This is a genomic window from Pseudomonas sp. LM13, from assembly GCF_041381355.1.
Classification (GTDB): Bacteria; Pseudomonadota; Gammaproteobacteria; order Pseudomonadales; family Pseudomonadaceae; genus Stutzerimonas; species Stutzerimonas frequens.
On record NZ_JACBXH010000026.1, the window covers coordinates 1 to 56,402 of the forward strand.

Annotated in this window: 53 protein-coding genes, 2 tRNA genes and 3 pseudogenes (1 of these 58 running past the window's edge); 27 read left to right on the top strand and 31 right to left on the bottom strand. The window is 62.0% G+C overall.

Features of this window, described 5'->3' with window-relative positions:
- Together HZR81_RS15780 and HZR81_RS15785 are read right to left on the bottom strand one after the other, a co-directional pair.
- Window positions 1-368, bottom strand: a 368-nt coding sequence (locus tag HZR81_RS15780; protein WP_500128668.1) for a carboxyl transferase domain-containing protein, incomplete at its 3' end; no start/stop codon positions are given.
- Window positions 369-479: 111 nt separating this feature from the next.
- The gene (locus HZR81_RS15785) at window positions 480-1,643 is read right to left on the bottom strand and encodes an isovaleryl-CoA dehydrogenase (protein WP_500128669.1); all 1,164 of its coding nucleotides are present in this window, start codon (window positions 1,641-1,643) and stop codon (window positions 480-482) included.
- Window positions 1,644-1,963: 320 nt separating this feature from the next.
- Here HZR81_RS15785 and HZR81_RS15790 point away from each other — a divergent pair, with 320 nt between their 5' ends.
- The 10 genes and pseudogenes from HZR81_RS15790 (at window position 1,964) to HZR81_RS15835 (ending at window position 12,459) form a co-directional block, all read left to right on the top strand.
- Window positions 1,964-2,986, top strand: coding sequence for an apurinic/apyrimidinic endonuclease family protein (locus HZR81_RS15790; RefSeq protein ID WP_500128670.1), 1,023 nt, complete (start codon window positions 1,964-1,966; stop codon window positions 2,984-2,986).
- Between the two features lie 393 nt (window positions 2,987-3,379).
- The gene (locus HZR81_RS15795) at window positions 3,380-5,062 is read left to right on the top strand and encodes an AMP-binding protein (protein ID WP_110776101.1); all 1,683 of its coding nucleotides are present in this window, start codon (window positions 3,380-3,382) and stop codon (window positions 5,060-5,062) included.
- Window positions 5,063-5,119: 57 nt separating this feature from the next.
- Window positions 5,120-5,725, top strand: coding sequence for a peroxidase-related enzyme (locus HZR81_RS15800; RefSeq protein WP_253752138.1), 606 nt, complete (start codon window positions 5,120-5,122; stop codon window positions 5,723-5,725).
- A gap of 103 nt (window positions 5,726-5,828) precedes the next feature.
- Window positions 5,829-7,091, top strand: a pseudogene (locus tag HZR81_RS15805) (OprD family porin).
- 310 nt (window positions 7,092-7,401) lie between these two features.
- Window positions 7,402-8,178, top strand: a complete 777-nt coding sequence (locus HZR81_RS15810; protein WP_500128671.1) for an ABC transporter ATP-binding protein — start codon at window positions 7,402-7,404, stop codon at window positions 8,176-8,178.
- On the top strand, window positions 8,175-8,891 hold the full coding sequence (locus tag HZR81_RS15815; RefSeq protein ID WP_013983780.1) for an ABC transporter ATP-binding protein: 717 nt from the start codon (window positions 8,175-8,177) through the stop codon (window positions 8,889-8,891). The genes HZR81_RS15810 and HZR81_RS15815 overlap by 4 nt, the downstream gene beginning before the upstream one ends.
- 77 nt (window positions 8,892-8,968) lie before the next feature.
- The gene (locus tag HZR81_RS15820; protein ID WP_500128672.1) at window positions 8,969-10,186 is read left to right on the top strand and encodes an ABC transporter substrate-binding protein; all 1,218 of its coding nucleotides are present in this window, start codon (window positions 8,969-8,971) and stop codon (window positions 10,184-10,186) included.
- Window positions 10,187-10,255: 69 nt separating this feature from the next.
- On the top strand, window positions 10,256-11,143 hold the full coding sequence (locus HZR81_RS15825) for a branched-chain amino acid ABC transporter permease (protein ID WP_063540105.1): 888 nt from the start codon (window positions 10,256-10,258) through the stop codon (window positions 11,141-11,143).
- Between the two features lie 2 nt (window positions 11,144-11,145).
- The gene (locus tag HZR81_RS15830) at window positions 11,146-12,153 is read left to right on the top strand and encodes a branched-chain amino acid ABC transporter permease (RefSeq protein ID WP_063540104.1); all 1,008 of its coding nucleotides are present in this window, start codon (window positions 11,146-11,148) and stop codon (window positions 12,151-12,153) included.
- A 108-nt stretch (window positions 12,154-12,261) separates the two neighbouring features.
- Complete coding sequence (locus HZR81_RS15835) at window positions 12,262-12,459, top strand: hypothetical protein (RefSeq protein WP_063540103.1); 198 nt, start codon at window positions 12,262-12,264, stop codon at window positions 12,457-12,459.
- Window positions 12,460-12,672: 213 nt separating this feature from the next.
- Here the strand turns inward: HZR81_RS15835 and HZR81_RS15840 are convergent, their stop codons facing one another.
- From HZR81_RS15840 to HZR81_RS15850, 3 genes are all read right to left on the bottom strand, one after another.
- Complete coding sequence (locus HZR81_RS15840; protein WP_313305843.1) at window positions 12,673-13,896, bottom strand: type II toxin-antitoxin system HipA family toxin; 1,224 nt, start codon at window positions 13,894-13,896, stop codon at window positions 12,673-12,675.
- Window positions 13,893-14,204: a helix-turn-helix domain-containing protein gene (locus HZR81_RS15845; RefSeq protein WP_017936956.1), complete on the bottom strand. Its 312-nt coding sequence runs from the start codon at window positions 14,202-14,204 to the stop codon at window positions 13,893-13,895. The genes HZR81_RS15840 and HZR81_RS15845 overlap by 4 nt, the downstream gene beginning before the upstream one ends.
- 144 nt (window positions 14,205-14,348) lie before the next feature.
- Window positions 14,349-14,588 (bottom strand): helix-turn-helix domain-containing protein, encoded by a 240-nt coding sequence (locus HZR81_RS15850; protein WP_011806687.1) that lies wholly within the window; start codon window positions 14,586-14,588, stop codon window positions 14,349-14,351.
- A gap of 145 nt (window positions 14,589-14,733) precedes the next feature.
- On the opposite strand from HZR81_RS15850, the gene HZR81_RS15855 reads away from it, so the two are divergent.
- The 6 genes from HZR81_RS15855 to HZR81_RS15880 are packed head-to-tail and all read left to right on the top strand — an operon-like array spanning window position 14,734 to window position 17,204.
- Window positions 14,734-15,123 (top strand): hypothetical protein, encoded by a 390-nt coding sequence (locus HZR81_RS15855; RefSeq protein ID WP_245218681.1) that lies wholly within the window; start codon window positions 14,734-14,736, stop codon window positions 15,121-15,123.
- Window positions 15,113-15,388 (top strand): hypothetical protein, encoded by a 276-nt coding sequence (locus HZR81_RS15860; protein WP_500128673.1) that lies wholly within the window; start codon window positions 15,113-15,115, stop codon window positions 15,386-15,388. Before HZR81_RS15855 ends, HZR81_RS15860 begins: the two co-directional genes overlap by 11 nt.
- Window positions 15,389-15,405: 17 nt before the next feature.
- Entirely contained in the window at window positions 15,406-16,050 is a 645-nt protein-coding gene (locus HZR81_RS15865) for a hypothetical protein (protein WP_500128674.1), read from the top strand.
- Window positions 16,047-16,463, top strand: a complete 417-nt coding sequence (locus HZR81_RS15870; RefSeq protein ID WP_124126660.1) for a hypothetical protein — start codon at window positions 16,047-16,049, stop codon at window positions 16,461-16,463. The genes HZR81_RS15865 and HZR81_RS15870 overlap by 4 nt, the downstream gene beginning before the upstream one ends.
- Window positions 16,460-16,936: a putative molybdenum carrier protein gene (locus HZR81_RS15875; protein ID WP_500128675.1), complete on the top strand. Its 477-nt coding sequence runs from the start codon at window positions 16,460-16,462 to the stop codon at window positions 16,934-16,936. Before HZR81_RS15870 ends, HZR81_RS15875 begins: the two co-directional genes overlap by 4 nt.
- Window positions 16,923-17,204 carry a hypothetical protein gene (locus HZR81_RS15880; protein WP_500128676.1) on the top strand — a complete coding sequence of 94 codons (282 nt, stop codon included), beginning with the start codon at window positions 16,923-16,925 and terminating at the stop codon, window positions 17,202-17,204. The genes HZR81_RS15875 and HZR81_RS15880 overlap by 14 nt, the downstream gene beginning before the upstream one ends.
- On the opposite strand, the gene HZR81_RS15885 is transcribed toward HZR81_RS15880, so the two are convergent.
- The gene (locus tag HZR81_RS15885; RefSeq protein WP_500128677.1) at window positions 17,185-18,759 is read right to left on the bottom strand and encodes an AAA family ATPase; all 1,575 of its coding nucleotides are present in this window, start codon (window positions 18,757-18,759) and stop codon (window positions 17,185-17,187) included. The two genes, HZR81_RS15880 and HZR81_RS15885, sit on opposite strands and share 20 nt — an antisense overlap.
- 129 nt (window positions 18,760-18,888) lie before the next feature.
- On the opposite strand from HZR81_RS15885, the gene HZR81_RS15890 reads away from it, so the two are divergent.
- Window positions 18,889-19,599 carry a hypothetical protein gene (locus HZR81_RS15890; protein ID WP_500128678.1) on the top strand — a complete coding sequence of 237 codons (711 nt, stop codon included), beginning with the start codon at window positions 18,889-18,891 and terminating at the stop codon, window positions 19,597-19,599.
- Here the strand turns inward: HZR81_RS15890 and HZR81_RS15895 are convergent.
- The 18 genes and pseudogenes from HZR81_RS15895 to HZR81_RS15980 form a co-directional block, all read right to left on the bottom strand.
- Window positions 19,585-20,448, bottom strand: coding sequence for a DUF7281 domain-containing protein (locus HZR81_RS15895; RefSeq protein ID WP_500128679.1), 864 nt, complete (start codon window positions 20,446-20,448; stop codon window positions 19,585-19,587). The genes HZR81_RS15890 and HZR81_RS15895 overlap by 15 nt on opposite strands.
- Window positions 20,449-20,450: 2 nt before the next feature.
- Window positions 20,451-23,204: an Mks condensin complex protein MksF gene (locus tag HZR81_RS15900; RefSeq protein ID WP_500128680.1), complete on the bottom strand. Its 2,754-nt coding sequence runs from the start codon at window positions 23,202-23,204 to the stop codon at window positions 20,451-20,453.
- A complete protein-coding gene (locus HZR81_RS15905; RefSeq protein WP_023446980.1) occupies window positions 23,204-23,818 on the bottom strand; it encodes a condensin complex protein MksE in 615 nt (204 codons plus the stop codon). The genes HZR81_RS15900 and HZR81_RS15905 overlap by 1 nt, the downstream gene beginning before the upstream one ends.
- Complete coding sequence (locus tag HZR81_RS15910; protein ID WP_500128681.1) at window positions 23,815-25,074, bottom strand: MksB family condensin complex protein; 1,260 nt, start codon at window positions 25,072-25,074, stop codon at window positions 23,815-23,817. Before HZR81_RS15910 ends, HZR81_RS15905 begins: the two co-directional genes overlap by 4 nt.
- Before the next feature lie 413 nt (window positions 25,075-25,487).
- Window positions 25,488-27,200: a GmrSD restriction endonuclease domain-containing protein gene (locus tag HZR81_RS15915; protein WP_021250005.1), complete on the bottom strand. Its 1,713-nt coding sequence runs from the start codon at window positions 27,198-27,200 to the stop codon at window positions 25,488-25,490.
- 23 nt (window positions 27,201-27,223) lie between these two features.
- On the bottom strand, window positions 27,224-27,544 hold the full coding sequence (locus HZR81_RS15920) for an AlbA family DNA-binding domain-containing protein (RefSeq protein WP_500128682.1): 321 nt from the start codon (window positions 27,542-27,544) through the stop codon (window positions 27,224-27,226).
- Between the two features lies 1 nt (window position 27,545).
- Window positions 27,546-31,232 (bottom strand): annotated as a pseudogene (locus HZR81_RS15925) (TrlF family AAA-like ATPase); the annotation flags it as partial.
- A complete protein-coding gene (locus HZR81_RS15930) occupies window positions 31,177-31,854 on the bottom strand; it encodes a hypothetical protein (RefSeq protein ID WP_500128683.1) in 678 nt (225 codons plus the stop codon). The gene HZR81_RS15930 and the pseudogene HZR81_RS15925, both read right to left, overlap by 56 nt.
- Window positions 31,851-32,291: pseudogene (locus HZR81_RS15935) on the bottom strand (tyrosine-type recombinase/integrase); the annotation flags it as partial. The pseudogene HZR81_RS15935 and the gene HZR81_RS15930, both read right to left, overlap by 4 nt.
- 236 nt (window positions 32,292-32,527) lie before the next feature.
- Window positions 32,528-33,628, bottom strand: a complete 1,101-nt coding sequence (ychF, locus tag HZR81_RS15940; protein WP_063540102.1) for a redox-regulated ATPase YchF — start codon at window positions 33,626-33,628, stop codon at window positions 32,528-32,530.
- A 24-nt stretch (window positions 33,629-33,652) separates the two neighbouring features.
- A complete protein-coding gene (gene pth, locus HZR81_RS15945) occupies window positions 33,653-34,237 on the bottom strand; it encodes an aminoacyl-tRNA hydrolase (protein ID WP_003299803.1) in 585 nt (194 codons plus the stop codon).
- Window positions 34,238-34,270: 33 nt separating this feature from the next.
- Entirely contained in the window at window positions 34,271-34,888 is a 618-nt protein-coding gene (locus HZR81_RS15950; protein WP_013983773.1) for a 50S ribosomal protein L25/general stress protein Ctc, read from the bottom strand.
- 119 nt (window positions 34,889-35,007) lie between these two features.
- Window positions 35,008-35,949 (bottom strand): ribose-phosphate pyrophosphokinase, encoded by a 942-nt coding sequence (locus tag HZR81_RS15955; protein ID WP_003294564.1) that lies wholly within the window; start codon window positions 35,947-35,949, stop codon window positions 35,008-35,010.
- Between the two features lie 78 nt (window positions 35,950-36,027).
- Window positions 36,028-36,102: transfer RNA gene (locus HZR81_RS15960), tRNA-Gln, on the bottom strand.
- A gap of 47 nt (window positions 36,103-36,149) precedes the next feature.
- A tRNA-Gln gene (locus HZR81_RS15965) sits at window positions 36,150-36,224 on the bottom strand.
- Between the two features lie 19 nt (window positions 36,225-36,243).
- Window positions 36,244-37,104 carry a 4-(cytidine 5'-diphospho)-2-C-methyl-D-erythritol kinase gene (ispE, locus tag HZR81_RS15970; RefSeq protein ID WP_270053094.1) on the bottom strand — a complete coding sequence of 287 codons (861 nt, stop codon included), beginning with the start codon at window positions 37,102-37,104 and terminating at the stop codon, window positions 36,244-36,246.
- A complete protein-coding gene (gene lolB, locus HZR81_RS15975) occupies window positions 37,105-37,725 on the bottom strand; it encodes a lipoprotein insertase outer membrane protein LolB (protein WP_013983771.1) in 621 nt (206 codons plus the stop codon).
- 3 nt (window positions 37,726-37,728) lie between these two features.
- Window positions 37,729-39,456, bottom strand: coding sequence for a tetratricopeptide repeat protein (locus tag HZR81_RS15980; protein ID WP_500128684.1), 1,728 nt, complete (start codon window positions 39,454-39,456; stop codon window positions 37,729-37,731).
- Between the two features lie 186 nt (window positions 39,457-39,642).
- Here HZR81_RS15980 and hemA point away from each other — a divergent pair, with 186 nt between their 5' ends.
- The 6 genes from hemA to HZR81_RS16010 all read left to right on the top strand — a co-directional run bounded on the left by hemA (window position 39,643) and on the right by HZR81_RS16010 (window position 45,024).
- Window positions 39,643-40,911 (top strand): glutamyl-tRNA reductase, encoded by a 1,269-nt coding sequence (gene hemA / locus HZR81_RS15985; RefSeq protein WP_110776109.1) that lies wholly within the window; start codon window positions 39,643-39,645, stop codon window positions 40,909-40,911.
- Window positions 40,908-41,990, top strand: a complete 1,083-nt coding sequence (gene prfA, locus HZR81_RS15990; protein WP_102839744.1) for a peptide chain release factor 1 — start codon at window positions 40,908-40,910, stop codon at window positions 41,988-41,990. The genes hemA and prfA overlap by 4 nt, the downstream gene beginning before the upstream one ends.
- A 34-nt stretch (window positions 41,991-42,024) precedes the next feature.
- A complete protein-coding gene (prmC, locus tag HZR81_RS15995; RefSeq protein ID WP_500128685.1) occupies window positions 42,025-42,852 on the top strand; it encodes a peptide chain release factor N(5)-glutamine methyltransferase in 828 nt (275 codons plus the stop codon).
- A 24-nt stretch (window positions 42,853-42,876) separates the two neighbouring features.
- The gene (locus HZR81_RS16000) at window positions 42,877-43,632 is read left to right on the top strand and encodes a molybdopterin-synthase adenylyltransferase MoeB (protein WP_500128686.1); all 756 of its coding nucleotides are present in this window, start codon (window positions 42,877-42,879) and stop codon (window positions 43,630-43,632) included.
- Window positions 43,625-44,419 carry a glutamate racemase gene (murI, locus tag HZR81_RS16005; RefSeq protein ID WP_500128687.1) on the top strand — a complete coding sequence of 265 codons (795 nt, stop codon included), beginning with the start codon at window positions 43,625-43,627 and terminating at the stop codon, window positions 44,417-44,419. The genes HZR81_RS16000 and murI overlap by 8 nt, the downstream gene beginning before the upstream one ends.
- A gap of 86 nt (window positions 44,420-44,505) precedes the next feature.
- Window positions 44,506-45,024: an acyloxyacyl hydrolase gene (locus HZR81_RS16010; RefSeq protein WP_014597501.1), complete on the top strand. Its 519-nt coding sequence runs from the start codon at window positions 44,506-44,508 to the stop codon at window positions 45,022-45,024.
- 58 nt (window positions 45,025-45,082) lie between these two features.
- On the opposite strand, the gene HZR81_RS16015 is transcribed toward HZR81_RS16010, so the two are convergent.
- The 3 genes from HZR81_RS16015 to upp form a co-directional block, all read right to left on the bottom strand.
- On the bottom strand, window positions 45,083-45,394 hold the full coding sequence (locus tag HZR81_RS16015; RefSeq protein ID WP_063540093.1) for a YkgJ family cysteine cluster protein: 312 nt from the start codon (window positions 45,392-45,394) through the stop codon (window positions 45,083-45,085).
- Between the two features lie 74 nt (window positions 45,395-45,468).
- Window positions 45,469-46,728, bottom strand: a complete 1,260-nt coding sequence (locus HZR81_RS16020) for a uracil-xanthine permease family protein (protein WP_063540092.1) — start codon at window positions 46,726-46,728, stop codon at window positions 45,469-45,471.
- Between the two features lie 2 nt (window positions 46,729-46,730).
- Window positions 46,731-47,369 (bottom strand): uracil phosphoribosyltransferase, encoded by a 639-nt coding sequence (upp, locus tag HZR81_RS16025; RefSeq protein ID WP_125886642.1) that lies wholly within the window; start codon window positions 47,367-47,369, stop codon window positions 46,731-46,733.
- A 259-nt stretch (window positions 47,370-47,628) separates the two neighbouring features.
- Here upp and HZR81_RS16030 point away from each other — a divergent pair, with 259 nt between their 5' ends.
- From HZR81_RS16030 to HZR81_RS16045, 4 genes are all read left to right on the top strand, one after another.
- A complete protein-coding gene (locus HZR81_RS16030; RefSeq protein WP_102839748.1) occupies window positions 47,629-48,186 on the top strand; it encodes a hypoxanthine-guanine phosphoribosyltransferase in 558 nt (185 codons plus the stop codon).
- 530 nt (window positions 48,187-48,716) lie between these two features.
- Window positions 48,717-50,588, top strand: a complete 1,872-nt coding sequence (locus HZR81_RS16035; protein WP_046621097.1) for a DUF1302 domain-containing protein — start codon at window positions 48,717-48,719, stop codon at window positions 50,586-50,588.
- A 97-nt stretch (window positions 50,589-50,685) separates the two neighbouring features.
- Window positions 50,686-52,047 carry a DUF1329 domain-containing protein gene (locus HZR81_RS16040; RefSeq protein ID WP_500128688.1) on the top strand — a complete coding sequence of 454 codons (1,362 nt, stop codon included), beginning with the start codon at window positions 50,686-50,688 and terminating at the stop codon, window positions 52,045-52,047.
- Between the two features lie 250 nt (window positions 52,048-52,297).
- Window positions 52,298-54,922, top strand: a complete 2,625-nt coding sequence (locus HZR81_RS16045) for a LuxR C-terminal-related transcriptional regulator (protein ID WP_500128689.1) — start codon at window positions 52,298-52,300, stop codon at window positions 54,920-54,922.
- 162 nt (window positions 54,923-55,084) lie between these two features.
- Here the strand turns inward: HZR81_RS16045 and HZR81_RS16050 are convergent, their stop codons facing one another.
- From HZR81_RS16050 to HZR81_RS16065, 4 genes are all read right to left on the bottom strand, one after another.
- On the bottom strand, window positions 55,085-55,351 hold the full coding sequence (locus HZR81_RS16050) for a DUF3509 domain-containing protein (RefSeq protein ID WP_102839752.1): 267 nt from the start codon (window positions 55,349-55,351) through the stop codon (window positions 55,085-55,087).
- A gap of 113 nt (window positions 55,352-55,464) precedes the next feature.
- Window positions 55,465-55,719, bottom strand: a complete 255-nt coding sequence (locus HZR81_RS16055; RefSeq protein WP_063540087.1) for a YebG family protein — start codon at window positions 55,717-55,719, stop codon at window positions 55,465-55,467.
- Window positions 55,720-55,804: 85 nt separating this feature from the next.
- Entirely contained in the window at window positions 55,805-56,269 is a 465-nt protein-coding gene (locus HZR81_RS16060; protein WP_156246179.1) for a multidrug transporter, read from the bottom strand.
- A 119-nt stretch (window positions 56,270-56,388) separates the two neighbouring features.
- A protein-coding gene (locus HZR81_RS16065; protein WP_500128691.1) for a DciA family protein crosses the window boundary here: on the bottom strand, window positions 56,389-56,402 show its 3' end. The gene runs 442 nt beyond the window's last position; only the last 14 of its 456 coding nucleotides appear in the window; its start codon lies beyond the right edge, outside the window; the stop codon is at window positions 56,389-56,391.

Here is a 56,402-nt window from a genome sequence, read left to right on the forward strand (position 1 = left end):
TTTACGGTCAGCGGGTAGTAGGTGCCGCCTTTCACGGTGGCGTCGTTGGCGATGATCATGCACTCGACGCCTTCGACGCGGCCGATCCCGGCCACTACGCCGGCAGCAGCGACGTCTTCGCCATAGACCTCATGAGCGGCCAGCGGCGCGAGTTCGAGAAAGGCCGAGCCGGCGTCGAGCAGGGTATCGATGCGCTCGCGCACCAGGAGCTTGCCGCGTGAGACATGGCGCTGCTGGGCGCTGGCGCCGCCGCCTTCGCTGACACGGCCGAGCAGGGCGCGCAGGTTGTTCACCTGTTCGAGCATGGCCGCGCTGTTGGCGGCGAACTCCGGCGAACGGGTATTGATCTGGGTGTGCAGGATGGCCATGGTTGGCTCCGTTCAATTCCATCATGGATGGCTGTGCCATCCACCGACTGCGGTGGAAAACGCTTCGCGGTTTTCCACCCTACGAGGGTTGGGCGTTGTTCCGCCCGCAGCTCACCTGGATTCGTTGAACAGCTCGCGTCCGATCAGCATCCGGCGGATCTCGCTGGTGCCGGCGCCGATCTCATAGAGCTTGGCGTCACGCAGCAGGCGGCCGGTGGGGAATTCGTTGATATAGCCATTGCCACCAAGGATCTGGATCGCCTGCAGGGCCATCTGCGTGGCGTTTTCGGCGGTATAGAGGATCACCCCGGCGGCGTCCTTGCGGGTGGTCTCGCCACGGTCGCAGGCCTGGGCGACGGCGTAGAGATAGGCGCGGCTGGCGTTGAGCTGGGTGTACATGTCCGCCACCTTGCCCTGGATGAACTGGAACTCGCCGATGCTCTGGCCGAACTGCTTGCGGTCGTGGATGTAGGGCACCACCACATCGAGGCAGGCTTGCATGATCCCGGTCGGGCCGCCGGCCAGCACTACGCGTTCGTAGTCCAGGCCGCTCATCAGCACCTTGACGCCGCCGTTCTCGGCGCCCAGCACGTTCTCTTCCGGCACCTCGACGTCATCGAAGAACAGCTCGCAGGTGTTGGAGCCACGCATGCCGAGCTTGTCGAACTTGTTGCCGCGGGAGAAACCTTTCCAGTCGCGCTCGACGATGAACGCGGTGATGCCGTGCGGACCCTTGTCCAGGTCGGTCTTGGCGTAGATCACATAGGTGTTGGCGTCCGGGCCGTTGGTGATCCAGGTCTTGCTGCCGTTGAGCACGTAGCGGTCGCCACGCTTTTCGGCGCGCAGCTTCATGGAGACCACGTCGGAGCCGGCATTCGGCTCGCTCATGGCCAGCGCGCCGACGTGTTCGCCGCTGATCAGCTTGGGCAGGTAGCGGGCCTTCTGCTCGGGGTTGCCGTTGCGGTTGATCTGGTTGACGCACAGGTTGGAGTGGGCGCCGTAGGAGAGGGCGACCGAGGCCGAGCCGCGGCTGATCTCTTCCATCGCCACCACGTGGGCCAGGTAGCCAAGGCCGGCGCCGCCGTATTCCTCGGAGACGGTCACGCCGAGCAGACCCATCTCGCCGAATTTTCTCCACATGTCAGCCGGGAACAGGTTGTCCTGGTCGATGGCCTCGGCGCGCGGCGCCAGCTCGGCGGCGACGAAGGCCTGGACCTGTTCGCGCAGCATGTCGATGGTTTCACCGAGGGCGAAATTGAGGCTGGAGTAGTTCATGGGGCCACCTGCTTGTCTTGTAATTGTTCTGTGTTCAGAGAATTCGTGCATCCGGCGGGTTCCGGCCGGCGCTCCGGTCGCAGCCTGAGCGCCTTCGGGAACTGGCTGCTCGCTGCTTTACGTTAACGTAAAGGTCCGCCAGCGGTCTGTCAACATGCCAGCGGGCGGCATTCTGCAAGCATAGGTGCACGGCAAGGGCGGTGCCGCCGGTCATGGATGCCGCGGGTGGTGTTTCGTCGGCGGTCGGGCACTCGGCTCGACGCGGGCGGGACTAAACAGGCAAGGGTCGGAGCGCCGGCCTGTCATCGACGAGGAACTCCATGCCCCGTATCGGCTTCGCCTGCATGTATCGCCATCCGCAACAGAGCCTCTCGCTGAAGGAACTGGAGCGCATCGAGCGCACCTTCAACCCGCGCAGCACCACGCTGCGCTGGATGGCCTCGGCGGGGTGCGAGGCGGCCGAAGCGAAGCTCGAGGAGATCGTCGAGCACAACCTGAACGCTCAGCGGGTGTTGCTCGAATACGTCGCCACGTTGCCGCCGATGCTGCGCATGTTGCGGCTGTCCAGCGACCTGCTGCCGTTCTACAGCCATGCCGAGATCGCGCCGTTCTACCGCCGCGCCGAAGTGCAGAGCCGCCTCGAGGCGGGTTTCGCCGCAATCGGCGAACTGGCGCGGGCCCACGACATCCGCCTGTCGATGCATCCCGGCCAGTACTGCGTGCTGGGGTCGGACAAGCCGCAGGTGGTGGAGAACAGCCTGGCGGAGTTCGAGTACCACGCCGACATGATCCGCATGATGGGTTATGGCCGGCGCTTCCAGGACTTCAAGTGCAACCTGCATATCGCCGGGCGGCTCGGCGCCGAGGGCGTGCGTGCCGTGTGGCCGCGCCTGTCGGCCGAGGCGCGCCAGTGCATCACCTTCGAGAACGACGAAAAGACCTATGGCCTGGACGATTGCCTGAGCCTCGCGGACCTCGCGCCGGTGGTGCTGGACATCCATCACTGCTGGATTCACGAGGACCGCTACATCGAGCCGGACGACCCGCGCATCGAGCGTATCCTGGAAAGCTGGCGCGGCGTGCGGCCGACCATGCATTACTCGCAGCCGCAAGAGAGCCTGATGGAGCTCGGCTTCGCGCCGGAGCGGAAGCTGGAAATCCCCGAGTTGCTGGAGCAGGTCAGCAAGCGCGACCTCTATGCGCACAGCAAGCGCATGTGGAACCGCTGGACGAATCGCTATGCGTTTCAGTTTCTGGATCGCTTCGACATCATGCTCGAAGCCAAGGACAAGAACCTCGCCGCGCTGGACTTCCATCACGAGTACCAGCACGAAAGTACCTGACGGTGCCGTGGCCGGCCGATGCGGTTATAGCCTCGGCTCGTTCTGGTGGGCTGAAGCCCACCCTACAACGGTGCCGTGATGCCTGCTGCACCGTAGCGGTTCGACTGGCTACGATCTCCCAGTAGGGTGGGCTTTAGCCCACCAAGGCGCACCGCAGTTTCCGTGAGAGGAAAGCACATCAGCGAGGCGCGCCACTAAGGCTGCAGCCAGGTTGCACGTCGGCAATGCTGGCCATTTGGCTATGTGCTGTCCCTCGACTTTCGCCTACCCCGCGACATGTTGTCACTTAGTTACCTTTACGTTAACGTAATCGTGGCCTAGGGTGACTGTCAGCAGCGCCAGCGCCCTTGCGAAGCACGCCTCATAACAAACATAAGACTGAGGAACATCGTCATGAGTCTTCCGAGCTATACCTGCGGTCCGCAGAGCAAACCCCTGCTGCCCATGACCATCGGCGCGGCGTTCGATCGTACCGTGGAGCGCTTCCCCCAGCGCGAGGCCCTGGTGGTGCGCCATCAGCAACTGCGTTACACCTGGACGGAACTGGCAGAGGCGGTGGACCGTTGCGCGCGTGGCCTGCTGGCCCTCGGACTGCAGGCTGGCGAACGAGTGGGCATCTGGTCACCGAACAATGCCCAGTGGTGCATCACCCAGTTCGCTACCGCGAAGATCGGCGTGGTGCTAGTCAACATCAATCCCGCCTACCGCCTCAGCGAACTCGAGTACGCCTTGAAGCAGTCCGGCTGCCGCTGGCTGATCTGCGCCGATGCCTTCAAGACGTCCGATTACCACGCCATGCTCCACGAGCTGCTGCCGGAGCTGGAAAGCGCCGCCGTCGGCGCCCTGCAGAGCCATATGCTGCCGGAGCTGCGCGGGGTGATCAGCCTGTGCGACAAGCCGGTGGACGGCATGCTGCAGTGGCAGGCGCTGATGGAGATGGCTGAGCAGGTCGGCCCCGAGCAGTTGCGCCAGTGCGGCGAGCGCCTGCAGTTCGACGACCCCATCAACATCCAGTACACCTCCGGCACCACGGGCTTTCCCAAGGGCGCCACGCTCAGCCACTACAACATCCTCAACAACGGCTACATGGTCGGCGAGAGCCTCAGGCTGACCGAGCACGACCGCCTGGTGATCCCGGTGCCGCTGTACCACTGCTTTGGCATGGTCATGGGCAACCTCGGCTGCGTCACCCACGGCACCACGATGATCTACCCGAGCGCTGCCTTCGAGCCGCTGGCCGCGTTGCAGGCTGCGGCCGAGGAAAAGGCCACCGGCATGTACGGTGTGCCGACCATGTTCATCGCCATGCTCGACCATCCGGAGCGCCAGTCGCTGGACCTGAGCAGCCTGCGCACCGGCATCATGGCCGGTTCCACATGCCCGATCGAGGTGATGAAGCGCGTCATCGACGACATGCACCTGGCCGAAATGCAGATCGCCTACGGCATGACCGAAACCAGCCCGGTCTCCACCCAGACCAGTGCCGATGACGACCTGGAGCGCCGCGTGACCAGCGTCGGCCGCACCCAGCCGCACCTGGAAAGCAAGATCGTCGACGAGCACGGCGCGGTGGTACCGCGCGGGCAGATCGGCGAACTCTGCACCCGCGGCTACAGCGTGATGCTCGGCTACTGGAACAACCCGGACGCCACCCGCGAGGCCATCGACGGCGCGCGCTGGATGCACACCGGTGACCTCGCGGTGATGGACGACGAGGGCTACATCAAGATCGTCGGCCGCAACAAGGACATGATCATCCGCGGCGGCGAGAACGTGTACCCGCGCGAGATCGAGGAATTCCTCTTCACCCATCCGGCGGTGGCAGACGTGCAGGTGATCGGCGTGCCGGACAGCAAGTTCGGCGAGGAGATCGTCGCCTGGGTCAAGCTGCACCCGGGCCATCAGGTCGAGGCCGAGGTGCTGCGCGAGTTCTGCAAGGGCCGCATTGCCCACTTCAAGACGCCGCGGCACATCAAGTTCGTCGACGACTTCCCGATGACCATCAGCGGCAAGGTCCAGAAGTTCCGCATGCGCGAGATCAGCGTAGTCGAGCTGGGCATCAGCGAGCAGCACTGACCGGCACCGGCCGGGTTCGCTCGGCCGGCCATTCGCTCATCCGAAAAGGAGCTTTCCATGGCGCTGCCTATTGCTCGGTCGATCAGCCGTTTTCCGCTGCCCGACAGCCTCGACACACTGCCCTCCGACGTGCGCGAGCGGATTCTTGCCGTGCAGGAAAAGGCCGGTTTCATTCCCAACGTATTTCTCATGCTGGCCCATCGGCCGGCAGAGTTCCGCGCCTTCTTCGCCTATCACGATGCGCTGATGGAGCGCGAAGCCGACAGCCTGACCCAGGCCGAGAAGGAAATGATCGTGGTCGCGGTCAGCGCCGACCACGGCTGCCTGTATTGCGTGGTCGCCCATGGCGCGATCCTGCGCATCCTCGCCAAGGACGCGCAGCTGGCGGACCAGATCGCCGTCAATTACCGCACCGCGCCGATCTCCGAGCGGCAGCGCACCATGCTCGACTTCGCCCTGCACCTGGCCGCCGGCCGTGGCGTGCTGGACGACGCCTGGCAGGCACGCCTGGAGGCCCAGGGTTTCAGCCTCGATGACATCTGGGACATCGGCGCCATCGCCGGACTGTTCGGCCTCTCCAACCGCCTGGTGTCCATGGCGCGCACCCCGCCCAACGACGAGTTCTATCTGCTGGGCCGCGTGCCCAGAAGCACCGCGCGCTGAGCGCGAGCACCGCATTACCGCATGACGTGGTAATCCGAGCCCGGGCAGTTCGCAGTCGGGCTCAACAGCTGCATCAACGATCACAACAACAAGAGAGAAAGCTATGCAACTGAAACCAGCAAGCCGAACCGTCCTGTCCGCCAGCATCGCGGCCATCGCCCTCGGTGCATCGAACGTGGCCTCGGCCGCTTTCATCGAAGACAGCAAGGCCGCTGTCGAACTGCGCAACTTCTACATGAACTGTGACTTCCGTTCAGGGGACGGCCAGTCCAAGGCCGAGGAGTGGGCCCAGGGCTTCATGCTGAAAATGGAGTCCGGCTACACCGAAGGCCCGGTCGGCTTCGGTCTGGATGCCATCGGCCTGCTCGGCGTCAAGCTCGACTCCGGCTCCGGTCGCGGCGGCACCGGCCTGCTGCCACGCTCGGCTTCCGGTGAACCGGCGGACGACTACGGCACGGCAGGCCTGACGGTGAAGGCCAAGCTGTCCGCCACCACGCTGCACGTGGGGACCCTGCAACCGGTGATTCCGGTGCTGATGCGCAATGACAGCCGCCTGCTGCCGAACATCTATCGCGGTGCCTGGCTGCAGAGCAAGGAAGTCGCAGGCCTCACGCTGGATCTCGGCATGCTCGATCGCACGAGCTACCGCGACTCTTCCGATTACCAAGAGATGACGGTGTTCAACGGCGGGCTGCGCAACATTACCTTTGGCAGCAATACGACGAGCGACGAGTTCCTCTTCGCCGGCGGGCGCTACGACTGGTCGCCACAATTGGCTACCAGCTACTACTACGGCGGGCTGGACGGCATCTACGACCAGCACAACCTCAGCCTGGTCCATGTGCTGCCGATCGGCGAGTCGCAGAGCTTCAAGACCGACCTGCGCTATGTGCGCTCAACCGACGATGGCGGCAGCAACGTCGACAACGACGCCTTCGGCGCGCTGTTCACCTACAAGCATGGCGGTCACGCTTTCACCGGCGGTTACCAGCACATGAGCGGCGATACCGGTTTCGCCTACGTCGCCGGCGGCGATAACGCGTTGATCAACCTGCTGCAGATCAACGATTTCGGCAACCAGGACGAACGTTCCTAGCAGGTCCGTTATGACTACGACTTCGCCGCCATGGGCATTCCGGGATTGAGCCTGATGACCCGCTACGTCTCCGGCGACAACGTCGACCGCGGCGCCGGCGCCAGCGAAGGCAAGACCTGGGAGCGCAACACCGACATCGCCTACGTCATCCAGAGCGGTCCGCTGAAGAACCTCGGCTTCAAGCTGCGCAACGCCACCACGCGAAGCAACTTCCAGAGCGATCTGGACGAGAACCGCTTCATCGTCAGCTACAGCCTGCCGCTCTGGTAAGCACCAAGTCGCAGCAGCACCTCTCCTCGTTGGAATTTCCGGGCCGCATAGGCCCGGCTTTTTGCCTCGTTCGGAGACTTTCCTTCAGCGGTTCCGCGCCACGGGTGTGCCTGTGCCTGGGCGCAGAACAATCAACCAGATGGCGCCTGGGTAGTGGCGATTTGCCCAGATTTTTCGCGCCTTCCAGATCAATCACCCGTTTGAAAAAGCCACTTGCCGTTTACGGAAATCGGTTGTTATCGTTTACGTAAAGGTCATGCAGTGACCTGCGCCATAACCAACAACAACAATCAAGGTTAGAGGGCACCCCATGGAAGCAGAGTTCGTGCTGGAAACGCGCGGCCTGACCAAGGAATTCCGCGGCTTCACCGCAGTGGATTCCGTCGATCTGAAGGTCCGTCAGGGTCATATCCATGCGCTTATCGGTCCCAACGGGGCCGGCAAGACCACCGTATTCAACCTGCTCACCAAGTTCCTCACGCCTACCCGTGGCGAAATCCTTTATCGTGGCAAGAACATCACCTCGATGAAGGCCAACGAGATCGCCCGGCTCGGCCTGGTGCGCTCGTTCCAGATATCCGCAGTGTTCGGCCACATGAGCGTGCTGGAGAACGTGCGCGTCGCGCTGCAGCAGAAGATGGGCACCTCCTTCCACTTCTGGAAGTCCGAACGCAGCCTGCGCGAACTGGACGATCAGGTGATGCAGCTGCTCGCCGAGGTCGACCTGCAGGCCTTCGCCCAGACCCTGGCCGTCGAGCTGCCCTACGGCCGCAAGCGCGCGCTGGAGCTAGCCACCACCCTGGCGCTGGACCCCATCGTGCTGCTGCTCGACGAACCGACCCAGGGCATGGGCGGTGAGGATGTCGACATGGTCGTCGAGCTGGTGCGCAAGGCCGCCGCCAATCGCACGGTGCTGATGGTCGAGCACAACCTCAGCGTGGTCAGCCGACTGTGCGATCGCATCACTGTGCTGGCGCGTGGCTCGGTGCTTGCCGAAGGCGACTACGACAGCGTGTCGGCCAACCCGCAGGTGCGCGAAGCCTATCTGGGCAGCGAAGCCGCCGCGCTCGAGGAGGCCCACGCATGAACCCACCCATGGATCGCGATCAGCTGCGCATTAGCGACCTGCATGCCTTTTACGGCGAGTCGCACATCCTTCACGGTGTCGATCTGGTGGTTGGCCGCGGCGAGCTGGTGACGCTGCTCGGGCGCAACGGCGCCGGGCGCACCACCACGCTGCGGGCGATCATGAACATGGTCGGGCGGCGCACCGGCTCCATCGTGGTCAACGGCAACGAAACCATCGGCATGCCGGCCCACCAGATTCCACGGCTGGGCGTCGGCTATTGCCCGGAAGAGCGGGGCATCTTCGCCAGCCTGAGCGTCGAGGAGAACCTCTTGCTGCCGCCCACGGTGCGCAGCGGCGGCATGAGCCTGGACGAGCTCTACGAAATGTTTCCCAACCTGTATGAGCGTCGTTTCAGCCAGGGCACGCGGCTCTCCGGCGGCGAGCAGCAGATGCTGGCCATGGCGCGGATTCTGCGCACCGGCGCCAACCTGCTGCTGCTCGACGAGATCACCGAAGGCCTGGCGCCGGTCATCGTGCAGAAGCTCGGCGAGGTGCTGATCAAGCTCAAGCAGCGCGGCCTGACCATCGTCCTGGTGGAGCAGAACTTCCGTTTCGCCGCGCCATTGGCCGACCGTCATTACGTGATGGAGCACGGCCGCATCATCGAAGAGATCGAGGCGGCCGACCTGGATTCGAAAAAGGAGTTCCTCAATTCCTGTCTCGGGGTGTGAGCTTCAGGAAGCTGAAATTCCGGCCGCAGTGGATGCCGGCCCGAACCACAACAAAAACAATCGAGAGTGGTGAATACATGAGCTTTTTCCGCAAGCGCGCAAGCGCCATCCTGGCTGCTTCCCTGATCGCCACGGCCGCCCAGGCCGAGATCAGCAACGACGAAATCCGTATCGGCTATCTGGCCGACATGTCCGGTACCTACCGCGACCTCTCCGGCCCGGGCGGCCTGGAAGCGCTGAAGATGGCGGTGGAGGATTTCGGCGGCACGGTCGACGGCAAGAAGATCGTCGTCTTCCACGCCGATGACCTGAACAAGCCTGACGTCGGTGCCAACACCGTGCGTCAGTGGATCGATGAGCGCAACGTCGACATGGTGACCGGCATGGTCGCCAGCTCCGTGGTGCTGGCGGCGAGCAAGGTGGTGGAGCAGGGCGGCAAGCTGGCGCTGATCTCCGGCGCGGCGGCTTCCAGCATCACCAACGAGTTCTGCTCGCCGAACCACATCCACTGGACTTACGACACCTACGCGCTGGCCAACGGCACGGCAAAGGCGGTGCTCGCCGACGGCGGCAAGAGCTGGTACATCCTCACCGCCGACTACGCCTTCGGCCATGCCATGGAAGCCGACATCACCAAGGTGGTGGAAGGCGACGGTGGCAGCATCGTAGGCAAGATCCGCCATCCGTTCCCGAGCAGCGATTTCTCCTCCTACATGCTGCAGGCGCAGGGCTCCGGCGCCGAGGTGATCGCCCTGGCCAACGCCGGTGCCGATACGGTCAACTCGCTGAAGACCGCCAGCGAATTCGGCGTCACCCAGTCCGGGCAGAAGCTCGCCGGCATGGTGGTGTTCCTCAACGACATCCATGCCATGGGCCTGGACGTGACCCAGGGCCTGATGCTGACCACCGGCTGGTACTGGGACATGAACGAGGACACCCGCGCCTGGGCCAAGCGCTACTACGAGCGCACCAAGCGCATGCCGGGCATGGTGCACGCCGGCATCTACTCGGCGACCACCCACTACCTGAACGCGGTGAAGGCCGCCGGCACCGACGAGACCGTCGCGGTGCGTGCGCAGATGGCCAAGACGCCGGTCAACGACATGTTCGCCAAGGATGGGCGCATTCGCGAGGACGGCCGCATGGTGCACGACATGTACCTGGTGCAGGTCAAGACGCCGGCAGAGTCCAAGGGCGAGTGGGACCTGTACAAGATCGTTCGCACCATCCCCGGCGACCAGGCCTACCGGCCGATCGCCGAAACCCAGTGCACCAAGCTGGTCGCCAAGGACTGACCGGCTGATCCGCGCCATCACCCGGCCGGCGGCGGCCGGGTGCCACGGACTTCCTTTGGGTGGTGAACCATGACTCTCGTATTCGGCGTTCCTCTGAGCGTGCTGCTCGGGCAGCTGCTGCTCGGCCTCATCAACGGGGCGTTCTACGCGCTGCTGAGCCTGGGCCTGGCGATCATCTTCGGTCTGCTGCGTATCATCAATTTCGCCCACGGCGCGCAGTACATGCTCGGCGCCTTCGTCGCCTTCCTTGGGCTGAACTACCTGGGTGTGAGCTACTGGGTCGCGTTGTTGCTGTCGCCGTTGCTGGTGGGCTGCCTGGGCATGGCCATCGAGCGTGGGCTGCTGCGGCGCATCGCCAATGAGGACCACCTCTACGGACTGCTGCTGACCTTCGGCCTGGCGCTGATCGTCGAGGGCAGCTTCGTCAAGCTGTTCGGCGTGTCCGGCTCGTCCTACCCGATGCCGGAACTGCTGCGCGGCGGCTTCAACCTCGGCTTCATGTTCCTGCCGACCTACCGCGCCTGGGTGATCGTCGCCGCGTTGGTGGTCTGCCTGGCGACCTGGTACGTCATCGAACGCACCCGCCTGGGCTCGTACCTGCGTGCGGGCACCGAGAACCCCAAGCTGATGCAGGGCTTCGGCATCAACGTACCGCTGCTGGTGACCCTGACCTATGGCTACGGTGTGGCCCTGGCCGCATTCGCCGGCGTGCTGGCCGCGCCGATCTACGCGGTGACGCCGGGCATGGGTTCGAACCTGCTGATTGTGGTGTTCGCCGTGGTGGTGATCGGCGGCATGGGCTCGATCCTCGGCGCCATCGTCACCGGCATAGCCATGGGCCTGATCGAGGGCCTGACCAAGGTCTTCTATCCGGAAGCGGCCAACACCGTGGTGTTTCTGGTCATGGTGGCGGTGCTGCTGATTCGTCCTGCGGGACTCTTTGGTAAGGAGGCATGAGCATGACGAATCCGGCAAACGTGCAGGCCGCCTCGCTGCGGCAGGCCAGTGTGGTACGCGAGCGCAGGCATGCGGCCGCACGGCGGCAGAAGATCTTCTATGCGGTGTTGCTGGTGATCGCGCTGCTGGCGCCGCTGGCGGTGTACCCGGTGTTCCTGATGAAGCTGCTGTGCTTCGCCCTGTTCGCCTGCGCCTTCAACCTGCTGCTGGGCTACGCGGGGCTGCTGTCCTTCGGCCATGCGGCGTTCTTCGCTACCGGTGGCTACATCACCGGCTACATGCTGAGCAGCTACAGCGGGCTCAGCACCGAACTGGGCATCCTCGCCGGCACCCTGGCCTCGACGGTCCTCGGTGCGCTGTTCGGCATGCTGGCCATCCGGCGGCAGGGCATCTACTTCGCGATGATCACCCTGGCGCTGGCCCAGCTGGTGTTCTTCGTCTTCGTCCAGGCGCCGTTCACCGGCGGCGAGAACGGTCTGCAGGGCGTGCCGCGCGGGCACCTGTTCGGCCTGGTCGACATGCAGAACAACATGGCCATGTACTACTTCGTGCTGGCGGTGTTCGTGCTCGGCTTCGCCATCATCCAGCGCACCATCCACTCGCCGTACGGCCAGGTGCTCAAGGCCATCCGCGAGAACGAGCCGCGCGCCGTGTCGCTCGGCTACAACGTCGATCGGCACAAGCTGCTGGCGTTCGTCATCTCGGCGGCGCTGGCGGGCCTGGCCGGCTCGACCAAGACCGTGGTGTTCCAGCTGGCCTCGCTGACCGATGCGCACTGGCACATGTCCGGCGAGGTGATCCTGATGACCCTGCTCGGCGGGGTCGGCACCATCCTTGGCCCGCTGGTGGGCGCCACCGTGGTGGTGACGCTGCAGAGCTACCTGTCCAACGGACCGCTGGGCGAATGGGTGCACGTGATTCTCGGGGTGATCTTCGTGCTCTGCGTGCTGCTGTTCCGCTCCGGCATCGTCGGCTGGTTGGAGCGGCTGGTGAAGCGCAACTTCAAATGATGCGGCGCTGCGGGGCCGTCCGGTTTGCGCCGGACGGTGCCGCCAGCGGCGAACCCGTTACCGGGATGCGTGCCTAACGTCCCAGGCCCCTTTTCAGAGGACAGCGCCATGCCTGGCACCGAACCCCAAGTGCAGCCGCAACCCTTCTGGCCCTGGCGAGCCGACGAATCGCCGCTCAACGACCTCGACGATGCCGAGAGCGACACCGAACTGGACGGCCCGGACGAGTTGCCGGATGAAGTGCTTGAACAACTCGAGAAGGTCGCTCCGCCGCCGGATCCGATGCCTGACCCCGGTCCGCTGTAAAAATCTCCGGCATCGATAGAAACGAAAAGGCCCCGATGAGTCGGGGCCTTTATCAAGCGTGCGGATAGACGTTGAACAGCGATTGTGACTGCAACTCATTGAATGAACAGTTCACCATGCTGCTCCATTAAAAAACATACTCATGTTTGTACTCAAAAAACTCAGCATTGAGTACGTTTAACCGTGATCTGGCGCCGTTGCGGCGGCTCGGATTCAGCTTTCCAGACGCCAGCGACAGGCATCAATGGTGGATTTTATCTGTTGCGCCAACATCTGCCTAATCGGAGCACGCTCAAATCGCTCACCCAATGAGCTTGCCTGCGGCAGCATCCGGTCGATGACCTCTTCCGCCCGTTTCCTTGGGATGCCACCTTCCTCCGCCAGACGCAATAAATGCCGGCGTTCGATGGCAGCACCTTCGCCGCAAACGTCCAGGTGATGCTGGCCCATCGGGCCTTCACTGAAGGTCAGGTCGAATGCCGGTGCCAGACGCCAGCGCCGGTCAGGCCCGAGACGCCACGCGAAGTTCTTGGGATGGTCGTCACGATTGTGGAAGAGCACATTGAAGACTGCTCGCGCGTAGGCTTTCTCCACTTCGCGCTCGTCGCGCGTCAGGAAACGGGTAGCCCGCAAGAAAGCGGTGTAGTCGGTGGCACCGGGCAGGCGAAAATCCACCTGCAACAATCCAGCCAGACTATGCACCGGGACACGTTGCCCACCTTCCCGGTCGAAGCGCGCGACGCCGAAGGCGGCCAGTTCAGGGCCAAGGTCGAACCAGCGACTTTCGGGCACTTCCAGTCCGCAATCCCGAGCCAACTCGACATAGAGCTGCTCGATGACGCAGACCTCCTTGTGTTCGTTCTGCGCCGGGAACTTGACCAGCCAGGGGCTGCCGGGCGCATCCGGACGGGTGCTGACCTGCCCGGTCATTGCGTCGTACTGCACCAAGGCCTTGGGCCTGGCCCCTTGCGGTGAGCCGCCGGTGAGCGCGAGCTCGCGCAGGGCTGCCCCCGCCTCGCCCGCGAGCGCGAGACGGCTTTGCTCGGCCAGCGCCAGCAAGGACCAGTCGGGCTCGTGGGCGCCGGCGTCGCTTGCCGGAACGAAGCGCAACGCGCCCATCGCGCGCTCACCAATGAAGGCCAGGCGGTCCAGTGGCCCGGGATGGCGCAAGCCGTGTTGACGGAACAGGCGATCCATCAGCAGCAAACCCCAGCCGTCAGGCAGACTGTCGGCTATTAGGCCCGGAAGGCGATGCAAATGGGTCGGAAAACCACCGTAGGCATCCGCACGCAGCTTGAGGTGCAAGGGCGACAGTTCCAAGCCCTGAGACAGAGCTTCGGGAGAATATTCGAAGAGCAGGGATTGACCGTCATCGGCCAGGCGTCCCAACGGCCAGTCTTCTCCCCAGCCGCAATAATGCACGGTAAGCAGCTTCATGATGTTCTCTTGCGCGGCGCACGCTGGCGGCGGCTGACAAGGTCCACCTGCTCCATCTGGGCGATGGATTGCCGTTTGAGCACGAAGAGATCGTCCAGCGCCTCCAGCAAGCCAAGTGCCTGCGCGACACGGACCAGCGTTTCCAGCGAGCACTGACCGTCGCTTTCGAGTTTGCGCAACGCCCCCAAGGACAGTCCGGCCATTTGCGCCAGTTCACGCTGCGTAAGCGATTGGGCAAGCCGCTGCTCGCGCAGACGAACACCCAGCGCGTGCAGGATCTCAGCGGGAGTTGAGAGATGAAAAGTCACTTTTATGACCCTTAACGCGGAAAAGATTGCGTAAATACCATTTTAGTGGACTTTACTTATTCTTGAAAGCAGATGGCTGCGATAGCTGCCGCGAGCGACTAGGCAGTGACCATCGTAACGTTACGATACCGTAGCGCTACGATGTTACGGTGCAGGCTCCTGTCCAGCCGCCGGCGCCTCCAGCAGTACTGAAGGCTCCACCCCCAGCGCCTCGGCCAGCTTGAAGATGTTGAGCAATGCGATGTTGCGCTGACCACGCTCAACACCCCCCAGATAGCTGCGTGCCAAGCCACTTTCCAGTGCTAGGCGTTCTTGCGACCACCCTCTGGTCTTTCTGATTTCTATCAGCTTCAGGCCGAAGCGTAGTCGGGGATCAAGGGCCATATTTCTCTCTTCTTTAAAGAGAAATGACTCTATGAGTACCCCCTCTATAGGGCTACGCCCGATAAGTACCCGCACTATGAGTGACAATTGAATGCAGTCCCCATAAAATGGCCTCTATAAGTAACAAAATGGGGGGAAATGACGTATGGCAAGCGTCTGGAAGACTGCGGGGGTGGGAGCGGCGGCGGGGCTGGCAGTTCCGGTGGCTGGGCTTTCAGGTCTTGCTGCCGCTGGTCTTACGCTGATTCTTGTACTGGCGATGGTCGGCGTGGGGCCTGCGCGCCTGTCACAGACATCGCTTTGGGGGCTGTTGACCAGTGAGCTGATGCTCTATCTGCTGATTTCGCTGGCGATCTTCACGCTGTCCTTCCGCTTTCTGGCACGTCTGCAGGCCCGCTGCCAGGCCCTTGTCGCCAAGCTCAACGCCCAGCAGGGGCTGTCATTCGATGCTGGACATCTCCTGGGTTATCCCGCGCCGGCATTCCTTGTTTTTGACCCGGAATCGCAAGATCGCGGCCTGCGATGTGGTCAATGACGCATACAAACTGCACGACTTCTCCTGGCTGCTCGGCTGGCGGATGACCTGGCGCGAGGTCGAGAGCATGGAGATGAACGGCGGTAGCCGTCAGGTCAACGCCAGCGGCATGAACGTGCCGACCTTCGAGCGCACGGTACGCGCGAAAGACTTCGCCATCGAGCTGCAAACCGCCGATCCGCAACGACCAGTACTCAGTTTTCCCATGAGCCGTCGGGCGGCGGAAATCTGGTGCGCCCGGCTCAATGCCATCTTCAACGGATAACCTCGCGAGGAACTGCGATGAAACACTACCGGAGCTTGCTGCTTCTGCCTTTTGTATTGACAGGTTGTGCCACAACCGACATGCAGGGGGCGTTGGATTCCCTGAACGGACTGGGACAATCCATTGGAACCAGTCTGGCGCAAGCGGCTACGCCCGCAAGCGCGGCAAGCCGCAACAGCTTGCTGGGCACTCCACTGCATAACGCCTTGCGCCACAATCTTTCTACCGACGGTCGCGCCCCGGAGTGGCCCAAGGTGGTGATCAGCAATCTGCAAATTCCGGCTGATCAGATGACGCTGACCCGCAGCCTCACGCTCAAAGCCAGTGATTGCATTCGCTTTGACGCAGTGCTCTGGCACGACGCCAAGCGCTCAGAGCGCTTCAGCAATCTGTCGCTTTGCGCGCCGGAGCTGCCGAAACAGTCGAACAACTTCGTGTTGACCTGGAAGAGCTTTTCCATCTCCGGCAAAACCAGCGGCCAGGTTCGCGGTGACGGGCCAATCCCCCCGTACAGTAAGCTGCCAAGCGACCCGGCGATGGAGCGCTGGCTGATGAATCAGTTCGGCCTTTACTATTTCGGTTCACTGCTGACGCTGGTCGGCTATGACCCCAACTTCACGGTCGATGATCGCCGCTTCTGGATCAGGAATATCAAGGGATGAACGCACTGCTACTGGCCGCCATGCCGGTGGTGCTGATGGATGGCACAGCCCCAGACTTCAACCGTTGGTTGCAGATCGAGCCGGCCATTGCCGCCGCCGTGGAGTGCCGCCACGTCTTGCCAATGCACGTATTGAACGGTATTACACCCGATGCTCCCGGCAGTTGGTCGCTGACGCCGGCGCGCAGCTTCACGACATTCGGCCTTCCGGTGACGCGTATCGAGCTGTTCATCGACCCGGATGGTGAATTGGGTGCGAGCTATACCGCAGTGATCGAAAAGCGCAGCCTGGCACAGGTGCGCAAGCAACTGAAGCTTGCCAGCCAGCGCGGACGCATCGGCCAGCTCTCGGCAGATCAGCCCGGCGCAGAGGTTCAAGTGAGTTGCGCGGTTGCCGCAACGGGGCAAGGGTGAGCATTCAGCGCATCCTCTCCGGCGGCCAGACCGGCGTAGACCGGGCGGCGCTGGATTTCGCCATTGCCCAGCAAATTCCGCACGGCGGCTGGTGCCCGGCAGGCCGACGGGCCGCTGATGGCATCCTGGCTGCTCGCTACCAGTTGGTGGAGGCCGAATCCAGCGGCTACCGCCAGCGCACCAAACGCAATGTGCTGGACTCTGATGCCACACTGATCCTTTACCGGAGCAGGCTCGAAGGTGGCAGCCTGCTCACTCGCGATCTGGCGACGGGACATGGCAAGCCACTTCTACTGTGCGATTTGCATGCCCCTACAGAAGAGCTGTTGGCGGCATGGCAAGGCTGGTTGCTTAGCCATCCCGTCGCTATTCTCAACATTGCTGGTCCGAGTGAAGCACGCAACCCCGGTATTTATCTGCAGGCGAGCGCACTACTGGAGCTTTTCTGGAGCACGGAACATGAGCCGATCTGATACCCGCTGCGCGACACCTTATATCTACTCGGGTGAGTTGCAGATTCGCCCCGAAGTAGATGCCGCGCTGGCTGCGCTGAAAGACAAACCATACACCGCCATCCCTAGCTGGAAAAATGACGGAACCTGGGAGCTGTGGACGGTGGAAGGTGACGGCGAAACCGAGCCCTGCATCATCAGCGGCCCATCGACAATCTATGCCAGCGAGGCCGATGCGCTGGCCGCCGGTGTGGCCTGGATCGCCAACCTCAATTCCATCCCTCGCTGACAAAGCCAACACCACGGTGGCTGATCTCCACCAGCGGCCTGATGTCTTGCACCTGGACGATTCCTCGGTCATCACGAGCTGCCGCGCCCAAGGCCCGCTGCAGAACCAGACGCACACTGCGCGGCGGCAAGGCTTGCAGACGGGACAGGACATCATCATCCAGCCTCTCGGCAAAGGCGTTGCCCCAGCTCGACTCGTCGCGGAGTCGGTTGTAAATCGACTGAGCAATGCTTCTGACCTGCTCCGGCCTGGGCGGTTGAATGTGCAACACCGTCAGCCGTGAGCGCAGCGGCCCCGGAATGGCATCCAGCTCATTCGCGGTAGCCATCCAATTCACATGACTGGCGTCGATGGCAAAGTCGCGGATCGACAGGTCGATGAAATCCCGCGCACTGCGCGGTTCCAGCAAGGTATAGAGCGCCGCCAGCGGATCGTATTGCGGTCGCCCGTTGCTGGCCTTATCCAGCTCATCGAGCGCCACCACCGGGTTGGCCAGTAGCTGGTAAGCCAGCAGCTCAAAGAGCTGGCCTGGCTCGGAATTGCTCCAGAACGATTCGGAACCTGCGAGCGGCGAACTTGATTGCGTACTTGCCATGTCGAAGACCCGAAACGGTAGCACGAGCTGATCGGCCAGCCAGCGTGCCGCCTCGGTTTTACCGATGCCCGCCGGACCGACCAGCAACACGGCAGGCCAGGACACGCGGCTATCGCCCAGGCTGGACAGGGCAAAGTGGTCACGTAGCAGCTCGGCCAGTTCATGGAAGTTTGGAAAGGCCTGCGCGAACTCATCCAGAAGGGCTTTCCAGTCCGGGGGCAGAAGGCCCAGTTGGCGGCTACCATGGCCCGCCCGCTTGATCCGCTCCGCCATCGCCTGCGCGCGCTTGAACTTGTCATCGCCTTTCGGTCGGTGGCGATCCACGAACGCCTCCAGCCCGGCTTCATCGACAAAGACGATGCTCGGCAAGGGCATTGATTTAGCGGTTTCTGTCGGCTGCTCCTGAACCTGCTCCGGTTTGGCCTTACTTGGGACGGGCTCATCTTCAACCGCTATGGCGGCGCGTACATCTTCGGTCGTCACCTTGCCCAGATCGTGCACCACCTGCTGTACACCCTGTTCGACGATGAGCTGGCGGCTGCGGCGCACTTCTTCGGCAAACAATCCTTGGATGCCGTCATGTTGCGGGCAGCGTTTCGGACGGATGCCGTCCCCGACAATCTGTACACCGCAGACGGGGCATTTTTGCAGCGAAAGGTGCTTGGTCTGGGCAATCAGATCGAACACGGCTGCTGCACGTTCGCTGTGGCGTCGCGGCGGCTGGTAATGAATGGCCAGGCGATCCCGGTTGCAGCTCACGGACAGCGAACCCTTGCGTGCGAGCACAGCGGGTGGCAGCAGGTATTCCACCTGGGCAAACAGATGTGCCACCACGGCCAGATGCCCTGGCGCGGGTTCGACGATCTGCCGGGCAAGCCAGGGATGCTGCTCTTTGAGTACAGCCATGGCGGCTTCGTATTCCTGCAGGCGCAACGGACGGGCTTGCTTTGGCTTGCGCATGATAGTCTCTCAAAATGTATAACTATAAGTTACTATAAAAACAATATGCGCGAATCGCCAAGCCCCGCGCGCTCGTCTTGTTGGTCAATAAGCCTTATAGTGATTTACAGTGAATCCAGAGAACCAAACATGCCAACCCTTGCCTCCGAACAATTGCCAGCCTTTGCCGCCGCCTTGATACGACTGCGCGGGGAAACGCTGGGGCGGATCGCCGAAGCCACTGGTATCCGCACCGCTAACCTCTCGGTCTGGCTGCGAGGCAAAGAACAGGTGATCTCCGCCAAACGTGTGGTCGGCCTGTTACATCATCTCGGTATGGAAGGCGGTCGCCTGCGTAGCGACGTGTTGCACCAGTGGCAGGATCGCGGGGCACTGGATGACAGCAGGCTCGTGCTAAGCCTGCTGCAGGCCAACAACCAGCCGGTGTGGTTGTTTCAGGATGAGCAGCCCGGGCTTATCAAAGCCCGCTTTCTGTTGGCTGGCGATGTGCTGATCCGCATGGAGATCGAGCCGGGTGTCGATCAAGCCTTGGATTTGGCGACTGTCGTCAGGGTGGATCGTGTCATCACCACGCCTGCGGCATTGGCCGGGGTGCCAATCGACTCGTTGGCATCAGCACACAACGTCCTCTTGGCGCTGGCGGAGCAGGCCGCAACGGACGTGGGTGACGAAGAACTGCTGGAAGGGCTGATGTTCCGTCTGACCGAAACATTAGGCAGTAATGTCACTTCAGCGCAGGGCTGGCAACAACTGGAGCAGGCGCTGAGGCGGTCCCTAGAGGCTGGCCTGGCCCCAGGTGACATTGCGAGCTTACTCAAAGGGCACCTACAGAACAGATAGCCAGACCGCTTCTTGTTCGAGCGCCAGTCCGGATTGGCGCATTTGTTCGGTTAACGGGCCCAGATAATCAGGCAACTGCAGAACAGCACTGGTGAACTCCCGAAGCGTATCCTGCCATAGCCGCTGGCTACCATAGCGTGCCAGTTTGCTTTGCCAGTCGGGCATCAGCCAGCATTCGCAAGTGTCGCCAAGCTGTGCAAAGAGTCGCGCGAAATTGGCCAGCCCCACGCCGTCATAGTCCGGGAACAGTACGACACGGCTTGCACGCGGGCGCTGCCCCAGCCAAGCGAGAAGCCGGCCATCAAGCTGTCCGCCGTAGTACAGCAGGGTGGCTTGCGTTCCTACTGGCAGCCAATCCGTGCGGTCAAACAGCGCCTGGTTCTCCACCAGCCAGAGCGGCTGCCCGCTTTGCCAGGTGTCGCCAGTTTCAATGCGCAGGCTGGTAGCCCCGAAGTGGTGCGTGAGCTGGCTGAGTGGCAGTTCGCTCCCGTGTTCGCCTTGCCGCCAGAGAACCTTTTCGCCAACGGCCTTGAGCAAGGGGTAGTAGCACTCATGCTGATGATTGCGCGCTTTGCTGTCGCGCGCGTGGGCGATGTGTTGCGCCCGCAGCGGCAGGTCGTCCGTGGCCAGCATCCCGACTTGGGGGGAGAGTGCGCTCAGATGGATATCGAATAGTCGCGGATCGCTGACACGGTAAACATCACCGCGCCCCTGACGCTGGCAGATTACCGCTCCTGTCTGCCGGGCAAAGCGATCCAGAGCGCTGCGCTGAGCGGCGGTGAAATAGCTGGCCGGCAGGGCTTGTTGGCCATGCAGTTTGAGCAAGGCTGCGCGCAGGGTTCGATCCATGCTCAGGCGTCCAGCGGTTCGATGATCTGCCAGCTATGACGGCTGATCTGGTTGCTGCCGTTGCGCGTGTGAATCGGCACGCAGTAGCGCACGGTGGTCAGCGGCGCGGGTGAGGCAAAAATCAGCGAGAAGCCGAACTCCGCCGCCGTGTCGATCAGGCTGCGCTGATTGCGGGCGTCCAGGGCCAGTGCCTCGTCCAGATAGCAGATGCCCTGGATAGGGCGACGCTGATCCTGCATCAAATGCAGCATCGCCAGCCCCGTCACCAGTTTGGCCATCAGCACGGTGCCATTGGAGGCGGCACTGTCGAGGTCATCGAAGGCTTCCGGCTCGCGGTCTGCCTTGCCGACCCAGAAGCGCAGGCGAAACAGGTCGGCCACGCGCAGGCCGTGGCGGGCATTGCCCTCTTCGATCAGCAGGGTCTTGGCGCGATTGAGCTGCTCGTCGTCAAGGACGCTCTGCTGGTTGAACAGCTCGAAGGTTTCGCCGCTGTCCACAGTGGCGGCGGTACTGATCAGCAGTTCGATGGCTTCGACCAGAATGGTTTCGTCTTCGGGTTCGATCTTGAACACTGCCAGATCGGAAAGTTGCCGGCCGCTGATCTTGCGGTTGAACTCGCGCATCCGGCGCTTGAAAGCAAACAGGCCGTCGCGCAGTTCGCGCAGGCAGGCGGCCACATTCACCACCGCCGAGCGTACTTTCTTTTCCAGGGCTTCGGCTTCCTGCGGCAGGTGATGGGCGAATTCAACGAGACGAACAATCTCGCTTTCCGGTTCGCCGACAAACTGATACTTGGTCAATCCGCCGCTATGGATTTCACCCAGCAGATGGCGGATCTGCTCATCCAGCTCCAGCAACTGGCGGCAGTCGACCTGATAGGTCTGCAGTCGCTCGGCCAGTTGCTCCAGCGCGAACTCGGGCTGGGCCAACCAAGGGCTGTGCGGCAGGTCGGCCAGCCAGGCGAAGGGGCCTTCGTGGTCGACTCGCTGATGACGGCGTTGCTCGATCTGCCGGTGTTGCTGCTGCAAGGCCGCCAAATCCTGTTGCCGCTGCTGCCGCTGCTGATCCAATGCGCGGTGCCGCTCTGCCGACTGCGCCAGACTGGCGCCGAGGTCGGCGAGCTTTTTCGCCAGTGTCTGCAGCCGCTCCTCGCGCTCGGCTTCGCTTTGCCGCAAGTCCTGCATGTGCGCGTAGTCCCGCAATTCGGCATCCAGTTCGGCTAGTTGCTGCTCCAGCGCTTGGCGTTGCTGTTTGACGTTTTCCAGAGCGAGGGCGGTGGCCAATTGTTCTTGCAGCTGAGCCTGCTGTTGCTGCAACTCCTGCTGCAATTCGCTCAGTTCCGCCAGGGTCCGTTGCTGATACTGTGCCGGCAGGGCTTCCAGCCGCAGTTGCAGACCAGGCAAGTTGAGTTGCCCGGCATCTGCATCGACCAAGGCCGCAAGCAGGGCCTTGCCATCAAGGCGGAAGTCCTCGCTGCCTAGGGTCAGTACCGGCTTGGCCAGCAGCTTGTTCAGCGCGTTGAGTTGTTCCGCAGATACGACGCCAGCCAGTTGCTGATAGAGGTTCTGCCCCTGGGTGCGCAACTCCTGCGCCAGCTGCGCGGATTCCCGTTCGATCCGGGACAGCTCGCGCTCGATGGCCGCAGGCGTGCGGCTCTGTGCCTGGCCGATCCGTACCACCAACGCATCCCGTTGTTCCTGCAGCTCGCGGCGGCGCGTCTCCAACAGGGCGCGTTCAGGGATCAAGGCAAAACGCTGCTGCAACGCGCGCAACTGTTCGCTTTGCTGGCGGAGCTGCTGTTGTTCCAACTCGCACTCTTTCTTCTCGCCAGCCGACTGCATATCGTGTTCGCGCAGGCGCTGCAGCTCGGTATCGCACTGCGCCAACTCATGCTGCAAGGTTTGCTGGCGGGTCTCGTAATGCTGTTGCCACTGGCCCAGTGCTGCGTCGATCAAGGGACGCCAGCACAGCAATTTGCCGCGCAACACCAGGCGGGCCTCCTGCTTCTGTTCCAGTTCGCCCAGGGTGGCTTGCAGCCGCACAGCGGCCAGGTACTGGCTGCGTTCGGCGTTGAGGTCGGCAAACGCCTTGTCCCATTCCGCCTTGAAGTCGATGCTGGCATCCGGCAGGTCACGCCGGAAAATCTGCAGCAGATAGTCCTTTACCTCGCTGGAGCGCAGTTTGTCCAGGCGCAGCGTGCGGGTCAGCACCCGCTGAAAAACGCTGGCATCGCTGGCGTGCTCCAGGCGGAAAACGCAGAAATCCTGCTGACTGGCGAGCTTGCGGCTGCGCCCGCCATACACCATGTCGGCAAATTCGCTGCTGCTGTAGCTGAACACCCGGCGCCCAAAGCTCGCCAGATGGCTGGCCAGTTGCGGTTGTGCCACCAAGGTGCCATCCGGCAGGCAGAACTCCTCGACCTTCAGCGGCCCGGCATAGGCGAAATACTCGTACTCGAAGCTTACCCCTTTGCCCACGCAGCCCAGCACTACGGTGCCGGACTCCGGCAGCGACACCTCCAGCAGCACATAGGCGCTGTTGTTGGGGAAATAGAAGCGCCGGCTCTTATCCACATCGTGCGCACCAAAATCCATACGGCGGCGGTCGATGATCAGCAGGAACTGCAGGGCATTGATCAGGCTGGTTTTGCCGGTATTGTTGGGCGCCACCAGAGAGACCGCACCATCGAGCGGCAGCTCGGCGCGCGAGTAGCCGGCACTCCCCAGCAGGACCAGACGTTGGAAGCCGTACTGCATCAGGTGTTCTCCTCGTCGTCTGGTGCATCCGCAGCCCAGTCATCCTCCGTTGGCACGCTCGGCTCGTCGCCATCGGTCTTGGCCGTCAACGCCAGGCTCTCGAAATGATCGAGGTAACGGCATACAGCGGGCAGCAGTCGCCAGCCCGCTGGCTCTGCCATGGCAAAGCCCAGGTTGCAGGCGCGGCCCAGCAGCTCCACCAGGGCGTCGGGGTTGAGGCCCTCGGCATCCAGCAGGTCTTGCTGTTGCTTGTAGACCTCGACCAGCCAGGCGCTGTCGATCAGCCAATCGGTAAAGCGCTGCAGGGCCTTGCCGGCGTTGGCCTGGGCATCGAAGATCACCATGAACAGCAAGGCCAGCTGGCGGCTGATCTTGCCAATGTTGCTGTTGGCGTCGCTGTTGTGAAACCAGGCAAAGCCCCTGGCATCCAGGCGCAGCTCGAACCCCAGCGCGGCAAACAAGCCGACATAGCTGGCCTCGTGCTGTTCCAGCTCCGCCCACAGCGCCGGCTCGGCCATGCGATTAAGGTGTTTGCCGGAGAGAAACAGGCGGAACAGCTCGGCCAATGCCGGCATTTGTGACAGCGCAGCTGCCAGAGCGTGTGGGATCGTCATTGCGGGATACTCACGCGGTGAGGGTGATGCAGGATGCGAATCGTCTGCAGCGTGATTCTTTCAGGCAGGCTGGCTGCCTCGAACTGCCAGCCGGGCTCATGTTGCAGGTCATGGAACAGGCGCAGCAGGGTGGCATCCTGCAGGTGGGCGTAATGGTTGTGCAGCCAATCGAGCAGATTTTCCACCGGCAGGCTGCGGGCCAGATGCGCACGAATGGCGGCTTCGTCCACCTGCTCTAGCAACGGAACGCCATCGCCGGGTTCATCCTGCGGAAAGGCCACCGCCTGCGGCTGGTATTGGCGCGCGGCAGCCATGACCGCCCGTACCTCATCGCCCAATTGCAATTTGAAACCGCGCTCATTGCGCCAGACGGGGAGTGCCGTGTCATCCGTCGAGCGCGACAGTGCGCGACGCAGCCCGCGTTTGCGCACCTGCCCCAACAGCAAGCTGATGGCACTGGTCAGTGCGTTGTGCTGACGCAGCTCTTCGCGCAAGGGCAGCAGTGTATCGGCGCACTGTTGCGCAACTAGCCGGCCAAAGCGCCGCAGCTCCTTGGCCTGATGCGCCACCTGACGCAACTGCAGGCGATGCGAGTAGAGCGCACCCTGCACCGACAATTGCTCTAGGCTCAAGTCGAGCGCACGCTCCGCTTCTTCCAGATGGCGGTAGAAAGTGCCCTGCGAGCCGCTGTCCATCATCTGGTTCATCGGCTCCACATAATGATCGTAGGCTTCCAGCACCTGGCGATAGCGCTGGCTGATCGGCATGCTGCTGTCGGCGCTTTTGGCGTTTTCCGCCAGCTCAAAGAGCGCGTGCCGGTCCTGATCGAGCTGCAGACTGATCTGGCGGAAGAGTTCTGCCAGCTTGTTGGCGGCTCCGCGCACGCGATCCATGTCGGCCCCGAGCATCCCTTCATTGAGTGCTTCGGTGGCTTCACGGATCGCAGCAACACGCGCCTGCAGTACGGCAGCCAGGCCCAGCTCATGTTCACGGGTGAGGCCGCGCACGAACTCCAGCACATAGGCATTGAGCTGCAGATCGCTGCTGCGCGGCAAGGTTTGCAGGATGTCCGCATTGACCAGGGCACGCAGCACCGCGCCCAGCGTTTCGGCATCCCGTTGCCCGGATACCTTGGCAATACCGTTCAACACCTGATCGCTGGTCAGCACGGCAAACTCGCGCGACAGCCGCACCAAAAGCTCCACGGTGTCCCAATGGGTGTAAAGCGCGTAGACCAGCGAGCGAGGGTTGGCCATGTCAGTTCAGTCTCCCACCACCGAGCAGGCATGCCCTGTGCGGCATGCTCTCACCCGCCAGCCGCACAGGGCGGCAACCCGGCGCATGGCCGCAGCGGGGTTTCATAAGGTGCTGGCTGGACGCATCGACCATTCGTTGTCCCCACGCCGCCGCGCCCGATTTCTGGCGAAATCGAGCCCAGCGGCCACATTCTTTGTGCTCTCGAGAGCCAGCACAAAGAATCTGCTCATTGTGCTGGGGACAAGCGACTCTCGGGCTGCGTCCCGGCCGGAATGTGTCAGGCATGGTGGCAACACTGTGTGCACAAAGTGGCGTCAATGTGGTGAACAGCGTGGCAACATTGTGTTGAACATGGCGGCAGCATTGTGGCGACATGTGGGTCACCGTGTGGCAACAAGGTGGCGCTGACAGTTCAAGCGACCGCATGGATGAAAGCATTCAGTGCCGCCGCGATTCGTTTACGGCGCTCTTGCAAGAACGCCTTGTAGTGATCCAGTGCCAGCAGTTCCTCCTCCACCGGGATGCACTGTGCTGCGAATGGTGCTGCACCGTGCTGTGCCACCAGCGGCAACAGGTAGGTCACAGGCGCTTTGTCGCTGATCGCACGATTAGTTTTGCCGCCGATGAAAGCCAGGTTGGCGATGTCGTCGGCCTCGCGAGGGGTGTAGCTGCCGCGCAGCAATGCCTTGGGGAAAATGTGATGAAACTGCAAGCGGTGCTGACTGCCCGAGTGGTCCAGAGCAATGGCAAGGTGGCTGCGCCAATCCTTAGCGCCTGCCGCACGAAACGCCAGGAACATGGTCTTGAACAGCGCACTACGCTGGTTGCGCCCCTCCAGCTCTTCCGGCGTGATCTCAAGGCGACCGAACTGCAGACGCAGCCGGTCGATCAGTTCATTGACGCCGCCGCCATTGCGGATGGTCGCCAAATCCTGATCCAGAATGGTCTCACTGGAACCCCGGGAGAAACGGCCTTTGGCATTGGCGGCCAAGGCCCAGTAGCGCAACTGCTGCGCTTCTTCCGTGCTGAGGGCATAGTCACGGCGATGCCCAATGTAGGCAAGTACCACCAGTAAGAAGGGCGATGACAGCAAGGCAGGGCTGTCGATACCCAGATTGCTGCGTGCGAAATTGAGGGCAAATTCCATCCCCTCGCAGGCTTCTTTCCAGGCTTGCTGCAGTACGTCCAGGGTCAGGCTGCCGACGGTCAGAAAACGGGATTGCCCGGTAGCAAAGGCCATCAAATTCTTCAGGTGCAAACCCAGATCAAGCTCGAAACCGTTCTGGGCGCAAGCACTCTGGAAGTCCAGGAAGGTCTGCAGCGAGTGCCGCCATTTGGCCGTGATCTGCGCCAGAGCCAGATCGGAGCTGCGCAGCTTGGCGCCCAGCGAGTTGACCCGCACGAAGATTTCCGTGACCTCGTCGTAGGACAGTGTTCGCTCCAGCACGTCCATGCGATACACGTACTTGCGAATGCCGCGTAGCCGGGCCAGGCGCTGACTGTATTTCTCGTAACGCGGATCATCAAAGCCACTGATGCCCGCACGTTTGAGGAAAGGCGCATCGCTGTCGGTCTTGAAGACTTCGGATACCTTCACCCACTGCGGCAACTGCTCCAGCTTCCGGGTCGCCACCACGAAGGTCATTTTGTTGAAGCGCGTCAGCAGTTCGTCTTCGCTGGCGTCGGCCTCGTCGCCGCCCAACTCGCCTTCCTCATCGACCTCAGCGTCATCGCCGTTCTCATCCACTTCGGTCACGACGGCCAGTTGGTCGGGATGCTCCAGATTGAACAGCAAATCGATGGGCCGACGGCGACCGCGTACCGACACCGGCTCGCCACGAATGACGGCAGATAACGAGGTCAGACGCTGTTGTCCATCGAGCAACAGGCGGGTGCTCTGATAAGGGTTATTGCTTTGGCTGACGGCAAAGCTTTGCAGGGGCACGGCCTCATCGGTTTCCCACAGCAGGATCGCTCCCGAGGGATAGCCCCGATACAGAGAGTCGAGCAAGTCGCGCACGCGCGTGGAGCGCCAGACATACTGCCGCTGCATTTCCGGCAAGCGCAGCTCACCGCGCTCGATCATCGAGACCAGTTCTTCAACGCTGGCTTCAGCCTTGGCCATGGTGCTTCCTTATCCTCTCAATCTCACTCAACTGCTGCGGGCGGCTCGGCAGCGGGGATGATCAACAACAGCTCGGAGTCATCCACTAGCCTGTAAACCGGTCGCTTGCCGGACAGCCGTTCACTTTGATCCAGAATGATCTGAACCCCTTCACCACGCTTGTCGTCCACGCCGAGCACGCACACACCGCCACGGCTGTTGGCGAAAGCGGCCAGCTCATCGGCCAGCGAATCTTTATGGGGTGCTGACACCTTTTGACCGGCAAAGCGGACTTCCTTCAACTCCAGGTAGGAGTCCTCTCCCAGGCGAATCTTGTCGATCAGATCCGCGATGTTGTCGAACATGTCAAACCTCTCTTCCCAGGCGTTGGTAACGCCGTTCGAACGCTTCTTCGCCGCCTTCCATCACCTGGCAGACTTCGCGGCGCATGGCCTGATCCTGCAACGAGCCGGTTTGCTTCACGTGGCACTGTTGGTTGAAGTCCAGTACGTGGATCAACTCCGCATCGCCATTGACCACGATGTTGGGGTTGTGGGTCACGATGATGAGCTGACGGCGCAGTTTGTTGCTGCGGATCTGCTGCACGACCAGTCCGTAGATCAGGTGGTTATCCAGGTCATCTTCTGGCTGGTCGAGCACCAGTGGCTCGTTGCCGTGCGCCAGCAGGAAGGCCAGCATGGCCGCCGCGCGCTGCCCGGCGGAGGCCTGGCCGATGGACTGAAAGTCCCGCCCGTCACCTTTGCGGCTGTATTCCACCTGCAAACCGTCTTCAGGGAACCAGCACAGGATGTGATCGATGAATTCCGGGCGCTTGTCGGCTTCCGCTTTCAGGAATTTATTGAGCCAGCCTCCAAACTCAGCCTGGCCGCGACAGGCTTGCGACAGGCGTTTCTTCTGCGTCAATAGCGCCTGCTCGAAGGCCGCCGTATCCCATACGCCCGGCTGCTCGACCAGATCAACCGTGCCCAGCAGATCGGCCACGAGCCCTTTGGGGGATGCCCCCTCTTGCTCCTGATACAGGTCGTCCACGTACTTGCCTTCAGCGGCCCCAAGCACCTCCCGCAAGGAGCGCTCGATGCCCTGCGCGTCCCGGCTGTAAGGGATCAGTTCGATGCGCACAAAGGGATTGCCTTGCAGCGTTGCCTGCAAAAATGCGCGCCGTTGGGCGCTGATGGCGCGGCGGGCGGATTGCACCTGTTCCAGCAACGACTTGGCCTTCTCTCGCAACTCGGTGTGCTGCTTCTGCAAAGCTTCCAGTTTCTTCAGCTCGATTTCCAGGCGCTGCTTTTCTTGCACCAGACGGCCGTACTCGCTGGGGTCGCTGACGCCTTGTTGCTGCAAGTCGGCCTTGAGCTGCTCGTAAGCCGTCTTGGCAGCGTCGATCCGCGCAAACCAGGGCGAAGCCTCCAGTTCACCTCTCAGGACTTGCCCACGCTCCTGCAGCACGTTTGCCGCGCGCTCGACGTCCTGCTGCGCCTTGGCAATGGTGGCGTGCAGCGCCTGGACAATGCCCAGTGCCGGGCCGTCCTCGGCGGTATCGAACAAGCCTTCCGGCAAGTCTTCCGCCAACAGATCGTCGGCAAGCGCTTTCAAGCGGGTTGCCAGTTCGGCGGAGGCGTCGAACTGGCGTTCCAGCTCGCGGCTTTGCCGGTTGGTGCGCTGATAGTTTTTCAGCAGAGCGGCATGATCGGCGCCCTCGAAGCGGGCCAGCTTGCGCTGAATATCTTGCAGGGCCAGCGTCAACGCTTCACGCCCTTGCAGCTTGCCATCCAGCTCGCGCATTTGCGCCCGTGCGGCCAGGAAGGCACGCTTGGCTTCCTCGAAAGCGGCTTGCTGCGATTGCGTGCCCGCCGCATCGTCAATCACCTTGAGCAGCGCCTGCTGGCTGTCACCGGCCAGTGCCGCGATCTGCCCCTGGCTGAACAGACGCACCGGAAAGCGTTGCTCGGTGATGGCCTGGCTGGCCGAAGGTTTGAAACCGTCCGTCACGGCGTCCCATTCCTCCACCACGTGGCCCTGGCCATCCTGCCGCCAGATCAGGCGATAGGACATGCCATCGCGCTGCACTTGCACGCAGATGGCCGTATCTGCCCGCAGGCCGCCTTCGTCATGGCGGCTCCTGGCGACCTGATTGAAGCGCTTGAAGGTCTGCCCGGCTTCCGAGCTGAGCGACAGCTCCTTCTCACGGCGATAGGCCAGACGCAGGGCATGTACGATGGTTGATTTACCTGTGCCACGGCCACCTATCAAGGCATTGAAGTACGGATTGAGCGGCAACTCGGCAGGCTGCCTGCCGCGCCCCATGTAGCGAGCGTCGCGGATTTCAATCGACTCAATGAAATGCTCGGGCGTATTGAACGGCGCAAAGCCGTCGCCCTCATCGCTGCGCCGAACGGAGACTTCCTGCCCATCCAGCAAGGCAAGACGCAAGCCTTCCAAGCTAGGCCGCGCCATCTTGATCCAGGTGTAGCGCGAACCCGGAACAGCCGTACCTTGGAAGCTGTGGCAATCGCTGCCCACCACGCTGGCAAAGCGCAGTTTCAGCTCCTCCAGCACCATGGGCACAGGGCTGTTGGAGGCGGCCCACTCCAGCGCCAGGATGCCGGGCTCCTGCAAGACCGCCTTAACCGTGTTGGCATCCATCACGCATTTTCGCGTGCCGGGGTCGATCTGAAGCAAACCCTTGTTGCCATCGACGTGCGCCGGAATGGCCAGGCCCCCCGCCGCCAGAATGCGCTCCACCACCTGGGCGGCGCCGATGCGGGTGTCCTCACAGACTTTGCGGATGCGCTCGGGCGTCTTCACCAGCACGGCCATCTTGGCGGCGGTCTTCGCGAGGTTGTCCTTGTCGAGATCCGACAGGCCGCCGATCAGGTCTTTGTAGGCGGCGTCCAGCGCTGCCTTGTCGATGTGCAGATCGATCAAGCGCGGTTCAAAGTGCAGTTTCAGTGTGGCACCGTCGCGGATCGACTCCTCGAAGCCGTAGCGGCTCATGTAGCCTTTCTCGTCCTCGTCTGCACCAAAGGCGTAGAAGGTGTTGCGGTCGGCACGGTTGATCGGCGTACCGGTCAGGCCGAACAGAAACGCGTTGGGCAGGGCCTCACGCATCTTGCGGCCCAAGTCGCCTTCTTGCGTGCGGTGGGCTTCGTCCACCAAGGCGATGATATTGCTGCGGTCGTTCAGGCTGCCGGTGGCCTCGCCGAACTTGAAGATCGTGGTGATGATGATCTTGCGCACATCCTGCGCCAGCAACTGCTGCAGTTTGTCGCGGGTATCTGCCTTTTCCAGATTGGGGATGTCCGCCCCGGTGAAGGTGCCCGTGATCTGGCTGTCGAGATCGATCCGGTCCACCACGATCAGCACGGTGGGATTCTTCAATCCTGCGTGCATGCGCAGCTTCTGCGCGGCAAACACCATCAGCAGCGACTTGCCCGAGCCCTGGAAATGCCAGATCAAGCCCTTCCTGGGGTAGCCCGCCAGCACCCGCTCGACGATCTTGTTGGCCGCTTCAAACTGCTGGTAGCGACAAATGATCTTGATGCGCTGCTTTTTCTTGTTGGTGGCGAACAGGGTGAAGCTGCCGAGAATGTCCAGCACCACATGCGGGCGCAGCATGCTCTCGGCCGACAGCTTGAGCGACTTCAGCGGATGGTGCTGACTATCCTCGCCATCACCATCCAGATGCCAAGGGCCCCAGTCCTTGACTGGTAGCCCGATGGAGCCATAGCGGTAAGCCTTGCCCTCGGTCGCCACCGAGAACACGTTGCAGACGAACAGCTCGGGTACGAACTTCTCGTAGTCGTCGTGCACCTGCACCGCGCCATCGACCCAACTGATGCACTTCTTGACCGGCGTCTTGGCCTCGATCAGCACCAGCGGCAGCCCGTTGACCAACAACACCAGATCGGCGCGGCGCTCGGTGGGGCCTGCGCGGTAGATGAACTGCTGGGTGACGATGTACTGGTTCTGCGCCAGATCATCCAGGTCGATCAGCCGCACCGGCACATGCTCGTTGTTGGGGCCGAAGGGCAACTCCACCGATATCGACGGTAAATCCTTTGCTGAAACGCCCCAGATAGTGATTGGCGCGATGAGCAGGCGTGGTTTCAGCATCGGTCTTCATGCCGCCTGCAGCATAGATGGCGCCGAGGAGATAGGCGGATGGTTCGTTCTTGCTGTTCACCGAGTGGTACTCGAACTCCTTGCTCCACTTGATCGGAATTCTGAATTGCTGGCAGGTGACGATAAACTGCTTGGCGATCAGTTCCTTGGCCTCATGTTCTCTGCTTGCTCCGGGCGCTGACAATTGCCTGCTCACGGAGTGTAGCGACTCGCAGAACAGCTTATGGGTAGGCAGGTCCTTCCTCAGAAATTCGGGCAATAGCACCGCCGACTCTTCATCCAGGCTTCGAAGCGCCTTGCTTAACCGGGACGCTGCATCTCGGAGTCTTTTGAGTTGCTCAAGTGTGCCTTCTTCAATTTCAGGGGGCGGCATCGTACGCCAACGAAAACTTTCTGCCAGCCGCAGAAAAGCATTTACACATTGCTCGCGGCGCTGAACGCCATATCGGTCGCAGGTTGCCTCTGCTCTGGTGCGCAGCTCGGCGGCGGCATCGGAGTTGGGAATATCTGGAGCCATGATCTTTGTGGTCATGCCTGTGCTTGCTCTTTCCATTCGTCCAATCTGTCCGCCCATTCCTGCATCATGGCGCGACGCTCATCGAAATAGGTGGCGTGGTTGTAGGTACGACGCACATTGTTCTGGTCAGCATGGGCAAGCTGCGCTTCGATGGCATCGGGACGGTAGCCCATCTCGTTAAGGCGGGTACTGCCGGTGGTCCGCGTGGCGTGTGGGCTATAGGCGCCGCTCCACCCCAAAACCTTGAGCGCCTGGCGAAGCGATGCGGCGGACATGGGAGCGTTGCGATCATCCCGGCCGGGAAACAGGTGCTTACGGTTGCCGGTAATGGCATGCAGTCCTTTGAGCATGTCCACTGCCTGACGTGGTAGAGGCATGAGGTGCTCCTTGCGCGCTTTCATGCGCTGCGCAGGGATACGCCAAACAGCCTTCTCAAGGTTAAACTCATCCCAAGTGCGTGTCGGTAAGCATGGTGGCTGACTCCTTGTCATGGCGACAGCGGCACTATACTCACTTATTCGTTCATACTCCAAGAGCTGTACTCGCTAGCGTACTCAGGCATGCATTGACTGCTCGGGAAACTTGAAGCAGCGCTATGAAACAATAAAACCGCGCAACTGCGCGGTTTTATTGGGATTTTCATGCTTTCCTGGTGTTTCATGAAACATCAGGAAAACGGCTTGGCGACTCAGACGTTGAAGCGGAAGTGCATCACGTCGCCGTCCTTGACGATGTATTCCTTGCCTTCCAGGCGCCACTTGCCCGCTTCCTTGGCGCCGGCTTCGCCTTTGTACTGGATGAAGTCGTCATAGGCGATGACTTCGGCGCGGATAAAGCCTTTCTCGAAGTCGGTGTGGATCACGGCGGCGGCCTGCGGAGCGGTGGCGCCGATCCTGACCGTCCAGGCCCGGACTTCCTTGACCCCGGCGGTGAAGTAGGTCTGCAGGTTGAGCAGCTGGTAGCCGGCGCGGATCACGCGGTTCAGTCCCGGCTCGTCCATGCCCATGGTCTCGAGGAACATCTGCATCTCTTCCAGATCGTCCAGTTCGGCGATCTCGGCCTCGATCTTGTTGCACACCGGCACGACGATGGCGCCTTCTTCCTCGGCGATGGCATTGACCACGTCCAGGTGCGGGTTGTTCTCGAAGCCATCCTCGGCGACGTTGGCGATGTACATCACCGGCTTGGTGGTCAGCAGGTGGAAGGTCTTGGCCAGGCGCTTCTCTTCGTCGCTGAAGTTCTTCAGCAGGCTGCGCGCCGGCTTGCCTTCGGTGAGGTGCGGGATCAGCTTCTCCAGCAGCGCCTTCTGCGCCACCGCTTCCTTGTCACCGCCCTTGGCGGTGCGGGCGACGCGCTGCAGCTGCTTCTCGCAGCTGTCGAGGTCGGCCATGATCAGCTCGAGGTCGATGATCTCGATATCGCGCTTGGGATCGACGCTGTTGGCGACGTGGATGACGTTCTCGTCTTCGAAGCAGCGCACCACATGTGCAATCGCATCCGTCTCGCGGATATTGGCGAGGAACTTGTTGCCCAGGCCTTCACCCTTGGACGCGCCGGCGACCAGGCCGGCGATGTCGACGAACTCCATGGTGGTCGGGATCACCCGCTCCGGCTTGACGATGGCCGCCAGCGCGTCGAGACGCGGATCGGGCATCGGCACGATGCCGCTGTTCGGCTCGATGGTGCAGAAGGGGAAGTTCTCCGCCGCGATGCCGGACTTGGTCAGGGCGTTGAACAGGGTGGACTTGCCGACGTTGGGCAGACCGACGATGCCGCAGTTGAATCCCATGGTGATCTTGCCTCGGAGTTAGGTTCAGGCCTTCTGGCTGTGCAGGCGCTGCATGGCGCGCGTCCAGTCGCCGGCCAGGATTTCCGGCACGACATCCAGTGCGAAGTCGATGCTGGCGTCGAGCTTCTCGCGCTCGGCCTGCGGCGCCCGCCCCAGCACGTAGCCACTGACCAGGCTGGCGTGGCCCGGATGGCCGATACCCAGGCGCAGGCGATGAAAGCCGTTCTGGTTGCCGAGCTTGGCGATGATGTCGCGCAGCCCGTTGTGCCCGCCATGACCGCCGCCCTGCTTGAGCTTGGCGACGCCGGGGGGCATGTCGAGTTCATCGTGGGCGACCAGGATGGACTCGGGAGGAATTCGGAAAAAGCCGGCCAGTGCCGCCACCGCCTGACCGCTGCGGTTCATGTAGGTGGTGGGGATGAGCAGGCGGATGTCTTCGCCCTGATGGCTGAACTTGCCGACCAGGCCGAAGTACTTGCGATCGTTGCTGAGCGAGACGCCCTCGCGGGCAGCCAGACGCTCAACGAAAAGGGCCCCCGCGTTATGCCGGGTCTGGTCGTATTCAGGGCCTGGATTTCCCAGGCCGACGATCAGTTTTACGGCAGTCACGACGGGGGCCCCTTCTTCGGCTAGGCGAGTGGATTACTCGGCAGCGCCTTCTTCTTTCGGAGCGTCTTCCTTGCTCACGCGCGGAGCGTGAACGTTGGCAACCGGCAGGTCGCTGCCGTGGGCCAGGGAAACCAGCTCAACGCCTTTCGGCAGCTTGATGTCGGTCATGTGCAGAACCTGGCCGACTTCGACGTTGGCCATGTCGACTTCGATGAATTCCGGCAGGTCTTGCGGCAGGCAGGAAACTTCGACTTCGTTGAGGTTGTGCAGGATTTCGCCGCCTTGCTGCTTCACGCCAACCGAGGTTTCCTGGTTGATGAAGTGCAGGGGTACGGTAGCGGTCAGCTTGTGGCCGGCAACGACGCGAACGAAGTCGGCGTGCAGAACGAAGCTCTTGGCCGGATGACGCTGCAGCGCCTTGATCAGAACGGATTCGTTCTGGCCGTCGACGTTCAGGCTCAGCACGTGGCTGAAGGAGGCTTCGTTTTCCAGCAGCTTGGCCAGATCTTTGGCCAGGATGCTGATGGACTGCGGGGCCTTGTCGCCACCGTAGATGACGGCCGGAACCAGGGCAGCGTTACGACGCAGGCGGCGGCTCGCACCTTTCCCCAGGTCGGAACGCACTTGGGCATTCAGGGTGAAATCGGTCATTTCGTTTCTCCAGTAACAACATTACCCGTCGCGCTTGCGACCAGCGCTCGGGCTGTTGGGCAAAAAGCCCCGCGCGAGGCGGGGCACATTACGTTCAGTTCGATTTCCGCAGCTTGCGCTTAGCGGAACATCGCGCTGATCGATTCGGCATTGCTGATGCGGCGTACCGCTTCAGCCACCACTGGCGCGATGTCCAGCTGGCGAATTCGGGTGCAAGACTGTGCGGCGGCCGACAGCGGGATGGTGTTGGTCACCACCAGCTCGTCGAGCACGGAGCCTTCGATGTTCTCGATGGCGCGACCGGACAGGATCGGATGCGTGCAGTAGGCGTAGACCTTGGCAGCGCCATGGTCCTTCAGCGCCTTGGCTGCATGGCACAGGGTGCCGGCGGTGTCGACCATGTCGTCGACGAGGATGCAGGTACGGCCTTCGATATCACCGATGATGTGCATCACTTCGGACTGGTTGGCTTTCGGCCGACGCTTGTCGATGATCGCCAGGTCGACGCCGAGGGATTTGGCCACGGCACGGGCGCGGACCACACCACCGATGTCGGGGGAGACGATCATCAGGTTCTCGAAGCGCTGGGCCTGGATGTCGTCGACCAGGACCGGCGAGCCGTAGATGTTGTCTACCGGCATGTCGAAGAAGCCCTGGATCTGATCGGCGTGCAGATCGACGGTCAGGACGCGGTTGACGCCGACGACGTCGAGCATGTCGGCCACGACCTTGGCGCTGATCGGCACACGGGCCGAGCGCGGACGGCGGTCCTGGCGGGCATAGCCGAAGTAGGGGATCACGGCGGTGATGCGCGAAGCCGAGGAGCGGCGGAAGGCATCGGCCAGCACCACCAGCTCCATCAGGTTATCGTTGGTCGGTGCGCAGGTCGGCTGGATCAGGAAGACGTCCTTGCCGCGAACGTTCTCGTTGATCTCGACACTGATTTCACCGTCGGAGAATTTTCCGACATAGGCGTCACCGAGGGGGATATGCAGCTGACGTACGACACGCCGGGCCAGATCGGGGTTGGCGTTCCCCGTGAAGACCATCATCTTGGACACGCGCAGTACCTGCCTGAGGGTGGGTCCGATGAATAAAAAGCTGTTCAAAAGGCGAGCTCTTGAACAGCTTCAAGTGTATGGCAGGGGCGGCTGGATTCGAACCAACGCATGCCAGGATCAAAACCTGGTGCCTTACCGCTTGGCGACGCCCCTGTAGGGTCAACTTCTAGTGCGCTGATCGTACGAACCTTGGAAGGTTATGGCAGGGGCGGCTGGATTCGAACCAACGCATGCCAGGATCAAAACCTGGTGCCTTACCGCTTGGCGACGCCCCTGTATCGTACAACCCTTGTGCTACGCACTCGCTTCCTGTGCCATCTGTTCCAGGCTTCGGTGCAACATCGAGACGTTACGACCGCGGGCCACGAAACTCGGCAAAGTGGCTGGAAGTTGGCGGCGGACTTTATCAGCCTCGCCCTCGTTTGGGAAGCTCCCAAACACACAAGCTCCAGTGCCGGTCATCCTTGCCTGAACGAATTTGTTCAACAAGCTCAAAGCGTTACGAACTTCCGGATAACGCTTCTCGACCACCGGCTGACAGTCGTTATGACCGCCCCCTGCAAGAAGGCTGCGAACTGTAATGGCCGGGGTATTACGTGTCAACTCCGGGTCGGCAAATATTTCCGCTGTACTAACAGAGACTTGCGGCGCTATGACGAGGAACCAGGGCTCGGCCAGATCGACCGGTTGCAGGCGCTCGCCGACCCCCTCGGCGAAGGCCGCGCGACCGCGAACGAACACCGGTACATCGGCCCCCAGACTCAGGCCCAGCTCGGCCAGGCGGTCCTCGCCAAGCCCGGTATTCCACAGATGGTCGAGGCCGAGCAGGGTGGTGGCGGCATCCGAGCTGCCGCCGCCGATTCCGCCGCCCATCGGCAGGCGCTTGGTCAGCTGGATGTCGGCGCCCAGGGTGCAGCCGCTTTCTCGTTGCAGCATGCGTGCGGCGCGAACGATCAGGTTGCTGTCGTGATCGACGCCCGGCAATTCGGTTAACAGGCGGATCTGCCCATCTTCGCGCAGGCGGAAGCTGAGCTCGTCACCGTAGTCGAGGAACTGGAACAGAGTCTGCAGCTCGTGATAGCCATCGGCACGGCGCCCGGTGATGTGCAGCATCAGATTGAGCTTGGCCGGCGCCGGCAGGGTCAGCATCTGCATTCAGCGGCCCAGCTGGCGCGGTTGCCAGTCCTTGACCACCAGGGTGATCTGCAGGTCGTGGCCTTCCAGGCGGATGCGCTCGGGCAGGGTGAAGCCGTTGTGCTCGGCGTAGGCCAGGTAGTTCACCTGCCAGCCGTCCTGCTCCAGGCGCGCCAGCCGGCTGTCGCTGTCCAGACTCAGGCGGCTGCGGCTGTCCGGCGCGGGTAGGCCGCGTACCCACCAGAGCAGGTGCGATACCGGCAGTTGCCAGCCGAGCTGGGCCTCTACCAGCGCTTCCGGCGAATCCGCCTCGAAGCGGCCCTGGCCGGCCACTTCCAGTGACACGGCATCCGGTCTGCCGGTCAGACGGGTGGCGCCGCGGCCAAGCGGGCCGGACAGGCGAATATCGAAATACTCCTGGCGCTGCAGCCAGAACAGTGTGCCGCTGCCAGATTCCTGTGGCGCTCGGATGCCGATCTTGCCGCTGATCTGCCAGCCGTCGAGGGTCTCGACCTGGCTGCGGTGCTCCTTCCAGGCCGCCGCGTTGCCGGGGCCTTCGACCGATTCGCGCGGGCCCATGCCGGCACAGCCGGCGAGCAGCAGGGCCAGGCAGGGGGCGACGAGTTTTTTCAGAAGGGTCATGGCTCAGGGCTTCTCCGATCCGGTCAGCCGCTTGAGCGTTTCGCGCAGGATCTGGCTGTCCGGTTGTAGTTTGAATGCCTTCGACCAGACCGCGCGGGCCTCGCTGCGTTCACCCTTGGTCCAGAGTACCTCGCCCAGGTGCGCCGCCACCTCGTGGTCGGGGAAGCGTTGCAGGGCCTTGCGCAGCAGCGCCTCGGCCTCGCTGAGATTGCCCAGCCGGAAGTTGACCCAGCCGAGACTGTCGAGAATCGCCGGATCATCCGGGTTGAGCTGGTAGGCCTGTTCGATCAGCTGCAGTGCTTCCTGATGGCGATCGGTGCGGTCGGTGAGGGTGTAGCCAAGGGCATTGAGCGCCATGGCGTTGTCCGGTTCGCGTTCGATGATGAAGCGCAGATCGCGTTCCAGCTGGCCCAGGTCGCCGCGTTTCTCGGCGAGCATGGCGCGGGTGTACAGCAGGTTGAGATCGTCGGGAAACTCCTCGAGCGCCTGTTCGGCCAGCGTCCAGGCCTGCTCGGTGCGGTCGTGCTCGGAGAGGGCTTCGATCTCGATGAGGTACAGCTGAATCGCATAGTCCGGCTGCTGCTGTCGGGCCTCGGCAAGCACCCTGGAGGCGTCATCGTCGCGGTTGCCGGAGAACAGCAGTTGGCTCTGCAGCAGTTTCGCCGGCAGATACTCATTGCCGGGGCCGACCTGGGCCAGTGCCTCCAGCGCCTTGGCGTTCTTGTCCATCGCCTGATAGGCGCGGCCGAGGTTGAAGTAAGCTGCGTCGATATGACTGCCGCGCTCGATCAACTCCTCAAGATAGACGGTCGCTTCACGCCAGGCCTGCGCTTCCATGCAGACCAGCGCCATGGAGAAACGCAGGTCGTCATCGGTAGGGTGTTGCTGGACCAGCGTCGCGAACTCGCCCATGGCTTCTTCCAGGCGATCCTGTTCGACCAGCAGGCGCGCGTAGGTCAGGCGCAGGCGCTTGTCTTCGGGGTGCTGACGCAGGCTCTTCTCCAGCAGCGGCAGGGCTTCATCGCCGCGCTGCAGGCTATGCAGCAGGCGCGCTTCCAGGAGGATGGAGGGGATCTGACGTTGCTTGGCAGGCTGCTTCTGTAGCAGAGCGAGGGCTTCCTCGCTGCGATCGTCCTGCTGTAGCAGAACGGCTTTGCCGAAGGACAGCTGCGGGTTGTCCGGGTGCTTGGCCAGCAGCTTGTCGAAGCTCTGCAGCAGGCCGGCGCGGGTATCGGGGTCGGTTTCTGAAGCAGACAGCGCGAGGAAGTCGAAATGCGTGTCGCCCTGGCCCTGCAGGACTTTCTCCATGAACTCCAGCGATTCTTCGTAGCGCCCGGCACGGGCGAGCTGCACGGCGGCAGCGCGCTGGGCGTCGAGATTCTCCGGCGCATTGCGTGCCCAGATCAGTGCCGTATCCAGTGCGGCCTGGTCGGCGCCGAGGTATTCGGCGATGCGAAAGCCGCGCTCGGCGACACCGGCATCCTGGGTCGCATGCGCCTGCTGTACATAGTTGCCCAGGGCGATGTCGAACCGATTTCGCTGTCCTGCCAGTTCCGCGACCAGCAGTGCATAGAGCGATTCGCGGCTGAACGAGCCCTGCGCCGGCTCGGCAACCGGCGCACTCGATGGCGCTGCATCCTCGACCGGCGGGGCGCTTTCCGGCGCCTGCTGCAGGAAGGTCTGACAGCCGCCGAGTAACAGCAGGGCGGCGAATGCGGCAAGTCTATTCATAGAGGAAATGTACGGCTGGTGTGCGGTCGCGGCATGATGACACAAGCCGCCGGGCAAGCCCATGGCTGCCAGAATGGTGCCAGGTGACGGGCATGGCCATCGAATCGGACAATCAAGGGCAATGGTTGTTCTCCATCAGACGAAGTAGGAGAATTGCGCGCTCCGTTTTCCAATCAGCGGTTCTGCATGGCTTTCCTCGCGCTTGGTATCAATCACAAGACCGCTTCGGTGGACGTCCGCGAGCGCGTAGCCTTCACGCCGGATCAGATGGTCGAGGCCCTGCGCCAGCTGTGTCGCGTCACGCCAACGCGTGAGGCGGCGATTCTCTCGACCTGCAATCGCAGTGAACTGTACCTGCAGCAGGATCAGGTCGAAGCCGATGCCGTACTGGCCTGGCTGGCCAACTATCACCGCCTCAGCCTCGACGAGCTCAAGGCCTGCGCCTATGTGCACGTCGACGACCAGGCCGTGCGTCATATGATGCGTGTCGCCTCCGGGCTCGATTCGCTGGTGCTGGGCGAGCCGCAGATCCTTGGACAAATGAAGTCGGCCTACGCCGTCGCGCGCGAGGCTGGCAGCGTCGGCCCGCTGCTCGGGCGGCTGTTCCAGGCCACCTTCAGCACGGCCAAGACCGTGCGGACCGACACCGCCATCGGCGAGAACCCGGTGTCTGTGGCCTTCGCCGCGGTCAGCCTGGCGCGGCAGATCTTCAGCAACCTGCAGCGCAGCCAGGCGCTGCTGATCGGCGCTGGCGAAACCATCACTCTGGTGGCGCGCCACCTGCACGAGCAGGGCGTGAAGAAAATCGTCGTCGCCAACCGTACCCTCGAGCGCGCCAGTGCGCTGGCGGCGGAGCTGGGGGCGCAGGCAATCCTGCTTGCCGATATCCCGGAAGAGCTGCACAACAGCGACATCGTCATCAGCTCCACCGCCAGTCAGCTGCCGATCCTCGGCAAGGGCGCGGTAGAGCAGGCGCTGAAGCGGCGCAAGCACAAGCCGATGTTTATGGTTGACATCGCCGTGCCGCGGGACATCGAGCCGCAGGTCGGCGAGCTGGACGATGTCTATCTCTACACCGTCGACGACCTGCACGAAGTGGTCGCGGAGAACCTCAAGAGTCGCCAGGGCGCGGCCCAGGCCGCCGAGGAGCTGGTCGCCGCCGGTACCGAGGACTTCATGCAGCGCCTGCGCGAGCTGGCCGCGGTGGATGTGCTCAAGGCCTACCGCCAGCATGCCGAGCGAATTCGCGATGACGAACTGAGCAAGGCCCAGCGCTTGCTGGCCAATGGCGCCAGCGCCGAGGACGTCCTCGCTCAGCTCGCCCGGGGGCTGACCAACAAGCTGCTGCATGCCCCCAGCGTGCAGCTGAAAAAACTCTCTGCCGAGGGCCGCATCGAGGCGCTGAGCATGGCCCAGGAACTCTTCGCCCTGCACGAGGGCACGGAAAAGACATGAAAGCTTCGCTGCTGAACAAGCTGGACATCCTGCAGGACCGTTTCGAAGAGCTCACCGCGCTGCTCGGCGATGCCGAAGTCATCAGCGACCAGAACCGCTTCCGCGCCTATTCGCGCGAATACGCCGAGGTCGAGCCGGTGATCGTCGCCTATCGCCAGCTGTGCAAGGTCCAGCAGGATCTCGAAGGCGCTCAGGCGCTGCTCAAGGACAGCGATCCCGACATGCGCGAGATGGCCGAGGAGGAAGTCGCCGAGGCCAAGGCGCAGCTCGAGACACTCGAAGCCAGCCTGCAACGCATGCTGCTGCCCAAGGACCCCAACGATGGCCGCAACGTGTTCCTCGAGATCCGTGCCGGCACCGGCGGCGACGAGGCAGCGATCTTCGCCGGCGACCTGTTCCGCATGTATTCACGCTACGCCGAGAAGCAGGGCTGGCGCGTCGAGATCCTCTCCGAGAGCGAGGGCGAGCACGGCGGTTACAAGGAAGTGATCTCCCGCGTCGAGGGCGACAACGTCTACGCCAAGCTCAAGTTCGAATCCGGTGCGCATCGTGTGCAGCGTGTGCCGGAGACCGAGTCCCAGGGACGCATCCATACCTCGGCGTGCACCGTGGCGGTACTGCCGGAGCCGGACGAGCAGGCAGCGGTGGAGATCAATCCTGCCGAGTTGCGCATCGACACCTATCGTTCTTCCGGTGCCGGCGGACAGCACGTCAACAAGACCGATTCGGCGATTCGCATCACCCACCTGCCGACCGGTATCGTCGTCGAGTGTCAGGAAGAGCGTTCGCAGCACAAGAACCGCGCCAAGGCCATGGCCTGGTTGGCGGCCAAACTGCAGGACCGCCAGGATGCCGCAGCGCACAAGGAAATTTCCGAGACGCGCAAGCTGCTGGTCGGCTCTGGTGATCGCTCCGAGCGCATCCGCACCTACAATTTTCCCCAGGGCCGGGTCACCGATCATCGGGTCAACCTGACGCTGTATTCGCTCAACGAAGTGATCGGCGGCGCAGTGGAGCAGGTCATCGAGCCGCTGTTGCAGGAGTACCAGGCCGACCAGCTGGCCGCGCTGGGCGACTGATCCTTTCCGCTGCGCGCCGCGCTAAGAGCACCTCATGCCAACCATCGAGTCCCTGCTGCACAGTGCCGATTTGCCGGACTCGCCGAGCGCCAGGCTGGACGCCGAATGGTTGCTCGCCGCTGCGCTGGGCAAGTCCACCAGCTATCTGCGCACCTGGCCCGAGCGAGAGGTGCCGGCTGACCTGGCGGAGCGCTTCGCGGCGGATCTGGCCCGGCGTCGGCGCGGCGAGCCGGTCGCCTATATCCTCGGTCGCCAGGGCTTCTGGAGCCTGGAGCTGGAGGTCGCGGCGGAGACCCTGATCCCGCGTCCGGACACCGAGCTGCTGGTGGAAACCGCGCTGCAGCTGCTTCCGGCGACGCCGGCTCGGGTGCTCGACCTGGGCACCGGAACCGGAGCGATCGCGCTGGCGCTGGCGGCCGAGCGGCCCATGTGGCACGTCCGCGGCGTTGACCGTATCGAAGCTGCAGTGGCGCTCGCCGAGCGCAACCGCCTGCGCCTCGGGCTAGGCAACGTCAGCTTCACGCGAAGCGACTGGTTTTCCGAGCTGTCCGGCGAGCGCTTCCAACTGATCGTCAGCAACCCACCCTACATTCCTGCCAGCGATCCGCATCTGCAGCAGGGCGACGTGCGCTTCGAACCGCATAGTGCGCTGGTGGCCGGGGTGGATGGGCTGGACGACATTCGTACGATCACCGCCCAGGCGCCTGGACATCTGACCTCGGGCGGCTGGCTGCTGCTGGAGCACGGCTATGATCAGGCTGGAGCGGTACGTGCGCTGCTCGCCGCGCACGGCTTCGAGGCGTGCGAAAGTCGGTGCGACCTGGGCGGTCACGAGCGCGTCAGTCTCGGGCGGCTGCCATGACCTTTCTGTTACGCGAGGTGCTCGATGCTGAGTGACGAAGAACTGCTGCGCTACAGCCGGCAGATCCTGCTCAAGCAGGTCGATATCGAGGGGCAGCTACGGCTCAAGCAGAGTCGCGTGCTGATTGTCGGTCTCGGTGGGCTCGGCTCGCCGGTAGCGCTGTATCTGGTGGCCGCGGGCGTCGGCGAACTGCATCTGGCGGACTTCGATACGCTGGACCTGACCAACCTGCAGCGTCAGATCGTTCACGACACACCATCGCTTGGCCTGCACAAGGTCGACTCCGCCATGGCCCGGCTGGAAGCATTGAACCCGCATGTGCGCCTGGTTCCTCATCGCAGCGGGCTGGATGCCGACTCCCTGGATGCGGCGGTCGCCGAGGTCGATCTGGTGCTCGACTGCACGGATAACTTCGCCATCCGCGAGGCGGTCAATGCGGCCTGCGTGACGGCCAGGAAACCCTTGGTCAGCGGCGCGGCGATTCGTCTCGAGGGGCAACTCTCGGTGTTCGATCCCCGAGTCGAAACGAGCCCCTGTTACCACTGCCTTTACGGGCACGGTAGCGAGGCAGAACTGACCTGTAGCGAGGCGGGGGTCCTTGGTCCACTGGTAGGCATGGTCGGCAGCCTGCAGGCGTTGGAGGCGCTCAAGCTGCTAGCCGGTTTCGGTGAGCCATTGATCGGTCGTCTGTTGCTGATCGACGCGCTGTCCAGTCGTTTTCGCGAGTTGTGGGTCAAGCGCGATCCGCTCTGCGCGGTGTGTGGTTCAGGCGATGCCTGACTGTACGGCGCCCGTGGGCGTATTCGATTCCGGCGTTGGCGGGCTCTCGGTTCTGCGCGAGATTCGCCAGCGCCTGCCGCACGAATCGCTGCTCTATCTGGCCGACAACGCCCACGTGCCTTACGGCGAGAAAAGCCCCGAGTACATCCGCGAGCGCTGCCGCACCATCGCGGCGTTTTTCGTCGAGCAGGGCGCCAAGGCCCTGGTGGTGGCCTGCAACACCGCGACAGCGGCCGGCGTGACCGAGCTGCGCGAGCTGTATCCGGATTGGCCCATCATTGCCATGGAGCCGGCGGTAAAGCCCGCCGCCGCGGCCACCCGCAGTGGCGTGGTAGGTGTACTCGCCACCACCGGTACGCTGAAAAGCGCCAGGTTCGCCGCATTGCTCGATCGTTTCGCTGCGGACGTGCGGGTGATCACTCAGCCTTGCCCGGGGCTGGTCGAGCGCATCGAGGCCGGCGATCTGAATAGCGTCGAGCTGCGCGTGATGCTCCAGGGCTGGGTCGAGCCACTGCTGGCGCAGGGCTGCGACACGCTGATCCTGGGCTGCACTCATTACCCCTTCATTCGTCCGCTGCTGAGCCGTCTCGTGCCTCGCGACATCCGGTTGATTGATACTGGAGCAGCGGTTGCGCGCCACCTGGGTAAGGTGTTGACGGAGCGCGGCCGGCTCGCCGACGGGGAAAGCAGTTGCCGATTCTATTGCAGCGGCGATCCGCAGCGAATGGCCGAGGTGCTGCCTATACTTTGGGGGGAACATGCAGAGGTCGAGTTGTTCTCCCGATAGGAACTCCCAAAGCAATGGAGTTTCTCAACTGATGCTGGCGACAAATAACCAAACACAAACGCAGTGTTTTTTATAAGGAAGTTCCCATGAAAAAACTGTCCTCCCTGGCTGCGGTAGCGGCGATTTCCCTGGGGCAGATGGCGGCTGCTCACGCCGTGGATCTCACCGTTGCGGTCGGTCAGACCGATGAGTCGACCATGACCTATCGCCTGGGTGCGCAATTCGACTTCAACAGGAGCTGGTTCCAGACCAGCGTCGGGCGACTGACCGGCTATTGGGATGCAGGTTACACCTACTGGGAGGGCGACGAGTCCACCAGCAATCACAGCATTTCACTGGCACCGGTCTTCGTCTACGAGTTCGCCGGCCAGTCGGTCAAGCCTTACGTCGAGGCGGGTATCGGTGTGGCGGCGTTCGAAAACACCGAGGTGGAAGGCAACCGTCTGGGGTCGTCATTCCAGTTCGAGGACCGTATCGGTGCAGGTCTGCGCTTCGCCGGCGGCCATGAGGTCGGCGTACGTGCGATCCATTACTCCAACGCGGGTATCAAGAAGCCGAACGACGGCGTCGAGAGCTACGCTCTGCACTACCGGATGGCGTTCTAAGCGATAGCGTCCAGGCTGCAGGGCTGTCGCCGGCCCTGCAGCGCTCCCTCAGGCGGCCTCAGCCATACGCCGTGGCGCTGCCCTTGCGCTCCTCGCGGCAATCCTGCGAACCCAGTTCGAACTCGCGGCAGATCAGCGGGCGATGTGCATAGATAGTGCAGCGCATGCTGTCCCGGTCAAGCGCCGCGCACCAGCCGTCATCCAGCCGCCGCATCACTTCGCCGCCCCAGCTATCCCTGTCGATGAATCGCTGCGGTACACCGGTGTCGCCGAACAGCATGACTTCGAGGCGGCAGCAGCACGCCGCGCAGGTGGAGCAGCTGACGATGGGGTCTTCGAGTTGCTTGAGCGGGATGGTCGAGTCAGTCATGACGGCAGTCTAGCCGATGTGATCGACTCGGGCAGAGAGGCGGACGGCCCCAGCGGGCGCTGGGGCCGCAAGTTTCAGACTTCTTCGTTCAGCTGCTTGTTGCGCCAACCCTCGCCACCGGGCAGCACCAGGTTGAGCAGTAGCGCGATGATCGCGCACAGCGAGATGCCGGACAGGGTGAACTCACCGTAGCCGATCGCCATTCCTCCGATACCGAACACCAGCGTCACCGAGACGATGATCAGATTGCGTGCTTCGGACAGGTCGACCTGGTGGCGGATCAGGGTGCTCAGGCCAACCACGGCGATCGAGCCGAACAGCAGGCAGAGGATGCCGCCCATGACCGGTACCGGAATGCTCAGCAGGCCGGCGCCGAACTTGCCGATGAAGGCCAGGGCGATGGCAAAGATCGCCGCCCAGGTCATGATTTTCGGGTTGTAGTTCTTGGTCAGCATCACCGCGCCCGTTACTTCGGCGTAGGTCGTGTTCGGTGGTCCACCAAACAGGCCGGCTGCGGATGTCGCCACGCCGTCACCCAGGAGCGTGCGATGCAGCCCTGGCTTCTTCACATAGTTGTTGCCGGTGACGCTGCCGATGGCGACCACGCCGCCAATGTGCTCGATCGCCGGGGCCAGGGCGACCGGGACCATGAACAGGATGGCGCCGATGTTGAACTCCGGCGCAATGAAGTTGGGCATCGCCAGCCAGGGGGCTGCGGCGATGCCGCTGGTGTCGACCACGCCGAAGATGAGCGAAAGTCCGTAACCAACGGCGACCCCGGCGAGAATCGGCACCAGGCGAAACAGCCCCTTTCCCAGCACCGCCACCAGCAGCGTGGTGACCAGCGCTGGCATCGAGATGAGCATCGCCGTGTGGTACGGGATGAGCTGGGCGCTGCCGTCGCCGGCCTTGCCCATGGCCATGTTCACTGCTACCGGCGACAGTGCCAGGCCGATAGAAATGATCACCGGTGCGATGACCACGGGCGGCAACAGGCGGTCAATGAAGCCGGGGCCTTTCAGGCGCACGGCGAAACCGAGCACGATGTACACCAGCCCGGCAGCCATCACGCCGCCCATGACCGCAGGCAGGCCGAACTCGCCCTTGGCAGCGATGATCGGGGCGATGAAGGCGAAGCTCGATGCAAGGAATACTGGCACTTGACGCTTGGTGACCAGCTGGAACAGAAGCGTGCCGAGACCGGCAGTGAACAGAGCGACGTTGGGGTCCATGCCGGTGATCAGTGGCATCAGCACCAGTGCGCCGAAGGCGACGAACAGCATCTGCGCGCCGGCCAGTACCTGCCGGCCTACCGGCTCCTCGGGATGCGACATGCTCAGATGTCCTTCTGCTTGGTGCCGAAGATCTTGTCACCGGCATCGCCCAGGCCCGGAACGATATAGCCGTGCTCATCCAGGTGCTGGTCGATGGAGGCGGTGAAGATCAGCACGTCGGGGTGCGCCTTCTCGACGGCGGCGATGCCTTCCGGTGCGGCGACCAGGACCAGGGCGCGTATCTCCTTGCAGCCCGCCTTTTTCAGCATGTCGATGGTGGCGACCATCGAACCGCCGGTAGCGAGCATCGGGTCGATGATGATCGCCAGGCGCTGTTCGATTTCCGGAACCAGCTTTTCCAAATAGGTCTGCGCCTGCAGCGTCTCTTCATTGCGGGCGATGCCGACCGCGCTGACTTTGGCGCCGGGGATAAGGCTGAGCACGCCATCGAGCATGCCGATGCCGGCCCGCAGAATCGGTACTACGGTAATCTTCTTGCCGGAGATCTTTTCCACCTGCACCGGGCCGCACCAGCCGTCGATGCTGTAGTGTTCCAGCGGCAGGTCCGAGGTCGCTTCATAAGTGAGGATCGATCCCACTTCCTGCGCCAGTTCACGGAAGTTCTTGGTGCTGATGTCTGCACGGCGCATCAGGCCGAGCTTGTGGCGGATCAGCGGGTGGCGGATCTCTCGAATGGGCATTGTGGGCTCCGGCGGGCAAATAAACCGGCTTAGATTAAAGCATCGTCGGGTCAGCGGCTATTCGCGTGTCATCCGGCCGGCAGACTTGCTGCGCACGGCGAGGGTGGGTATCTTCCCCGCCCTTTCGCGAACGGCCAAAACCGGGCTGTTCGGTCAGGTTTTTCGCTGTCCGGGTTCGCCTGGCATTACGGCGATTCAACCGCACGAGCTGCCAGCCCCGGCTGGTGCTCCCAACTAAATTCTCTGGGGGAATCGCTTCATGTCCGTCGATCTCGCACATATCCGCCAAGTCATGGCCGAGGCAGACTGTCTGTACACCGAGGAACAAGTCGAAGCGGCTATCGCCAAGGTTGCCGAAACCATCAACGCTGAACTGGCCGAGCGCAACCCGGTGGTGTTCTGTGTCATGAATGGCGGGCTGATCTTCTCCGGCAAGCTGGTGCCGAAGCTGAACTTCCCTCTCGAGCTGTCCTACCTGCATGCGACCCGTTACCGCAACGAGACCAGCGGAGGTGAGTTGTTCTGGAAGGCCAAGCCCGAGATTTCCTTCATCGATCGCGACGTGCTGATCATCGATGACATCCTGGATGAGGGGCACACGCTGGGCGCAATCATCGATTTCTGCCGTCATGCCGGGGCTGCCGCCGTGCATACCGCAGTGCTGATTGACAAGGACCACCAGCGCAAGGCGCGCCCGGATCTGAAAGCGGACTACGTTGGGCTCAGCTGCATCGACCGCTATATCTTTGGTTACGGGATGGACTACAAGGGCTACTGGCGCAACGCGCCGGGTATCTACGCCGTAAAAGGTATGTAAGCGTCTCGGCGGAGCTCATTGTCATGCGCGCCCGCAATGGGTGCGCAGCCACGTGGCCGCGACGATTCGCCGTCCCGGCGACAGCCATGCGCGCTTCGATCTGGGAGCTACAGCGGTTACGTTTCGATTGGCCCCATTGCGCTTCCTAAAGTAACGCAGCGGCGGTGTGCCCACGCCTGATCCGCTCGTTGTCGGGCTGGCTGCCTTTCGTGGTTCACAATGCCGGCTGCCTTGATCCAGACGGATTGGGCTGCCTTATCGGCGTGATGAATACTACTTTCGGATAACCAGCCGACATTTCTCCATTCCAACCGCACGAAAGGCTCTGCGGCGGGCTTTGCGCTGCTAGCGTTCACGGCTAAGCTCAGAACGTCCTTAATACGCATGGCCGAACGAAATCACGCTGAAAGCCACTGCTGGAAAGGCTATTCATACTAAAGGATTACAAGCTAAATCAAACCTTAGTGCGCTTAACCCTCCTTCTACGTCTGGGTAGGGTTGACGCACTTCGAACCAACCAGGAGCGCCTCATGACAAAAACAACAAGGCAAGGATTCTTCCAGCCCAAGACACTGGCCCTTGCCGTTGCGCTGGGCACTGCTGCACCGGCTTACGCAGTCAATTTCAATATCGGGGAGCTTGAGGGGCAGTTCGACTCGTCCATGTCTGTGGGCGCCAGCTGGTCCATGGCGGACAGGGACATGGATCTGGTCGGCTTGGCCAATGGAGGAACTGGCTATACCCAGACAGGGGATGATGGGCGGCTTAACTTCAAGAAGGGCGAAACCTTTTCCAAGATTTTCAAAGGTGTCCATGATCTTGAGCTTCGTTATCGCGATAGCGGCGCCTTTATTCGTGGTAAGTACTGGTATGACTTCGAACTGAAGGATGAAAACCGTCTGTTCAAGGATATCAGCGACAGCAACCGGAAAGAGGCGGCTCAATCATCGGGTGCGCAGATTCTGGACGCGTTTCTTTATCACAACTATGCGATTGGTGATTTGCCGGGGACCGTGCGTCTCGGAAAGCAAGTAGTGAGCTGGGGTGAAAGTACTTTTATTGGTAACAGCATCAACTCAATCAACCCATTGGATGCGGCCGCTTTCCGTCGCCCCGGTGCTGAAATCAAGGAAGGCCTGATTCCTGTCAATATGCTCTACGTCTCGCAGAGTCTGACTGATCGACTCAGCATGGAGGCGTTCTATCAGCTCGAGTGGGATCAAACGATCATCGACAATTGCGGCACCTTCTACGCCAGTAATGACGTTGCAGCCGATGGTTGCGATGATAATTACACGGTCCTATCTGCTGCTCAGCGCGACGCTATCATTGGTGCTGGGGTTACGATTGATCAGCTAAATGCATTGATCGGTGCCGACTATTATGCCGGCCTGGACGATCTAGGCATTATCGTGGGGCCTGAAGGTGTAACAGTTCCGCGTGGTGGTGACCGGGATGCTCGAGATTCCGGCCAGTATGGATTTGCGTTTCGGTGGCTGGGTGACGTGGCCGAATACGGTCTGTATTTCATGAACTACCACAGCCGTACGCCAACCGTCGGCTACCAGAATGCATCCGCCGCTGAGATCCAGGCGTTGTTAGGGCTTCTCGGTACTCCGTCTCCAGGCGGTCCGCTTCCATCAGGGGCGGCCTTCAGCGGCCTGGCATCTGCCGCTTTGCTAAGCAACGGCGAGTACTATCTCGAGTATCCGGAAGATATCCGCTTGTATGGCGCAAGCTTTTCTACGACCTTGCCAACAGGCACAGCGTGGTCTGGTGAAATCAGCTATAGGCCAAACCTTCCGGTAGCTCTCAACTCTACATATACCACCGGATTGCTTGCTACCGGCATCGGCGGTTCCATTGCTACCGGTGACTTCGCGGGTGCGATCGGCCAGGCGGGTATCGAACATCGGGGCTATAACCGCAAGGAAGTCACTCAGCTACAGACCACGTTTACGCACTTCTTCGATCAGGTCTTGGGCGCTCAGCGAGTCACCGTAGTGGGTGAGATCGGCTATGCACATGTTGGTGGGCTGGAAAGTAAGAGCGAGCTTCGTTACGGTCGTGACTCCATTTATGGTCTGGATACGCCAGAGTATGGGAATGATGGCTTCGTAACCGCCAACTCCTGGGGTTATCGCCTGCGCGCCATTGCGGACTACGACAACGTCTTTGCCGGCATCAACTTCAAGCCCAACCTGTCGTTCTCCCACGATGTTGACGGTTATGGCCCGAACGGCCTGTTCAACGAAGGCTCCAAAGCGGTCAGCATTGGTCTGGATGCCGAATACCAAAACATGTACACCGCCAGCCTGTCCTACACCGACTTCTTCGGCGGCGACTACAACACGCTGGTTGATCGCGACTTCCTCGCGTTCAGCGTGGGCGTGAACTTCTAAGGAGACCCGCGCTGTGTCCGGCCGATGAGGAAGGTCGGCCGGACTACGACGGTAAGCAAGGCCTCCGGTAAACAAGATCAAGAGGAACTGGAATCGTATGAAAACAACAAGAAAGCTATTCAGTGTCTTGGCCTTCTCTCTGCTCGCCAGCAGTGTGATGGCCGCGGTTTCCCCCGAAGAAGCCGCCAAGCTCGGAACGTCCCTCACGCCGCTGGGTGCGGAGAAGGCTGGTAACGCAGACGGCACCATTCCGGAGTGGACCGGTGGCCTGAAAACCGATGCCGCGCCGCTCAAGAATGGTCATCTGACCAACCCCTTCAAGGACGAACAACCCAAGTTCGTGATCACCGCGCAGAACGCCGAGCAGTACAAAGACAAGCTGACCGCAGGTCAGATGGCTATGCTCAAGCGTTATCCTGAAACGTACAAGATTCGTGTATTCCCCACTCACCGTACTGCTGCAGTTCCGGATGCAATCTACGAGGCTGCTAAGAAAAGCGCGCTGAATACGGAGCTGGTTTCCAATGGCAATGGCTTAGGCAATTTCACGGAAAGCCGTTTCTACGCATTCCCAATTCCAAAAAACGGCTTGGAGATAGTTTGGAACCACATTACCCGATATCGCGGTGAGAATGGCCGCCGAAATATCGTTCAGGCCACGCCCCAGGTTGATGGAAGCTACAATCTTGTGCACTTCGAGGATGAAGCCGCCTATCCAAGTTATATGCCTGATTTGGACGCAGAACGTGCAGAGAACGCGCTGTTGTTTTTTAAACAGCGTGTGACAGCTCCATCTCGTCTGGCAGGTAACGTACTGCTGGTGCATGACTCGCTGGATCAGGTCAAGGAGCCTCGTCAGGCATGGATCTACAACGCTGGCCAGCGCCGTGTACGCCGCGCTCCTCAAGTGGCATATGACGGGCCGGGTACCGCTTCAGATGGCATGCGTACCACCGATAACTTTGATATGTTCAGCGGCGCACCTGATCGCTACGACTGGAAGCTAATCGGCAAGAAGGAAGTATTCATCCCGTACAACAGCTTTGAGATTAGCTCTAGCGATCTCAAATACTCCGACGTGATTCGTGCAGGGCATGTAAATCAAGATTTAGCACGTTATGAGTTGCATCGAGTGTGGGAAATCGAAGCGACCCTAAAGCAAGGTGAGCGTAATATCTACGGAAAAAGACGCTTCTACGTAGATGAGGATAGTTGGACTATCGTTCAATCGGAGCTTTATGACGGCCGCGGGCAACTATGGCGGGTCGGTGAAGGCCATATGGTTCAGTACTATCAACACAAGATTCCCGCGTTCGCCTTCGAAGCTCTTTACGATGTAATCTCTGGCAGATACATCGTCAACGGCATGAGCAATGAGGAAAAGCCCCACGAGTACGGTTACCGTGCGTCCGCCCGGGACTTCACGCCAGCAGCTCTGCGTAACGCCGGAGTTCGCTGATCGGGTTCCATCCAGCTGATGAATAAGGCGGCCGACTGGCCGCCTTTTTTTTTGTTTCGAACCAGCGGATGATAATTTCAGCTTACTGGTTCGTTTCCCGGCTCGTTCGCAACCGAAAAGAGTCGTTCCAGCGTCTGCGTTCGCTGCCGGGCGCAGATGCCTCGCTGACGACGGGCATGCCATTGATGGTGGCGTCGGGCGAGGCCGTGCTGTGTTTCAATGGACTGATTCGAATAAGAGAACCGTCGCCATGTCCGTACGCTTCATTCCTGATGCGCTCAGTGCAGAGGCAGGAGCCGCAGACCATCTCGCGTCTATTCCGAGACTTCCGCCGGCGCACATAGGGCGGCCGAGACTCGTTCAGTCTTTGCTCGCCGCCGATTGTCGCTTGCGTCTGATCTGTGCTCCGGCAGGATTCGGCAAAACCGTGCTGATGAGCGAGTGCGCTCGGCTCGTGCCGGAGGGCACGCACATGGTGTGGCTGGATCTGGGCGGACGGGCCTGTAGCGTGGGCGCTCTGTACAGCCAGCTCAGCGGAGCCCTGGGTCAGCAAGATGAACTGGTCGGGAGCGCCGACACTGCAATTCTCACGCTGCTGCGCCGGTTGCGGCAGCCTCTGTGGATCATGCTCGACGATTACCCGCGCGACTGCGATGCGGAGCTGGACGCCTGCCTCGACATGCTGCTGGACATTGGTCCTACATCGGTCAGCTGGTGGGTCTCCAGTCGTCGTCAGCCTGCATGGAAGCTGCCACGGCTTTTGTTGCAGGGGCATCTGTGCGAACTCGATGCCGAGGCTCTCGCCTTCACCGAGGATGAGCTCGAGCGAATGCTCGTTGCTCAGCGAATGGCGCTTTCGCCGGAAAGTTTTCAACAGCTCCACCGCGGTATGGAAGGGTGGCCGGCGGGCGTCTGCCTGATGCTGCTCGGCGCCGATGAGCAGGCGCTGCGCGAGCGGCTTGTGGCCGGCACGCCGTTATTGCGTGACTATGTGCAACGCGAGGTTCTGGCCGGGCTGGGCGACGAAGTGCGCCGCGCGCTGCTTGCCCTGGCGCGTATGCCGCGTTTCTCGGCCGAGCTCTGTGACCATGTGCTGGATGGCGTCGGCAGTGAAATTCTCGATGTGCTCAAGACTCGCCAGCTATTCATCAGGCAGATCGACAATTGTGGCGAGTGGTTTCGCTTGTGGAAGCCGCTGGCGTTGATGCTCCAACGTCTGGCTGACGCGGCTGCGCCGACCCAGGTGCATCTGCGTGCCTGTCAATGGTTCGCCAGCCGCGGCGAAATGCGCGAGGCGGTGGAGCATGCCCTGTGGGCAGGCCAGCCGGAAGTGGCGGCCAATTACCTGCAGCGTTACGGGCAGGAACAGTTGCTGATCGGCGACAACGTTTCGCGATTCCTCAAATGGCGAAGCGAGCTGCCGCAGGATCTGTTTGCCAGTACCACGCGGTTGATTGTGCTTCAGGGGTGGGCACTGATCATCTCGGCGCGTCTGGATGAAGTGGAAGACTGTCTGGCCGAACTGGCCAAATTCTTTCCTCAGCCCGATGCCCGGCGGCAGGCGCAACTGCTGGCGCAATGGCAGGCGTTGCGAGGCTTTCTCGCGCGCTTGCGTGGAGAGCCTGGGGCTCGGGAAAATTGTCTGCAGGCGCTTGAGGTGCTGTCCGATCATGCTTGGGCGCAGCGCGTGCTCTGCTATCAGGTGCTGACCCAGCAGGCGATGTCCGAGGGCAAGCTTGAGCTGGCGCAACAGTACAACAGCGAAGGTATGAAGCTGGCTCGGCTCAAGGGCAGCGTGCTTTACGAGATGATGCTCAGCGTGGACCGCATCCAGCTGTTGGAGCTCACCGGTGAGTTCGAGCGCGCGGTTGGTGTGCTGAATGAAGCATTGCAGGCCCTCCGCGAAACGGTTCGGCACAGTCCATTGATCGGCCGCTTGCAACTTCTGCAGGGTCATCTGCTGGCCTATCAGGGGCTGGATGAGCCTGCTCAGGAGGCCTATCAGCTCGGCAAGGAGGAGACCGAGACCTGTGGCGATTCGTACTGCTTCTTCGGCTATGTCGGGCTGGCCGAGCTGGCCGCGCGAAGCCAGGAATTCGCCTGTGCCTATCATTGGTTGCGCGACGCCGAGCGGCTTTCACAGTGGCGTCATGTTCCGGAGGCGCGTTTTCGAGGAATTCTGCCGCTCATCAACGGTGTCGCGTGGCTCCACCAGGGAGAGTTGCGCAAGGCCCGAAGTGCGCTCTGCCAGGTATTGGATCTCTACGAGGGGCACGGCTACCTGTCGCCTTCCGGATTCTACGAGCTGCTACCCCGGCTGCGGCGCTATCTTGCGGTCATCGATGTGCTGGAGGGGCAGCCACAGCGAGCGATCACCGAGCTGCGCGCACAGGTCGAGCAGAACCTGCGGACCCAGCGGCTGGGGCTGGCATGTGAATGCCGCTTTAGCCTGGCCGAGGCGCTTCAGGCCGCGGGCCAGACAGCTGAAGCCGAAACGGAGCTGCGTTCGGCGCTGGCCGAGGCGGCTCGTCAGCATCTGGTAAAGCCGCTTTACGAGCTTCACCACCGCCAACCCCAGTGGCTGGCGCGCATTCTGCCTGCTACGGCGAAAGGCGAGTCGCTTCGCCAGCGCCTACTCCACTACGAGCGTGAGCCGGAGACGGTGCAGGCGATAACGGATGAAACCGTGCTCAGCAACCGTGAGCTGACCGTGTTGCGGCTGATCGCGCAGGGTTGTTCCAACCAGGAAATCGCCGAGCAGCTATTCATCTCTCTGCATACGGTCAAGACGCATGCCCGCCGAATAAATACCAAGCTGGGCGTAGCGCGTCGAACGCAGGCGGTGGCAAAGGCCAAGGCGTTGGCCTGGCTCTGAGGTATCTGGATAGGCTTCACCGTTGCGCCAGGGCGGCAAAGCCCAGGCACAACGGTGCGCTGCGAGTCATGGACTGGCAGTCGACGGGTAAGATCTTGTTGTTGTTGTTTTGAGGCGGGGTAAGGTGAAGCGGGCAACCTGCAGGCAATCAGGTTGGTGTTCCTACAGCGAGACGGGTTGGAGCATCGAGGCGCCTCGAGGCGGTAACTGTTCGCCGCGTTCGATGGCCAGACTCACCTGCAGGCTGGTGATCAAGCGCTGCAACTGCTGCTGATCGCGCCACTGTTGCGCACTGATGAAACGCTTGACCGCGACACCCTCAGCACTGGTCAGCGTAAGCAGAATGCTGCCGTCCGGCTTCTCGATGCTGAAGTTGACGTTATAGCGGGGACGAAACACATCACTGATCTTCTGGAATGGACTCGTCATGCCTGGATACCTGTATGGGGTGGCTGCCAGCAATGGACCCGGCAGGTAGCGACAAGTTTCCCCCGCAGATCGGCGCGGGTGCAGCGAAAGGCCGCATGCCCTGCGGGCTGAGTTCAGGCGCCGCTTATCAATTCTGACAGTGCTTCCGGGCTGCTCTTGAACGCCTTGGCGAATAGCTCTCGATGCTTGGCCATATAGATGCCGATGTCCTCGGCCTGCTGCTCGCTGAGCGATGGCGAAGCCTGCTGCAAAACCGTGGCTAGCGTCTCGGCCAGCTCCAGCATCTTGTCATGACGATCGGCTTCGGCTTTATCCATGAACAAACGCTCCAGGTCCCGACTGCTGCGGTACACCACTTCGACGGCCATTTACCACCTCGGTTATTGGCAGATTGATACTGTTTATTTGTACAGCATAAGCGGGTGCGGCAAAGATTGGTAGTGTGCCGTTGCTTCAGCGAACGAAACGCCCTTGCAGCCGCTCGGCATGAAACTCCAAGGTCGCGGCGCGATATCCGCTGCGCAGCAGCGGCAGGGGCAGGCAGGATTCCCATCGGGCGCCAGGTTGCAGATCGCCTGGCCCTTGGTAGGTGGGAGCATCGTAGGCACGGCGTGCAAGGTTTGTGCGTGAGCCCGGAGAATAGGCGGCCACTTCCCATTGCAGGCTCTGCAGTTTCCTGTCCGTGTGATTGACCAGTTGCACATGCAGCGGCTGAGCGCCAGGACAGCGCTGCGGGTCGTGGCTCAGCCGAATCTCGAGGCGCGCCAGCAGTTGTTCCTCACGATGTTCCTGCCAGAGCACCCAGCCGGCGACGAGTGCGAGACCAAGCACGGCCCCCAGCGAGATCGGCACGGCCCTCAGCGGGTAGCGGATCAGCAGTACCAGCCAGGTGAGGATGAGCAGGGCGCCGATCAGCATGAGCGCGCTCCTGCGAACAAACGGCTTAGCGACATGGAACACCTCCGCATTGACGGGCTCATGCTAACCCGTGCCGGCCGAGGCTGCGCAAGGACGCGGCGCGCATTTGTAGCAGGATGTCAGTCGCTGGTTT

Coding starts and splice junctions, on each gene's coding strand:
- HZR81_RS15785 (WP_500128669.1), bottom strand. CDS start 1,643: ATGAACTACTCCAGCCTCAATTTCGCCCTCGGTGAAACCATCGACATG.
- HZR81_RS15790 (WP_500128670.1), top strand. CDS start 1,964: ATGCCCCGTATCGGCTTCGCCTGCATGTATCGCCATCCGCAACAGAGC.
- HZR81_RS15795 (WP_110776101.1), top strand. CDS start 3,380: ATGAGTCTTCCGAGCTATACCTGCGGTCCGCAGAGCAAACCCCTGCTG.
- HZR81_RS15800 (WP_253752138.1), top strand. CDS start 5,120: ATGGCGCTGCCTATTGCTCGGTCGATCAGCCGTTTTCCGCTGCCCGAC.
- HZR81_RS15810 (WP_500128671.1), top strand. CDS start 7,402: ATGGAAGCAGAGTTCGTGCTGGAAACGCGCGGCCTGACCAAGGAATTC.
- HZR81_RS15815 (WP_013983780.1), top strand. CDS start 8,175: ATGAACCCACCCATGGATCGCGATCAGCTGCGCATTAGCGACCTGCAT.
- HZR81_RS15820 (WP_500128672.1), top strand. CDS start 8,969: ATGAGCTTTTTCCGCAAGCGCGCAAGCGCCATCCTGGCTGCTTCCCTG.
- HZR81_RS15825 (WP_063540105.1), top strand. CDS start 10,256: ATGACTCTCGTATTCGGCGTTCCTCTGAGCGTGCTGCTCGGGCAGCTG.
- HZR81_RS15830 (WP_063540104.1), top strand. CDS start 11,146: ATGACGAATCCGGCAAACGTGCAGGCCGCCTCGCTGCGGCAGGCCAGT.
- HZR81_RS15835 (WP_063540103.1), top strand. CDS start 12,262: ATGCCTGGCACCGAACCCCAAGTGCAGCCGCAACCCTTCTGGCCCTGG.
- HZR81_RS15840 (WP_313305843.1), bottom strand. CDS start 13,896: ATGAAGCTGCTTACCGTGCATTATTGCGGCTGGGGAGAAGACTGGCCG.
- HZR81_RS15850 (WP_011806687.1), bottom strand. CDS start 14,588: ATGGCCCTTGATCCCCGACTACGCTTCGGCCTGAAGCTGATAGAAATC.
- HZR81_RS15855 (WP_245218681.1), top strand. CDS start 14,734: ATGGCAAGCGTCTGGAAGACTGCGGGGGTGGGAGCGGCGGCGGGGCTG.
- HZR81_RS15865 (WP_500128674.1), top strand. CDS start 15,406: ATGAAACACTACCGGAGCTTGCTGCTTCTGCCTTTTGTATTGACAGGT.
- HZR81_RS15870 (WP_124126660.1), top strand. CDS start 16,047: ATGAACGCACTGCTACTGGCCGCCATGCCGGTGGTGCTGATGGATGGC.
- HZR81_RS15880 (WP_500128676.1), top strand. CDS start 16,923: ATGAGCCGATCTGATACCCGCTGCGCGACACCTTATATCTACTCGGGT.
- HZR81_RS15885 (WP_500128677.1), bottom strand. CDS start 18,759: ATGCGCAAGCCAAAGCAAGCCCGTCCGTTGCGCCTGCAGGAATACGAA.
- HZR81_RS15890 (WP_500128678.1), top strand. CDS start 18,889: ATGCCAACCCTTGCCTCCGAACAATTGCCAGCCTTTGCCGCCGCCTTG.
- HZR81_RS15895 (WP_500128679.1), bottom strand. CDS start 20,448: ATGGATCGAACCCTGCGCGCAGCCTTGCTCAAACTGCATGGCCAACAA.
- HZR81_RS15900 (WP_500128680.1), bottom strand. CDS start 23,204: ATGCAGTACGGCTTCCAACGTCTGGTCCTGCTGGGGAGTGCCGGCTAC.
- HZR81_RS15905 (WP_023446980.1), bottom strand. CDS start 23,818: ATGACGATCCCACACGCTCTGGCAGCTGCGCTGTCACAAATGCCGGCA.
- HZR81_RS15910 (WP_500128681.1), bottom strand. CDS start 25,074: ATGGCCAACCCTCGCTCGCTGGTCTACGCGCTTTACACCCATTGGGAC.
- HZR81_RS15915 (WP_021250005.1), bottom strand. CDS start 27,200: ATGGCCAAGGCTGAAGCCAGCGTTGAAGAACTGGTCTCGATGATCGAG.
- HZR81_RS15920 (WP_500128682.1), bottom strand. CDS start 27,544: ATGTTCGACAACATCGCGGATCTGATCGACAAGATTCGCCTGGGAGAG.
- HZR81_RS15930 (WP_500128683.1), bottom strand. CDS start 31,854: ATGACCACAAAGATCATGGCTCCAGATATTCCCAACTCCGATGCCGCC.
- ychF (WP_063540102.1), bottom strand. CDS start 33,628: ATGGGATTCAACTGCGGCATCGTCGGTCTGCCCAACGTCGGCAAGTCC.
- HZR81_RS15950 (WP_013983773.1), bottom strand. CDS start 34,888: ATGACCGATTTCACCCTGAATGCCCAAGTGCGTTCCGACCTGGGGAAA.
- ispE (WP_270053094.1), bottom strand. CDS start 37,104: ATGCAGATGCTGACCCTGCCGGCGCCGGCCAAGCTCAATCTGATGCTG.
- lolB (WP_013983771.1), bottom strand. CDS start 37,725: ATGACCCTTCTGAAAAAACTCGTCGCCCCCTGCCTGGCCCTGCTGCTC.
- HZR81_RS15980 (WP_500128684.1), bottom strand. CDS start 39,456: ATGAATAGACTTGCCGCATTCGCCGCCCTGCTGTTACTCGGCGGCTGT.
- hemA (WP_110776109.1), top strand. CDS start 39,643: ATGGCTTTCCTCGCGCTTGGTATCAATCACAAGACCGCTTCGGTGGAC.
- prfA (WP_102839744.1), top strand. CDS start 40,908: ATGAAAGCTTCGCTGCTGAACAAGCTGGACATCCTGCAGGACCGTTTC.
- prmC (WP_500128685.1), top strand. CDS start 42,025: ATGCCAACCATCGAGTCCCTGCTGCACAGTGCCGATTTGCCGGACTCG.
- HZR81_RS16000 (WP_500128686.1), top strand. CDS start 42,877: ATGCTGAGTGACGAAGAACTGCTGCGCTACAGCCGGCAGATCCTGCTC.
- murI (WP_500128687.1), top strand. CDS start 43,625: ATGCCTGACTGTACGGCGCCCGTGGGCGTATTCGATTCCGGCGTTGGC.
- HZR81_RS16010 (WP_014597501.1), top strand. CDS start 44,506: ATGAAAAAACTGTCCTCCCTGGCTGCGGTAGCGGCGATTTCCCTGGGG.
- HZR81_RS16015 (WP_063540093.1), bottom strand. CDS start 45,394: ATGACTGACTCGACCATCCCGCTCAAGCAACTCGAAGACCCCATCGTC.
- HZR81_RS16020 (WP_063540092.1), bottom strand. CDS start 46,728: ATGTCGCATCCCGAGGAGCCGGTAGGCCGGCAGGTACTGGCCGGCGCG.
- upp (WP_125886642.1), bottom strand. CDS start 47,369: ATGCCCATTCGAGAGATCCGCCACCCGCTGATCCGCCACAAGCTCGGC.
- HZR81_RS16030 (WP_102839748.1), top strand. CDS start 47,629: ATGTCCGTCGATCTCGCACATATCCGCCAAGTCATGGCCGAGGCAGAC.
- HZR81_RS16035 (WP_046621097.1), top strand. CDS start 48,717: ATGACAAAAACAACAAGGCAAGGATTCTTCCAGCCCAAGACACTGGCC.
- HZR81_RS16040 (WP_500128688.1), top strand. CDS start 50,686: ATGAAAACAACAAGAAAGCTATTCAGTGTCTTGGCCTTCTCTCTGCTC.
- HZR81_RS16045 (WP_500128689.1), top strand. CDS start 52,298: ATGTCCGTACGCTTCATTCCTGATGCGCTCAGTGCAGAGGCAGGAGCC.
- HZR81_RS16050 (WP_102839752.1), bottom strand. CDS start 55,351: ATGACGAGTCCATTCCAGAAGATCAGTGATGTGTTTCGTCCCCGCTAT.
- HZR81_RS16055 (WP_063540087.1), bottom strand. CDS start 55,719: ATGGCCGTCGAAGTGGTGTACCGCAGCAGTCGGGACCTGGAGCGTTTG.
- HZR81_RS16060 (WP_156246179.1), bottom strand. CDS start 56,269: ATGCTGATCGGCGCCCTGCTCATCCTCACCTGGCTGGTACTGCTGATC.